Genomic DNA, 57671 nt, shown 5'->3' on the forward strand with positions numbered 1-57671 from the left:
GCCCCGCCGCGTCGGTCGGGGTGCGCGGGCCGCGGCCCGCGCACCCCGACCGTGCTACTCCCACTCGATGGTGCCCGGGGGCTTGCTGGTCACGTCCAGCGTCACCCGGTTGATCTCGCGCACCTCGTTGGTGATCCGGTTGGAGATGCGGGCGAGCACGTCGTAGGGCACGCGCGACCAGTCGGCGGTCATCGCGTCCTCGCTGCTGACCGGGCGCAGCACCACGGGGTGGCCGTAGGTGCGGCCGTCGCCCTGCACGCCCACCGAGCGCACGTCGGCGAGCAGCACCACGGGGCACTGCCAGATGTCGCGGTCCAGACCGGCGCGGGTGAGCTCCTCTCGGGCGATCGCGTCGGCCTCGCGCAGGATCTCCAGGCGCTCCCGGTTGACCTCGCCGATGATCCGGATGCCCAGGCCCGGACCGGGGAAGGGCTGGCGCCACACCATCTCGGGCGGCAGGCCCAGCTCCTCGCCGACCTTGCGCACCTCGTCCTTGAACAGCTCGCGCAACGGCTCCACCAGGGTGAACTGGAGGTCGTCGGGCAGGCCGCCCACGTTGTGGTGCGACTTGATGTTCGCGGTGCCGGTGCCGCCGCCGGACTCGACGACGTCCGGGTACAGGGTGCCCTGGACCAGGAACTCGACCTCGGCGCCGTCCTCACCGCTGTCGGCGACGACCTCGCGGGCCGCCTGCTCGAAGATGCGGATGAACTCGCGGCCGATGATCTTGCGCTTCTCCTCGGGGTCGGTCACCCCGGCCAGCGCGGACAGGAAGCGCTCCTCGGCGTCGACGACCTTCAGCTTGGCGCCGGTGATCGCGACGAAGTCCTTCTCGACCTGCTCGGCCTCGCCCTTGCGGAGCAGACCGTGGTCGACGAACACACAGGTGAGCTGGTCGCCGACGGCGCGCTGGACCAGGGCTCCGGCCACGGCGGAGTCCACGCCGCCGCTCAGGGCGCAGATGACGCGCTTGTCGCCGATCTGCTCGCGGATGCGCTCCAGCTGCTCCTCGACGATGTTCACCATCGTCCAGGTGGGGCGGCAGCCCGCGCCCTCGTAGAGGAAGCGGCGCAGCAGGTCCTGGCCGTGCTCGGTGTGCATGACCTCGGGGTGGAACTGCACGCCGAACAGGCGGCGCTCGGTGTCCTCGAACGCGGCGACCGGGGCGCCCCCGGTGCTGGCGGTGCTCTTGAACCCGGCCGGGGCCTGGACCACGGAGTCGCCGTGCGACATCCACACGCTCAGGCCCTCGGGCAGGCCCTCGAACAGCACGGAGTCGATGTTCGCGGTCAGCTCGGTACGGCCGAACTCACTGAGGTCGGTCTTGTCCACGACCCCGCCCAGGGCGCGCGTCATGGCCTGGAAGCCGTAGCAGATACCGAAGGTCGGGACCCCGGTCTCGAACAGCTCGGCCCCGACGCTCGGGGCGCCCTCGGCGTACACCGAGGACGGGCCACCGGAGAGGATGATGGCCTTGGGTTTCTTGGCGAGCATCTCCTCGACGGGCATGGTCGAGGGCACGATCTCGCTGTGCACGTGGCATTCCCGGACCCGTCGGGCGATCAGCTGCGCGTACTGCGCACCGAAGTCGACGACGAGGACGGTGTCGAACGTGCTGTCAGCACCAACGGACACGACGGAGGACCTTCCGCAGAAAAATGGATGTCCGTCCAGTCTAGGCCGTTCGCCCCGGTCGGAACGCACCAACGGGTGTGCCGCCCCGCACGCGGGCGGGGCGGCGGAACCGGGGCGGGGATCAGCCCTCGAAGCCGTTCGGGTTGGCGGACTGCCAGCGCCAGGCGTCCCGGCAGGCGTCGTCGACGGTGAGCTCGGCCTTCCAGCCCAGATCCCGTGCGGCGGCCGAGGGGTCGGCGTAGCAGACGGCGATGTCGCCGGGGCGGCGCCCGACGATCTCGAACGGGATGGGCGCACCGGTGGCGCGCTCGAAGGCGCGCACGCCCTCCAGGACCGAGGTGCCCTGGCCGGACCCGAGGTTGTAGACGCGGTGTCCCGGGGCGTCGGCGAGGCGGTCCACGGCGGCGAGGTGCCCGCCGGCCAGGTCCACCACGTGCAGGTAGTCGCGTACGCCGGTGCCGTCGGGGGTCTCGTAGTCGTCGCCGAACACGGTCAGCCGCTCACGGCGCCCCGCGGCGACCTGGGCGATGTAGGGGAAGAGGTTGTTCGGGACGCCCTGGGGGTCCTCGCCGATCAGGCCGCTGGGGTGCGCGCCGATCGGGTTGAAGTAGCGCAGGGAGATGATCCGCCAGCGCGGGTCCGAGGTCGCCAGGTCCTCCAGGACCTGCTCGGAGAACAGCTTGGTGCCGCCGTAGGGATTGGTGACCGAGAGCCGGGCGTCCTCGGTGATCGGCATCTGTTCGGGGTCGCCGTAGACGGTGGCCGAGGAGCTGAGGACGAGGTCGCGCACCCCGGCGGCGTCCATGGTCTCGCAGAGGGTCAGGAGCGCGTTGAGGTTGTTGCGGTAGTAGCGCAGGGGCTGCTGGACGGACTCGCCCACCGCCTTGAGCCCGGCCAGGTGGATGACGGCGTCGATGTCGTGCCGCGCGAAGACCGCGCGCATCGCCTCGGCGTCGGTGCAGTCCGCCCGGTGGAACGCGACCGTGCGGCCGGTGATCCGCTCGACGCGGCGCAGGGACTCCTCGTGGCTGTTGACGAGGGAGTCGACGACCACGACCCCGTGCCCAGCCTCGAGCAGCCGGACCGCGGTGTGGGAGCCGATGTACCCGGCGCCACCGGTGAGCAGTACGTTCATGGATCGTTCCCTGGGGTGGGCGGTGCTGACCCCTCCAGGATATGGGTCGCCGGGCTCCCGTTCGGGTGAGCCACGCTGCGGCTGCCCCGCCGGGCGGCCGGATCCGGCCGCCCGGTCCTTTTTCCCACCTTTCACACCAGGCCCTACTAAAACGAATTTCCAGCCCACGCGTCTCGCATTCATGTTTCCCATTTCGGCCGAGACGTGGGAGAACAAAGGTTTCCACCGGCCGACACCCCGGAAGCGCCGCACGCAAAGGGAACCCTGGACACCCTTTCACCAAGGCGATAGATTCACCCCCGTTCCTGTCCGTTCGCCATTATTCTGATCTGTTAATTCATGTGAAGGGGGTGTACATATGGACAAGGACGAGTCGATGAAGAGCTTCCTCGAGAGTTTCCAGATCGAGGAGGACGTCGCTGAGCTCGCCGTGGTCGACGACCTCTGGTATTTCATCAAGAAGGGCGACGCCTGGATCGTCGGAAGCGGTTGATCCGCCGCCGATGAGCACCGCGAACGGACAGGAACACCCAGGAAAGAGAAGGACATGCGCCAAGCACAGAGCGTTGGCATCAACCTCACCGCGAAATGCAACGCGACCTGCGCGCACTGCTGTGTGGAGAGCTCCCCGCGCAACGCTGCCGCCCTCGAGGACGACCAGGTGGACCGCATCGTCGAGGACCTCATCGCCCACCCCGACGTGCGCGAGGTCGGCTTCACCGGAGGGGAGCCACTGCTCCGGAGGGAGCGGTTCCTGCGGCTCGTCCGGCGGGTCACCGACGCCGGCCTCACCGCCACCTGTGTCACCAACGGGTTCTGGGCGATCACTCCCAAGGCCGCCGCCTCGACCTTCCGCGAACTCGAGGAGGTCGGGCTGTCCAGCCTGACCGTCAGCTTCGACGACTTCCACGCCCCGTTCGTCCCGGTGAAGAGGATCAGGAACGCCCTGGACGCAGCGGCCCGCAGTTCCGTCCCCACCATCTTGAACATGGCCGTGAGCCGGTCCCAGGACTCGATGGACCTGCTTCGCGAACTCGGCGAGTCCACGTTGGGCGTGCGGGTCACCCGCTTCCCGGTGCAGCAGTGCGGAACCGGCCGCGCGATCCCCGTCGAGGACCTCTTCCGCAAACCGTTGGAGGAACTGTCGCTGCACTGCCCCGGTTTCGAGGTCATCTACCACCACGACCAGAAGGTCTACCCCTGCTGTTCACCCCCGATCTTCGACACCGACATGACTCTGGGCGAGGTCGGCGAGACCGATCACGAGGGGTTCACCCGGAGGCTGGAGCGCAACGCCCTGCTCGCGGTCGTCCAGCGACACGGGCTGGGGTGGTTCGTGGAGCGGATTCGCGCGCTCGCCCCCGAATCCGAAGTGGCCCGCATGGAGTCGGCGGTGTCCGCCTGTGACGTGTGCGCGGCGGTCATGAGCGATCACGAGAGCCTCGGCGCGCTCCGCCACGAGATCGTCGCCGCGGCGACCGCGTAGGCGGACACGCATGAGCGCGCTGCGATACCAGGACGACCACGCCGAGGTGTTCATCTCCGGCGGAGGCGCGGTCGTCCACGACAAACAACGGGACCGCTACTACCGGGCCGAGCCCTCCTCCCTCCCCCGGGCGGTGCTGGACTCCGCCGCACCAGCGGCCTCACGGGTCTCCGCCACGGCGGCGTTCGCCTTCCTGTCGTCGGGTGTGGCCCTGCTCGCGCTCAACATCGTGTTCTCGATCCGGGCCGACACGTCACCGACACCGTGGTTCCTCGCCTGGTTCGTGCCGTACATCGTCCTGAGCGTCGTCGTCCACGAGTTCGCCCACCTGGCGGCCCTGCGGTTCCTGGGCCGACGGCACGACAAGGTGGGTTTCCGCATGCACTACATCATCCTTCCCGCCTTTTACGTACGGATGAACCAGTCGGTTCTGTTGTTCCGTGACGAGAAGGTCATCGTGCACGCGGCCGGGATCTGGGTGAACCTCCTGATCAACGCCGTACTCATCGCCGCGAACGCCTTGTTCTTCCGTTCCGGTGATCTTGAAATGGCGCTGATCTTCGCTGTCATCACTCTGGCCTGCAACGCAGTACCCGCCCTCAACTCCGATGGATACCGAGTACTCCTCGCGCTGGCGGGGATCAACGAGTTGAAGGAGAGGAAACGCAACCCTCTCTGGATCAGGTGCGTCAAGGTTGCGAGTTGGATTCTCGTGGCATGCTACGGGATCTACATATCCATCGACATCTATCTGGGAATCATGCATGGCTGACCTCCTCACACTGAACAGGCTCGTCGTTCGCCGGGGAAGAAAGTTCTCCCTCGCACCGACCTCCCTGACCCTGACCGATAAATCCGGGATCGTCGGGCTCTTCGGTCAGAACGGCGCTGGAAAGACCACCCTGCTCAAGGCCGTGGCGGGGCTGGTCGACCACCAAGAGGGCGATATCCGCACCAGGAACGGTCGTGTGCCCGCGTTTCTACCGGACCGCCCCTACCTCTACGAGTTCCTGCGGGTCGACGAGACCCCGCGGCTGCTCGCCCGCTACTACGACGACTACTCCGTCGAGATCGCCGACGAGATCATCGACGACCTCGGGCTGGACCGCTCCAAGCGGGTGGCCCACCTCTCCAAGGGCATGTCCGAGCAGCTCTCCCTGGGGTTGATGCTCGCCCGGCGGGCGGAGGTGTACCTGTTCGACGAACCACTGGCGGCGGTCGACCCGGTGACCCGCGACGTCGTGCTCTCCCTCATCCAACGGCATCGGTCCGAGGGTTCGGCGGTGGTGATCAGCACCCACCTGATCTCCGGTCTGGAATCGCTGTTCGACGAGTTCGCCGTCCTGCACGAGGGACGTCTGCTCCTGCACGAACCCGTGGACGCGCTGATGCGGGACGGCGGCCTGGAGGAGACCTTCAAGAAGGTGGTGCGCGGTGCTTGAGTGGAAGGTGGAGGCCCGCAAACACGCGCGCTTCTTCGGTTTCTCGCTGCTGGTCGTCTGCTCCGTGCTCGCCGCCCACCTGGCGCTCGACAACACGGTGACGGAAGTCCTCTGGGTGTTCGCGGTGATCCTGACCTCCGCGGCCGCGGCCGCCTACGTCGCCGCCCACCTGTTCCACCACGTCGCTCTCGACGGCGACCTGCTGTTCCACATGTCCACCCAGTCGGCGGTCAAGAAGTTCGCCCTCAAGACGGTCCCGCTGTTCCTGGGATTCTGCCTCGTCGGCTGTGTCACCCTGTTCGGCTATCTGAACGGCGACGGCTCGGACGGCACCGCGGGGTTCCTCCTGTACGCGTACGGGAGCAAGATCGCCTCGTTCGGCGCGTTCGTCGTCACCGTGTGGGTGCTGGCCCGGCTGGTGACCCGGCTGCGGGGCCTGTCGACGCAGATCCTCGTGTCCGGGGTGCTCTTCGTAGCGTTCGTCGGCCTCCAGGTGTACGGCCACTGGACGTGGCACTCCCTCTCCGGGCTGAACTGGTCGGTGGGCTCCAGCACCGAGTTCCTCGGACTGCCGATGCACGCCAACGTCCTGGCCGTCGTCGTGGGCGACGGGGGCACGGAGATCACCCCGGCCATGGCGGGCTCGTTCGTGGTCAACACGGTGACCGTCGTGGTGGGGGCGGCGGCGGAGCTGCTGCTGTTCTCGCGCGGGCGTTCCCGTCGCGCTCTCGCGACAGTGCCCGTGGCCTCCGGCTCGGCGGTGTGACCCCTGGTGTGATCCCGGAGCGCGCACGGAGAAGGAGGGGGCGGATCACGGCCGCCCCCTCCTTCCGTGCTGTCAGCCCCGGCCCGGGGAGGTGCTGCGGCGGGTGTCGATGCGCAGGACCTGGGGGTCGTGGTCGCTGACCTGGTCGTGGAACTCGGAGTTGATCCGCGCGACCTCGTAGTCGACCCGTCCGGCCAGGGCTCCGTTGACCAGGATGTGGTCGAGCGCCTGGGAGTTGCCGTCGAAGACGTAGTTGTAGCGTTCCTCGCGCGGCAGCCCGTCCATCGGGTTGGCCAGCAGGCCGTCCGCGGTGAGGACGTCCAGGGTCGGCGAGAACGGGAAGTCGTTCAGGTCGCCCATCACCACCAGGTTGGCCTGCGGGTCGACGGCCAGCAGGTCCTCGGCGAACTCGCGGACCAACCGCGCCTGGGCGTTGCGCTGGGCCTCGCTGGTGCGGTTCGGCGGCTGGTTGACGCCGTGCAGGGACTGGTCGCCGCCCTTGGAGTTGAAGTGGTTGGTCACCACGTACACGTCGCGGTTGAGGACGCGGAAGTGGCCGACCAGCGGCTTGCGGCTGGAGTTCCAGGCCTCGTCGCCGGGGGCGATGCGGCCCGGGGAGGCGGACAGCTCGGCCCCGCGTTCACCCTCCACGACCTCGACGGGGGTGGTGGCGTCGCCGCCCTCGACGTCCACGAACTGGACCCGGTCGGGGTTGAAGAGGAAGGCGTTGCGGATGTTGCCGCCGGGCTGGCCTCCGTCCTGCTTGTCCTCGGGGCTGATCTGGCGCCATTCGTACCCGGGGCCGCCCGCGGCGGCGATCGCCTCGACGAGCCGGTCGAGGGTGACGTCGGCGTCCACCGTCCCGTCGTCGACGGGGCCGTTGTTGTCCTGGATCTCCTCGAGGCCGATGATGTCCGGTGCGCCGAGGTGGACGGCGATGCCCTCGGCCAGGGCGTCGAACTCGGCCTGGGGGTCCTCACCGCCGAGGTTCTCGACGTTGTAGGTGGCGACGCCGATCTCGTGCCGGGCGGTGCCGCGGACCGGCTCGCGCTCCAGGCCGCCGGAGACGTGCTCGCCCAGGGTGGTGGCGCGGACCAGGTAGCCGCCGAACCGGCTGTAGTAGACCGGGCCCTCGGTGACGCCGGCCAGGGTGTCGCCGACGTCGGCCGCCGGGAACGGGCGCACGTCCCGGTCCAGGAGCGACTCGATCTTCACCCGGCCGCTGTTGGGCTCGTCGTAGGAGCCGTAGTGCGTGCCGCCGTTGGCGGTGGGGTTCTGGTCGGGCTTGGTGGTCACCCACAGGGCGTCGTAGCCGTCGGTGGGGGCGATGACCGGGGCGTCCTCCACCCGGACGAGCATGTGCTCGTGGGCGGCCCAGAAGTCCAGGGCGAACTTGTCGGGCTGGAGCTCCAGGTCGGTGATGTCGCCGCCGTGGTCCGGGGCGTAGGCCTCGGGGAGGGCGTCGGCGTCGAGCAGGACCGCCTCGGGCAGGTCGTTGTCCCGGGACAGGGTGGTCCACCGGGCCTGGTCGAGCTGGGTGACGGTCTGCGCGCCCGCCTGGGGGCGGTACTCGCTGACCCGTCCGGCGGCCAGGACCTCGTCGCCGACCGCGACGTCGGGGGTGGTGGAACCGGTGAAGACGAAGAGCGCCTCGCTGGTGCGCGGGTCTCCGTCGCCCTCGGTGTCCTGGAACCAGAAGCCCTGGGCGCTGCCGAAGGCGTTGACGGCGGTGACCACACCGGGCAGGCCGGAGACCTGTTCGCCCACGTGGGGCGAGGTGCGGGTGACGCCCTGGATGTCGTGGACGCGCAGGTCGCCGGGTTCGACCGGTTCCTCGGGCTCGCCCCCGCCGGGGTCCTCGACCGTCTCGCCCGCGCTGTTGGTGGGGGTGGGCTCGCCGGTGGAGAAGTCGGCGGAGTTGTTCCCGGTGTCGGTGAACCGGGCGTCGCGTGAGGTCGAGGTGGTGTTCGAGGTGCCGGCGGTCGGCGAACCGGCGAAGACCGCGGCGTTGCCGTAGCCGACGACGTCGACGACCGACTCGTCCTCGGCACAGGTGGCGGCGGTGCGGCACTCGACGGGGTCGGTGCCCTCCACCAGGAGCACGGTCCCGGCGGTGGCCGACATGTTCGTGTTCCCGGCGTCGTCCGGCTCGGGCAGCTCGGTGGTGCCGCCCGCACCGGCCGCCTGGCGGATCAGGTGGTGCTCGCCGGCGGGGACGCTGCCGCTGAGCGGGGTCACCTGGACCCGGGTGGCCTCGCCGGGCCGCGCGGGCAGGTACTGCACGCTCCACCCGGACAGGTCGGCGTCGGAGCCGGTGGGGTTGCCCAGTTCGACGAAGTCGTGCCGCAGCTCCGCCCCGCTGTTGCCGCCACCGCCGTAGACCTCGCTGATGACGGGGTGGTCGGCCTCGGCCAGCGCGGGGAGCGGTGCCAGGAGGCTCGCGCCCAGGGCTGCCGCGGCGACCGCGGCGGCCGATGCGAGGAGGCGCCGGTTCGGGGCGGCCGGGGGGTGGTCTCCGGGCCTGGAGGGGGGTAGGGACACGCCAGCTCCGCTTGTTTTCGGGGGTACGGGGGTTCGCGGCACATGATGGCCGCCGCGGATGTCCACATGAAGGAGGGGACGTGAAAAGAAGGCGACCCGGTGCCCGATTGTGGTGATCGCACGACAACGGAGCGCCCGGGCTTCGGTGCGATCCTCCAAAGCCCGGGCGTCCGGAGCGTGCGCGTACGCGAGGCCGGTCCGGTCCGGTCTACCCCCCGGTTCCCGCACGGCCCGCGTTGCCCAGGTGCACCAGGTACTCGTCCAGGTCCAGCGGGTTGCCGTCGGTACGGGCCCGGTGGGGCGGGCGTCCGCGTACCGGCAGGTCGCCCCCGGGCCGGGTCCACCACACGCCCTCGCCCCGGGAGATCCCCGGCAGCCGGGTGCGGAAGGCGTCGGCGCCCCGGACCGGGATCTCCCCGGTGACCCGCCACCCCTCGGCGGTCCGGTCCGTACCGGACACCCGCGCCCCGCACGCGTGCAGGCGGGAGACGGCCGCGCTCAGCACGTCCTCGGGGACGTCCAGCTCGAACTCGCGCACGGGCTCGTACACGCGGGTGCCCGCGGCGCCCAGGGCCCGCATGAGCACCACCGGGGTGAGCAGTCGGAAGTGCGCCGCCTCGGTCAGGGGTGCGATGTAGCCGCTCCGGACCAGGGTGACGACGCAGTCGGTCACCGGCCACCCGTACAGGCCCTGCCGCAGGGCCTCGCGCACCGTGTCCTCCACCGCGTGGTCGTAGGCGGCGAGCAGCGCGCCCAGCTCGGTCTCCCTGCGGAAGAGCACCCCGCTTCCCGCCTCCCCCGGGTCCACCCGCAAGCCCACGGTGACCGGGCCGCCGACCTCCCGGGCGAGGTCGATCTCCTCGATCGCCGTCCCGGGGCCGACCGGACGTTCGGTGTGCACCACGCTGCTGGGTCCGAAGACCGCCTCGACCCCGAACTCGCTGGCCAGGGTGTCGGCGACGACCTCTTTCTGCACCTCGCCGTGGAGCAGGACCGAAAGCCCCTCCCCCGGCACGGTGCGCAGCCGGATCAGCGGGTCCTGGTCCGAGAGCGCGCTCAGCGCGGCGTGCAGCCGGTGCTCACCGCCCTCGACGGCCGGGCGCACGATCGACTCCAGGGCCGGTCGGACCAGGCTCACCGGGGCGGCCGACGTCCCGATCCGGTCCCCGACCCGCAGTCCGGGCAGGCCGCGGACGCGCCCGATCCCGCCCGCGGTGAGCACACGGTGGCGATCGCCCTCGTGTCCGACCACCTCCAGGTGGGTGACGCGGCCCTCGTACGGATCGCCGTCGGCGGGGTCGGCCCGCTCGAACCGCACCCGGTCCCGCGGGGCCAGACGGCCGGAGAACAGCCGCAGGTAGCCGGTCTTCTCCCCCGAGGCGGAACGCTCGACAGCGAAGACCGTGCCGCGCGGCCGGTCAGCGGAGACGTCTTCCTCCGCGGTGGCGGGCAGCAGTTCGGTGAGGGCTCGGGAGAGCCGGTCGACGCCCTCGCCGGTGATCGCCGACCCCGAGAGTACGGGGTACAGCAGTCCCCGCCCGACCTGTTCACGGACCCTCTCCCGCAGGTCGGCGCCCCGAGGCGGCGGCCGGTCGTCGACCAGCGCGGCGAGGAGGGCGCCGTCCTCCTCGGCGAGCAGTTCGGCGGCCCGGGCGGCCAGACCGGGGTCGTCCCAGGAGAGCGGCAGGGTACGCGCCCTCCGGGTCCCCGGTCCGTGCACGGTGTCCAGGGCCAGGGCGCGGCCGGTGAGGCGGCGGCGGATCTGGGCGAGGACGCGCTCGGGGTCGGCGCCGCCCCGGTCGGTCTTGTTGACGAACAGCAGCACGGGCAGGCGCATCTCGCGCAGGACGCGCATGAGCAGGCGGGTGTGGGCCTGGACGCCCTCCACGGCGGAGAGCACCAGGACGGCGCCGTCGAGCACCGCGAGGGCGCGTTCGACCTCGGCGACGAAGTCGGCGTGTCCGGGGGTGTCGATCAGGTTGACCTGGGTGGTGCCGATCCGGAAGGGCGCCACGGCGGTGCGCACGGTGATGCCGCGTTCCCGTTCGATCCGGCCGGTGTCGGTCCGGGTGTCGCCGGAGTCGACGCTGCCGAGGCGGTCGGTGGCACCGGCGCCGAAGAGCAGGCGCTCGGTGAGGCTGGTCTTACCCGCGTCGACGTGCGCGAGGATCCCGATGTTGAGTGTGGCGGTCAAAAGCGGTTCCCAGGAGGGTCTCGATCCGGAAGGTGGTCTGAGAACTTCCGTGGGAACGCCGCATGCCGTCGGCCTCTCTGCTGTCCGTAATGGTCAGGACGATGATGCTGATCGGGGGCGGGCCGCGCAAGGGATTTTCCCCGCGCGCCCCGCCCCCGAGCACACTCCTGCTGCCAGCGGCTAGAGCCTGGGGTCGACCGGTTCGGTCTCCAGGGCCAGGACCGCGAAGACCGGCTCGTGCACCCGCCACAGCGGCTCACCGGCCGCCTGGCGGGCCAGGGCCTCCAGTCCGAGCTTGTGCTCGCGCATGGCCAGCCCGGTCTTGCGGCCGAGCTTGCGGTCCTTGAGCACGGCGATCCGCTCCGGGTCGGTGTAGTCCGCCCCGTAGATGAGCCGCAGGTACTCCGGGCCGCGGACCTTCAGCCCCGGCTGGGTCAGACCCTTGCGGCCCTCGGCCCGGGCGCCGAGGAGCGGTTTGACCACCATGCCCTCGCCGCCGCGGTCGACCATGTCCCGCCACCAGGCGGCCGCCGCCGCGCAGGCGCCCGGGTCGGTGGTGTCCACGACCAGGTAACGGGTGGCCTGCACCATTCCGCCGGTCTCCGCGAGCTGTTCGGCCACGCCCATGTGCCAGAGGTGGTCGGCCTCGGTGTACTCCTTGCCCTCGGAGGCCAGCAGCGCGAACGGGGCGTAGCGCAGCCCGTCCGCGCCCTCGGTCTCCCAGGTGTAGCGCCGGTAGACCTGGCTGAACGCCTCGGTCTGGTCGGTGCGCCGGGCGACGGTGGCCGCCAGTTCCCCGACGTCCACGCCCCGCTCGGCCGCCGCGGCCAGGGCGGCCGACGCGGCGGGCAGTGAGGCCCGGGCGGCGGCGCCCACCGACGCGTACTGCTCACGGATGAGCGAGCGCGCCTTGGCGGACCAGGGCAGCATCTCGCCGTCCAGGGCGATCCAGTCGGTACCGAGCTTGTCCCAGAGCCCCGCTTCGGTGACCGCCTGCCGCAGCCGGTCGACCACCTCGGCCTGGACCGCCGGGTCCCGGAAGAAGGCCCGCCCGGTGCGGGTGTAGACGGTGCCGAGCTCGCCCGGGACGAACCGCCGCGAGGCCGCCTCGTCCCGGCAGAGCACGGCGACCGCCCGCGAGCCCATGTGCTTCTCCTCGCAGATCACCTGCCCGACGCCGGAGGCCCGGAAGGAGGCGAAGGCCTCGTCGGGGTGTTCCAGCAGTGCGGGGTCGGCGGCGGTCGGCGCGGGGGCCATGGTCGGCGGCAGGTAGACCAGCCACCGGGGGTCCACGGAGAACCGGCTCATGACCTCCAGCGCGGCCATGGTGCTCTCGCTGTTGGCGCGTACGGTGCCGTACCGGGTCTCGACGAACAGCCCGGCGTGGAAGTCGCCCACGCCGACGTCGTTGATGTCGATGACCTGGCCGGGGCCCCGGTCGTCGGCCTCCGGCGGGTTCTCCACCAGGGGCCGGACCGGTTCGTACCAGGTGCGCTCGGCGTCCACGTCCACGATCTCCCGCTCGGGGTAGCGCAGCGCGGTGAGCTTGCCGCCGAACACGCAGCCGGTGTCCAGGCAGATGGTCCGGTTGAGCCACTCGGCCTTGTCGGTGGGCACGTGCCCGTAGACCACCATGGCTTTGCCGCGGTAGTCGCGGGCCCAGGGCAGTCGGACGGGCAGGCCGAACTCGTCGGTCTCCCCGGTGGTCTCGCCGTACAGGGCGAAGGAGCGCACCCGGCCGGAGGCCCGCCCGTGGTACTCCTCCTTGAGCCCGGCGTGCGCCACGACCAGGTTTCCGCCGTCCAGCTGCAGGTGGCTGACGAGGCCGTCGCAGAAGTCCAGGACCCGCTTGCGGAACTCCTCGGTCTCGCGGCCGAGCTGCTCCACGGTCTCGGCCAGGCCGTGGGTGAGCTGGGCCTTGCCGGTCCTGAGGTAGCGGACCAGCTTGTTCTCGTGGTTTCCGGGCACGCAGAGGGCGTCGCCGTCGGCGACCATGCCCATGGCCAGGCGCAGCACGCCGGGGCTGTCGGGGCCGCGGTCCACGAGGTCGCCGACGAAGACCACCGTGCGCCCCTCGGGGTGGCGGGCGCCGACCGGGCGGTCCTCGGTGTCGCGGCGCAGTTCGTAGCCGAGCTCCTCCAGCAGGGTCTCCAGTTCGGAGCGGCAGCCGTGGACGTCACCGATGATGTCGAAGGGGCCGGTGAGCTCGGTGCGGTCCGGCCAGGGCCGCTCCAGCTCGATGCGGGCGGTGTCGATCTCCTCCTGCCCCTTGAGGACGAACACCTTGCGGATGCCCTCGCGGCTCATCCGCTTGAGCCCGTCCTTGAGGTCGCGGCGCTGGCGGCGGATGACGTGGTCGCCGAAGTCGCGGTCGGCGCGGGTGCGGTTGCGTTCGCGGGCCAGCGCCTCGGGCACGTCGAGCACGATCGCGGTGGTCAGGACGTTGTTGTCCTTGGCGATGCGGACCAGCTGCTCGCGTGCCTTGCGCTGGACGTTGGTGGCGTCCACGACCGTGAGCAGCCCGCGCCGCAGCCGGATGTCCACGATGGTGCCGAGCAGCGCGAAGGCGTCGGCGGTGGCGGTCTGGTCGTTCTCGTCGTCGCTGACCATGCCCCGGCAGAAGTCGGAGCCGATCACCTGGGTGGGCCCGAAGTGCTCGGCGGCGAAGGTGGACTTGCCGGAACCGGAGACCCCGACCAGCAGGACGAGCCCCATCCGGGGCACGCCGAGCACTCGGGGCTCGCGGGCGGCCTCGTCGTTCGGCTCGTTCATGCGGTGAAGACTCCCATCTGGGTCGGGGCCCCGGTCTCGGGGTGCTCGGGGCCGACCGGAAGGCGGCGGACGGTGTAGCCGTGTTCGGCGGCGACCCGGTCGGTCCAGGCGGCGAACTCGGCGCGCGTCCACTCGAACCGGTGGTCGGCGTGCCGGAACGCGCCCTCCTCCAGGCCCTCGTAGTGGCGGTTGTACTCGATGTTGGGCGTGGTGACCACGACGACGCGGGGGGCCGCGTCGCCGAAGACGACGTTCTCCATGGCGGCCAGCCGGGAGGGGTCGAGGTGTTCGACCACTTCCATGAGCACCGCCGCGTCGTGGCCCTGGAACCGGCGGTCCCGGTAGACCACGGAGCCGAGCAGGAGCTCGGGGCGGGGCCTGCGCTCGGCCGAGCCACCGCGGCCGCCGGACGTGTCGGCGAACAGGGGCCGGTGGCGCCTGCCCCCGTCGGGGTGGCAGCCCTTGCAGAGCCTGCGGTGGGCGGCCTCCAGGCTGCCCAGGTGGACGTCCACTCCGGTGATCCGCTCCAGGGTGCGGTCGCGGACCAGCCGCTCCAGCAGCTTGCCGCCACCGCATCCCAGGTCGATGACGCTGGTGGCGCGCTCGGCCTCCAGCACCGCCATGATCGCGCCCGCGCGCTGCTCGGCCAGCGAGGGCTCGCGCTCCTCGACGGCCGGGTCGCGCGGGACGACGGCGGCCGCCCCGTTCTCCGCCCCGTTCTCCGGGTCGGCGGCCTGGTCCTCGGACTCGGCCAGGCGGGCCAGGGCGGTGCGCACGTACTGTTCGCGGCGGGCGAGGTAGCGGCGGGTGATCCACCCGCGCTCGGGGTGCCCGGCCAGCCAGCCCGCACCCGCGCCGTCCTCGCCCTCCTCGTTCACGATCCCGTCGACCGGGGCGCCTCCCGCGCGCAGGAGTTTGTCGATCTCGGTGGAGTCCACCCAGTAGTGCTTGTGGCCGCCCTCCATCGCGGGCAGCAGCACGTACAGGTGGCTGAGCGCCTCGGACAGCCGCAGGGTCCCGGTCAGGGTGAGCGACAGGTAGTGCGAGTCACCCCAGCCGGGCAGGCCGGGGTCGAGCGGGACCGGCTCGGCCGCCACCGTCCAGCCCAGCGGTTCGAAGAGCGCCCGCGCCTTCTCCGGCCCCGGACGGCACGGCACCGCGGGCAGGTGCAGCTCCAGCGGGATGGGGGTGCGGGCCAGCTCGGGGCGGCTCTCGCAGACCCCGCGGATGGCCGTCCGCAGCACCTTGCCCAGCGCCACCGTGAACAGCGACGAGGAGGCGTAGGGCCGGTCGTTCACGTACTGCGCGAGGGCGAAGTCGGGGGTGTTGACCGACGTGCGCGAGCGCAGGAGCGCCTGCGGGTCCACCTCGAGCAGGAGCGCGGCCGTGCAGCGTTCCTCGGTGGCCTCGGGATAGAAGACGTGCGCCGTCCCGAAGGACTGCTCGAAGCTCTGCGCCTTGTCGGGGTGCTTGTGCAGCAGGTGTCCGAGGTCCGTCGCCGGCGTGGCTGTGGTGGTGATCGTCAGTAGCACCCGTGCATTCTGTCCGACATCCTCCGCGGCCGACCAGTGCTTTTCAGGGGGTGTTCGGGACGGCCCCGCCCCGCTGCGCCGCGCGGAGGCGGTGGTGGCGGCTGGTCAGCAGGGCCGGAAGGGCGACCGCGAGGGACATGACGGCCAGGCCCAGGACCCTGCCCCAGAGCGGGTCCTGCAGGATCGGGGCCCCGGTGAGGGGCAGCAGGACGAAATGAACCAGGTAGAGGGGGACGGACAGCAGGGCGGTCAGCAGGGGGTGGGGCAGGCCGAGCAGCCGCAGCAGGAGCCAGGCCAGGAGCGGTGCGGCGATCAGCACCATGACCGCCGAGACCAGCGCCGTGCCCCTGGGGGGCCAGAACGTCCTCGTCGGCACCCCGGCTACGAGCACGTGGTAGCTCCAAGCGAGCAGCAGGGCCAGGATCGCTGCCCCGAACCCGGCCACGAGACCGAGGAGGAGGGCTTGGCGAGAACTCACAGGGGGTGTGTGACTCATTGGTCCAGTCTGGCCGCTCCGGCCCCGGCGTACTACCCGATACCGGATCCGGTACGCGGGTCCACACCCAGTTCGGACATGGCCAGGGCGGCCTCGGTGCGCGCCGCCCCGAAGAAGGACCACGGGACGTCGCACACGTAGCGGCCGACCGCCCCCAGGTGCCAGCGGGCCAGGTCCTGCTCCCCCGCGCGGTGGAAGGCCCAGCCGAACAGGTGGTGGGCCTGGACGTCGCGCACGTGCGGGACGGCCGCCGACGCCCACCCCTGTGCGAGTTCGAACAACTCGCGGACCGCGTCTCCGTGCAGCCGGCCCAGGGCCATGGTGGTGATGAAGGCGCTGTTGCCCTCCCGCTCCAGTCTGCGCTGTTCCCCGCGCAGGTACTCGGCGTGGGCCAGGGCCAGGACGGACGGCAGCGGGCTGCCCTCGGGCGCGGTGTCGGCCGCGGCGCCCGCGGCGGCGAACATCTCCTCGGCCGAGCCCCCGCGGGTGGGGGCCAGCGAACGCACCCGCGTCATGTGCGCGGGGAACAGGTGGGGCGCCCGCGCGCTCGCCTCCTCCCAGGCCCGCTCCCGCTCCTCGCGCTCCCCGAGCCCCATCGCCACCGTCTGCAGGGCGGACCAGGGCGCGGCGTCGTCGGGGTTGAGCCGGGCGGACTCCCGCAGCGGGATCCGCGCCTCGTGCAGTGCGGCCTCGAAGGCCTTGCGGTCGGCCGGGGAGGTACCGGCGCCGCCGGCCGGCAGGGCCACGGCCCGGGCGAGCAGCGTGTGGCCGAGCCACAGCATCGAGTCGGCGGGGTCCGCGCCCTCCTCCACCAGGGCGGCGATCTCGTCGGGGCGGTCCGCGGCGGCCCGCCCCAGCGCCTCGGCCTGGTAGGCGCGGACCTCGGGATCCTCCCTCGTCTCCACGAGCAGGGTCGCGCCGGCCTCGACGTCGCCCTCGCGCACCGCCTCGCACCCCGCGCGCAGCAGGGGGTCCGTTCCGTAGGAGGCGGGCACCAGCACCGCCTCCAGGTCGGTGCTCTGCGGGCCCCGTCCCGGTCTCCATCCGAATCGCCACATGTGAGCGAGGTTATGGCATCCCGCACGGACCGGGACGGGGCGTGATGGCCCCCGCCACCACGCCCCGTCCACCGGACCCGCCTGTACCGCCCTACCCGTGGGCGGCCTGCGGCTGTTCCTCACCGACCGGGGCGACCCGGCCCCGGGCCCTGTCCCGGCGGTGGTTGACCACCTGGAGGGCGATGAGCACGACGCCCAGGGCCGTCCCGGCGAGGACGAACCAGTCCGGAGCCACGTGGACGGACAGCAGGGCCTGGGTCCAACCGGTCCACTCCGGGGCGATGATGACCAGCGCGGCGGCCACGCCCAGGGCGATGCGCTCACCGAGCAGGGTGCGGCGCAGGAAGTAGCCCTCGATGGCCATGGCCCCGGCGGCCAGCGCCACCGAACCCGTGGCGATCGCGATCACCAGGTCGAGGAGCGGGCCGTCCACCTCCATCAGCGACGAGTAGGCCATCAGGAGCGGGATCAGGTACAGGCCCTTGGCGAACTTCCAGGAGGACACACCCGAGCGCATCGGTTTGGAGTCGGCGATACCGGCCGCCGCGAAGGTCGCGAAGGCCACCGGCGGTGTCACGTTGGAGTCCTGGCTGAGCCAGTACACGATCATGTGCGCGACGATGAGCGCCAGACCGAGCTGTTCCAGAGCCGGACCGGCGAGGATGACCAGCACCACGTAGGCGGCGGTCACCGGCAGGCCGATGCCCAGGATCAGGGAGGCCAGGGCCACCATCAGCAAGGTCATGAAGAGGTTGCCCGCGAAGGCGTTCACCAGGACGTCCGAGAAGACCAGGCCCAGCCCGGTGAGCCCGACCATGCCGACGATGATGCCCGCGACGGCGCACGCCACCGTCACCGGCAGGGTGCTGCGGGCCGCCATCACGAACACCTCCAGGAAGTCCTTGAGGCTCAGTCGGCTGCCGGCCCGCAGCATGGCCACGACCAGCAGAGCGCCGCAGGCGGCCAGACCGGCCTGTGTGGGCGGGACGTAGTTGAGCAGCAGCACGATGAGCAGGATCAGCGGGGCGAGGAAGTGCCAGCCCGCCCGCATGACGATCGCGAAGACGGGGATCTCGTCCTTCGTCATCGGCCGGATGTTGTTCTTGCGGGCGAGGATGTCCACGAACAGGAACATCAGCCCGAAGTACATGAGCGCCGGGATGATCGCGACCTTGACGATGTCGGCGTAGGGGATCCCCAGCCGCTCGGCCATCAGGAACGCGCCCGCGCCCATGATCGGCGGCAGGACCTGACCGCCGGTGGAGGCGGCCGACTCCACCCCCGCGGCGTCGTGCTTCTTGTACCCGACCTTCTTCATCAGCGGGATGGTGAACGGGCCGGTGGTCACCACGTTGGCGATGGCACTGCCGGACACCGAACCCATCAGGGCGCTGCCCAGGACCGCGCCCTTGGCCGGACCGCCGACCATGCGCCCGGTGAGGACGTAGGCCAGACCGATGAAGAAGTTGCCGCCGCCGGTCTTGGTCAGCAGCGCGCCGAACAGGATGAACACGAACACGAACGTGACGACCACGCCGAGCGTCAGCCCGTAGATGCCGTCGTTGCCCAGGTAGGAGTGGGTGGAGATGCGCTGGATGGTGGCCCCGGAGTGCCCGAACTGGCCGGGGATCAGCGGGCCGATCCAGGCGTAGTAGAGGAACCCGGACACCAGGACGACCATGACCAGGCCCACCGCGCGCCGGGTGGCCTCCAACAGGACCACGATGGCGACGGCGCCCATGATCCAGTCAAGGTCGGTGTAGGCACCCGCGCGACGCGCCAGTTCGGTCTGGAAGACGATCGGGTAGAGGCTGACCACGACGGTCGCGACGACCATGACCAGGTCGAGGACGACCCCCGGAACGAAGGCGAGCGGGCTGCCGCCGAACCTGGCCCTCTTGAACGGCGGCATGACGGCGAAGACCATCAGCATCACCAGCATGAGGTGGAGGAGGCGCTGCTGGCGGGCGTCCAGATCGGAGGTCAGGGCGACGTAGAGCTGGAACGCGGTCAGTGCGATGCCCAGGGCGAGGACGATCCCGCCCATGACCAGGCCGACCCGGCCCTCGCCCCAGCGCTCGGCGGCGATCCGGCGCCAGAACGGCGGGGCGTCCGCGCCGAGCCCGTCGATGTCCGGTAGCGCGTCGGCGGAGGTGCCGCCCCGGCCGAAGCCGATCTCCGGAGATTCGCCGGCGCCGGCCTTGTCGTCGTGCGCGGCCCTCTCCGGTTCCTCCGGTGGCGGGGACGTGTCGCCCCGCACCTGTGGGGTCTCAGCCATGTTCTTCCTCGGGTTCAGCTGGGTGGGGCCGCGCGGGGCGTACGAGGACGGGGTCCGCGCGGCGGAGGGTGGTTCAGGTGGGGGGTCGTTCGTCGCAGTGCGGCTGCGGGTCCCCGCCGAACAGCAGGTGGAGGGTGGAGATCCGGACGGGTTCGACGACCACCCGACGGGAGGTGAGGCACGGGGAGAGCCGTACCTCTGCGTCGGGTGTGCGCAGCCGGTGGTCGACGGAGGCCGCGCCCACACGGATCGCGACCTCCGGTCCGATGTCGCGGTTCATGTCCTCGATGACCCACCACTCGCCGTCGGCGCGACCGGTCCCCTCGCCGGGGATCTGGCCCATGCCCGCGCCGAACTGGCGTAGACGGGTGGATTCCGCGACCAGCTCGCCGTCGCGGACCCCGATGTTCTCCTCGATCGGCAGGTGGTCGATCGAGTGCACGTAGGAGATGGTGAACTGTTCGCCCGCGGCCAGCGGCAGGTGGCCCATCCGGTCGTCGTCGACGGTCAGGCGCAGCCCCGGCCACAGCGGTAGCAGCGCCCCGACGGCCAGGGCGGCGGCCAGGGCCGCGCCGGTCCACCGGAGCGCGGAGATCCGCGGACGCCGGCGCCCGGCGTCCGCGGATCGTCCCACCGTGGTCTGATCCATCGGTGTGCGGGCCCTACTCGTCGGACTCGTCGGAGCCGCTGCCCTCGGGGAGCAGGTCGGCCGGGATGTCGACGCCCTGCTCCTCGTAGAAGCGGACGGCGCCCGGGTGGACGGGCACCGGGCTGTTCTCGATGGTCTCCGGGACCAGGTACTCCTCGCCCGGGGCGTACACGCCGACGACCTCGTCGATGTGCTCGAACATGGCCTTGGTGATCTCGTAGGCCTGGTCCTCGTTGAAGGTGCCGGGCACGACCAGGGCGTTCCACACGGCGATGGTCGACACGTCGTCGTCGACGCCGGGGTAGGTGCCGCCCGGGATCACGTGCTCGGTGTAGCCGCCGTAGCCGCTGACGATCACGTCCCGCTCGTCGTCGCACATCTCGATGAGCGCGATGTCCTCGGTGGTGCCGAGCTCGGTGATGCCCGAGTGGCCCTCGCCGACGACCCAGGAACCGGCGTCGAGCTGGTTGTTGGTCAGGGCGTTGGCGGTCTCGGCGTAACCCAGCTGCTGGAGCTCGAGTTCGGTGGAGGCGATCTCCAGGGACTCGAAGACCTGGTTGGTGGTGGCCTCGTTGCCGCTGCCGATGTCGCCGACGGAGTAGCGGGTGCCCACCACGTCGGAGAAGCACTCGAAGCCCTCGGACTCGGCGATGTCCTGGAGGGTGACGGCGTGGAAGACGTTGGGGTACAGGACCGCGAGCGAGTAGGTCTCGACCGGGTCGCCCTCGAAGTCGGCGGTACCGGTGAAGCCCTGGTCGGCGGCGTCGCCCTGGACGATCGCCAGGTGGCCGTCGCCCGAGCCGAGCAGGCGGATGTTCTCCACCGAGGCGCCGGTGGCCTCGACCGAGGCGGACTGACCCTCGAGGTTGTCACCGATGATGGTGCGCAGGGCGCCGCCGATCGGGTAGTAGACACCGGTGGTGCCGCCGGTGACGATGCTGAGGTTGTTCTCGACCTCGCCGCCCCCGAGACCGATGTCTTCGGCGGCCTGCTCAGCGGGCTGCGCGCAGGCGGCCAGCAGGAGAACGCCGGCGGGGATGGCGGCCAGAGACAGCTTTGAGCGTCGCATGGTCGTGGGGGTCCTCTCGGGGTGCTTCGGGGTCAGGGGAGGTGGGAGTCGGGTGTACCCGCTGGTCGCGGCCCCGGGCCCGGGGTTCGGTCCGGCCGGGCACAGCCGTGGCGCTCACCCCTGTCGTTGTGAGCAACGTAACGGTCACCTCGGTGAAACCCGTAACCCCGCGGAGCGGATTTGAGCCTCTTCTGAGGTTCCGTACGCGTTGGTATCGTTTGGCCATGGCGTGGTCCACCCCTCATCGTCTCTGGGCCGTCACACGGACCCTGGCCGCCGGCTCCCTCGCCGTCGCAGTACTCACCTGGGCGTACCCCCCGCACCCGGCCCCGCTCCGGCTGTCCATCGGCACCGGTGGCGCGGGCGGGGTCTACCACGTCTACGGCGCGGGCCTGGCGGAGGTCACCGGGGCCAGGCAGGACACCGAGATCACCGCCCTGACCACCGCCGCCAGCGTGGAGAACAACCTGCTGGTCGCCGACGGTTCGCTGGACGCCGCCTTCACCCTCGCCGACGTGGCCGCCCTGGCCGTCAGCGGTGAGGAGCCCTTCGACCGGCCCCTGCCGGTCTCGGCCGTCGCCCGCCTCTACGACAACCACGCCCATGTCGTGGTGCGGGCGGACTCCCCCTACGAGAAGGTCTCCGACCTCGCCGGGGGCACGGTCTCGGTGGGCGCGATGGGTTCGGGCACCGAGATGATGGCCGACCGGCTCCTGGACCTCTCCGGGTTGGAGGAGGTCCCCGCGAGTGAGGGCCCCGGTGCGAACCCCGCGGGGGTGGTGCGGCTCCAGCTGTCCATCGGCAACTCGGCGCTGGCGCTGGAGAACGAGCGCATCGACGCGTTCTTCTGGTCCGGCGGCCTGCCGACGCAGGCGGTCGGGGACCTTGCCGAGCGGGTCCCGATCCGGCTGTTGGACCTGGCCGACCACGTCCCCGACCTGGTCGACGCGTACGGGGAGTACTTCTCGGAACTCCCCGTCCCGGCCGGGACCTACGAGGGCGTCCCGGCGGTGCGCACGATCGGGGTGCCGAGCCTGCTGGTGGTCAACACCCGGATGTCCGAGGGCCGGGCCGAGGAGTTCACCCGGCTGCTCTTCGAGTCCCAGGCCGACCTGGTCGACATCCACCCGGTGGCCCTGCACCTGCACCCGCGTTCGGCGATCGCCACCCTGCCGGTGCCCCTGCATCCGGGTGCCGCCGACTACTACCGGTCGGTCAAGTACGCCTACGACGAGCCGGCCGCCGACCCGGGGCCGCCCTGACCCGGACACGGCGGGGGCCCGGCAGGGCACCCCGGCACCCGTGTGCCGTGAGCGCCCCGCCGGGCCCCCGGTGTTCGTCCGGTCGGCGTCGGCCGACGGCCGCTCCGGTCAGCTCCGACCGGAGGTGACGTCGGGCCACGGGACGGTCTCCCGCGCGTCCGCGGCGGGCTCCTCCGCGGCGGTGGCGGCCCCGGTGTGGGCGCGCTCCAGCTTCGCGCCCTCGACGTCGATGTCGGGCAGGATCCGGTCCAGCCACTTGGGCAGCCACCAGGCGCCGTCCCCCGCCAGGTGCATCACGGCGGGGACGAGCAGCATGCGGACCATGAACGCGTCGAGCAGGACACCGAAGGCGAGCGCGAAGCCGATCGAGCTGATCATCGTCATCTCGGAGAAGATGAACCCGCCGAACACCGAGATCATGATGATCGCGGCGGCGGTGACCACCGAGCGCCCGGCCCGGAAGCCCTTCATCACGGCGAGCCGGGCGGGGGCGCCGTGCACGTAGGCCTCGCGCATGCCGGTGCCGATGAAGAGCATGTAGTCCATGGCCAGGCCGAACAGGATGCCGACCAGGATCGTGGGCAGGAAGCTCAGCACCGGGCCCGGGTTCCCCATCCCGAGGAGACCGCTGAACCAGCCCCACTGGTAGACGGCGACCACACCGCCGAGGGCGGCGAAGTAGGACAGGATGAATCCGAGCGTGGCCACGACCGGCACGAAGATCGACCGGAACACCAGCAGCAGGATGACCAGGGCCAGGCCCACCACCACCGTCAGGTAGGTCGGCAGGGCGCTGGCGATCTGCTCGGAGATGTCGATGTTGCCGCTGGCCATACCGGCGACGCCGAGCGGGGGCTCGCCCTGGACGGGCTCCATGGCGCGCAGGGTGTGCACGAGTTCCTCGGTGGACTCGCTGGAGGGGCCCTCCACGGGCTTGACCTGGAAGATGGCCAGGGTTCCGTCGTCGGAGACACCGATGGGCGCGACGGCGTCGACGTCCTCCAGCGCGTAGATCGCGTCGGCGACCTCGTACTGGTACTGCTCGGCGTTGTCCTGGGCCTCTTCGTCGCTGGGGCCGCCGGGGATGTCGGCGGTGACCAGGAGCGGGCCGTTCTGCCCCTCACCGAACTGGTCGGTGATGGTGGTGTAGGCGGCGTACTGGGTGGACTCGACCGGCTGTGAGGAACCGTCCGGCAGCCCCTGGCGCAGGTCGAGCGCGGGCAGGGCGACGACCCCGAGGACGATGACGGCGACGGCGGCCCGCACGAGGGCCCGGCCGTTGCCCATCGGCTCGACCTCGGCCTGCTTCCCGGGCGCCTGTCCGCCGGCGGAGGCGGTCCCACCGGCGGGGGCGCCGTCGGCGCTGTCCAGGCGGGCGCGTTCGCGCTTGGACAGGATGCGCATGCCCACGAGTCCCAGCAGGGCCGGGATGAGGGTCACCGCGATGAACACGGCGATGGCGATGGCGACGGCGCCGACGCTGCCCATGAGGCCGAGGAACCCGATACCGGTCAGGTTCAGGCCCAGGAGGGCGATGAGCACGGTGGCACCCGCGAACACCACGGCGTTGCCGGCCGTCCCGTTGGCCAGGCCCACCGACTCGTTGAGGGCGACGCCCTCCTTGAGCTGGCGGCGGTGCCGGTTGACGATGAACAGGGCGTAGTCGATACCCACGGCCAGGCCGAGCATGAGGCCCAGGATGGGGGTGATGTCGGCGATCGCGAGGACGCCGGACAGGGACATGGTGATCAGGGTGGCGATGCCCACGCCGACGAGGGCGGTGAGGATCGGCAGTCCGGCTCCGATGAGGGTGCCGAGCATGACCAGCAGGACGACGCCGGCGACGACGACGCCGATCACCTCGGCCTTGCTGACCAGGCTGGGCAGCTCCATGGCGATGTCGTCGGCGAAGTCGACGGTGGTGCCGGGCACCGGGTTGTCCTCGAAGACCGAGATGACGGCGTCGCGGGTCTCCTGGGCGACCTCCTCCTGTGCCTCGGTGAAGGTGACCATCACCAGGGCCGTCGATCCGTCCTCGGAGAGGGTGCCGACCCCGGAGGCCATCTCCAGCATGGCCTCGCCCTGTTCGAGCTGCTCCTCCTCGGCCTCCAGGGTCTCCAGGCCCGCGTCGATCTCGGCCTGCTGGGCGTCGAGGCCCTCCTCCATCTGGTCGAGCATCCCGGCGGCCTCGGCCTGGGCGCGGCCCTCGTCCAGCTGGTCCTGACCGGACTCGAGCTCGGCGCGGGCGTCGTCCATCTGCTCGCGCCCGTCCTCGATGAGGCCGGTCTCCTCGTCGAGCTGTTCCTGGGTGGCGAACGGGTCGACGGTGTCCTCGACCCCGTCGACCTCGGAGGCCTCCTCGACGAGCCCGGCGATGGCCTCCCGTTGTTCGTCGGTGAAGGCGGCGCCGTCCTCGGTCTGCAGGACGATGGTGCCGTTACCGCCGCCCATGCCGTCGAACTCGGTCTTGAGGCGCTGGTTCACCTCGTCGGTGGCGGTGCCGGGGATGGAGAAGCCGTCCTCCAGCTCTCCGGAGAAGAGGAAGAAGGCGCTGCCGGCTGCCACCAGCAGGGCCAGCCAGATCGCGATCACGGTGCGGGCGCGCCGTGCTGAGGCACGCCCGAGTCTGTAGAGAAGTTCAGCCATGGTTCTTCCGCAGGAGAGATGGGTGTGGCGGATGTGCTCAGGAGGATGTGGTTCCGGGGTCCTGGACCCCGAAGCCGTCGCGGTAGGTGCGGATCATGCGGTCGAGCAGTTCGTCCCAGACGCGACGGGAGTCGGTGGTGTCGACGCCCCCGGTGGTCCGGGCCCAGATGCGGACCACGGCCAGGGAACCGCCGATGAGAGCACCGCACATCAGCTCGACCTCCAGTGGGTCGGCCGAGGGGTGCTGGCGCAGGGTGGTGCTCGCGATCCGGGTGCCCAGGTCGGCGATGGCGCGTTCGAAGAGCACGGCCTGGCGCGGGCTGAGTTCCCCGCCGGCGTCGAGGAGCTGGGCGGGGCCGCAGTCCTCGGTCTGGAAGATGCGGGCGAACTCGGTGATCGGGGTGACCAGGTCGGTGGCGCGCAGTGCGGCGGAGACCTGTTCGAACATCGAGGTCTCGCCGCCGGACGCGGCCAGGTTGGAGTCGACGTTGTCGAGGACGGCCCCCAGCATCTCGCGGAACACCTCGAGGATGATGTCGTCCATCGTCTTGAAGTGGTTGAAGACGGTGCGCCGGGAGACGTCCGCCCGTGCCGCGAGCTGGTCGACGGTGAAGTCGGTGCCGCCGATCCCGGTCATCAGCGCGGCGGCGGCGTCGACGATGGCACGGCGGTGCCGCGCCTTGAGTGCCTCGCGCCGGTCCACCGCGGGCGGGCGCCGCTGATCTGCCATGGGACCAGATTAGGTAGGTATGTGCACTTAGTGCAACGACGCACTGAGTGCACATGGTCACACCCGTCCCGAGCTGAAGACCGGCGGAAGGGGAACCCGCCGGTCGGGCACCGGTGGTCCGGCCCCTGCGCCCCCGGTCCCGGGGCCCCGGCTCTCACTCGGCCAGGCTGAGCCGCAGGCGCGCGTCGATCCCGCTCGGCTCCCTGGGCGTCAGGGACAGCTCCGCCCCCTGGAGTTCCAGCAGGGTGACCACGATGGACAGGCCGAGCCCGGAGCCGTCGCCCCCGCCGTCCCGCCAGAAGGGCCGGGTCGCCTGGTCGAGCTGGTGCTCCGGGAGCCCGGGGCCGTCGTCCACCACGTGCACGTCCAGGTGGCCGCCGCCGTTCTCGTCCCGGACCGGCTCCTCCACGCGCACGAAGATCCGCACGCCCTCCCCGCCGAACTTGAGCGCGTTGTCGATCAGCGCGTCCAGGGCCTGGTCCAGGGTCCCCTCCACGCACCGCACCGTCGCCTCCTCGGCGCCCGAGCAGCGCAGGACGGCGCGGGCGCGCTCGGCGATGGGGAGCCAGGCGGCCACCCGCTGCTCGGCGACCTCCCGGGCGTCCTCCCACACCATGGAGTGCTCGGCGTCCTCGGCCTGGGCCAGGGTGAGCAGGCTGTCGCAGATCCGGGTGAGCCGGTCGACCTCGTCCAGGGCCAGCCGGTGCTCCTGTGCGCCCTCGGGCCCCAGGTGCCGGGACAGGCTGCCCACCCGCAGGCGCAGTGCCGCCAGGGGGTTGCGCACCTGGTGTCCCGCGTAGGCCACGAAGGTGCGCTGGCTCTCCAGCAGGGAGGTGATGGTGTCGGCCATCTGGTTGAAGGACTCCCCCAGCCTGCGCAGCTCCTCGGGCCCGGCGGCCGTGCGCACCCGGGTGTCCAGGCTGCCCCCGCTCACCGCCCGGGTGGCCTCGTCGAGATCGTCGATGGGGCGCAGGATCCAGCGGGTGAGCGGCCCGGCCACGGCGATGCCCGCAGCCAGCAGGGCGGCCACCACCAGCAGGGCCACGGCCCACTGCACGAGGGTGGCGCGGCGCAGGGCGTCGGTGGGTGAGGCGGTGACGGCCACTCCGACCACCTCGCCGGAGCTGCCGATGGGTTCGGCGACGACGAGCGGTTCGTCCTGCCAGGGCCAGACCACGCTGTCCGCGCCCATGCGGTTGCCCGCCAGGGCGGTGCGGACCGGCCCCGGCACCTCCTCGTCGCTGTCGGGCCAGCCGGAGGGGTTCAGGTCGGCGAGGTCGAGGCCGGGGCTCGAGGAGGCCACGACCTCGCCGTCGCGGTTCACCACCACGGCGGGGATCCCGTACACCTGCTCGTAGACGGCGAGCTCGCTGGTGAGGCCGGACAGGGTGTCCTCGGCCCCGGACAGCACCCCGGGTTCGGCCAGTCCGGCGAAGCGCGCGGTGTCGTTGATCCGGTCGAGGAGCATGTCGGAGGTGCCCCGCGCGGCGATGTTCCCGCACAGGGGAAGGGCGAACGCCAGGCATGCGGCGACGAGCAGGGTGACGTACACCGTCACCACACGCCTGTGCATCAGCGGCCCCCTTCCGCTGCCGGAGACCTCTCTCCGGGGCGGCCGGGCGCTCTCATGCGCGGGAGGCCGGGGCCCCGGCGGGCTCGGCTCCTGTGTGCTCGGCCGTCACCAGCCGGTAGCCGACCCCGCGGACGGTCCGGATGAGCCGGGGCGCGCCGAGCTTGGAGCGCAGGGTGCCGATGTGCACTTCGAGCGTGCGCAGGGTGCCCGGCCAGGCGGTGTGCCAGACCCGGAGCAGGAGGTGTTCCCGGGAGACCACCGTTCCCGCTTCCCGCATCAGGACGATGAGTAGGTCGAACTCCTTGCGGGTGAGTTCGACGGGCCGGTCCGCGCACAGCACGGACCGGGTGGTCAGGTCCACCCGCAGCGGCCCCGCCTCGAGGACGGTGTCGATCCGCCTGCTGGTGCGGCGCAGGACCGCCTCCATGCGGGCGCACAGCTCCTCGATGGCCAGGGGCTTGACGACGTAGTCGTCGGCTCCGGAGCGCAGCCCGAGGATCCGTTCGCGCTGCTGCCGCCGGGCCGTGACCATGATGATCGCGGTGTCCCCGACGTCCTGGCGCTCCCGGATCCGCCGGCACAGTTCGATGCCGTCCATGTCGGGCAGCCCGAGGTCGAGCAGCACGATGTCCGCGGGGGGCGCGGCCAGGGCACCCCCCGCGGTCCGCACCTGGTCGACCTCGTAGCCGTGCGCCTCGAGCGCACCGGCGAGGGCGTCAGCGAGCCGGACGTCGTCCTCGACGAGCAGCACCTTGATCATGGCCGGGGTCCTTCGGAGGGTGTGCGAAACAGAGGGGTAACACGCACCCTAGTCGGACCGTGTGCTCCGGGCCACAACGGCACCGATAGCGCTCGGTGACGACACGGCCCCGCACGGTCGCACCCCTCTCGGGACCCCCGTTCAGGGGCGGCTCCCCGGTTTGCCCACGTGCAGGTCCGGGACGATCTCCGGGGCGCCGTGCTGGACGGCGTCGGCCTCCTGGTCGGTGTCCTGCTCCTGGGCCGCGCGTTCGGCCTCGATGCCCTTGCGGTAGTACTCCACCTCGCGCTCGACCTGCTTCTTGTTCCAGCCCAGGGGCCCGGCCATGAGCTCGGCCGCCGACTCGGCCGCGGCGATCCCCCGGTCCCAGGTCTCGAAGGCGATCCGGGTCCGCCGGGACAGGACGTCCTCCAGGTGGCGGGCGCCCTCCGCCTCCACCGCGTAGACGACCTCCGCCCTCAGGTAGTCCTCGCCGCCCGCCAGCGGCTGCCCCAGGTCGGGCCGCTCCCTGATCAGGTCCAGCACGTCGTGCACCCCGGAGCCGAACCGGCGCAGCAGGTGCGTGATGCGGGAGACGTGCAGCCCCGAGTCGCGGGCCAGCCGGTGCCGCTGGTTGTACAGCGCGGCGTAGCCGTCCGCGCCCACCAGGGGGAGCTTGTCGGTGACCGAGTTCGGGATCGCCCCGCCCAGCCCGTGCGCCACCGCGTCCACCGCGTCCTTGGCCATGACCCGGTAGGTGGTGTACTTGCCGCCCGCGATCAGCACCAGCCCGGGCACCGGGTGGGCGACCGTGTGCTCGCGGGACAGCTTCGAGGTCTCCTCGGACTCCCCCGACAGCAGTGGCCGCAGCCCGGCGTAGACGCCCTCCACGTCGTCGCGGCCCAGGGGCGTGCGCAGCACCTGGTTGACGTGGTCCAGGACGTAGTCGATGTCGGCCCGGCTCGCCGCCGGGTTCTCCTTGTCCAGGTCCCAGGGGGTGTCGGTGGTGCCGATGATCCAGTGGCGTCCCCACGGGATCACGAACAGCACGCTCTTCTCGGTCTGCAGGATCATCCCGGAGGAGGCCTGGATGCGGTCCCGGGGCACCACCAGGTGCACGCCCTTGGACGCGCTCACGTGGATCTGCCCGCGGCCGCCCACCATCTCCTGGATGTCGTCGGTCCACACCCCGGCGGCGTTGACCACCTGCCGGGCCCGGATCCGCTTCCTCTCCCCCGTCTCCAGGTCGGCGGCGGTCGCGCCGACCACGTGCTCGCCCTCGCGCAGGAACTCCACGGCCTGGACCCGGGAGGCGATGTTGGCGCCGAGCCCGGCGGCGGTGCGCAGAACGGTGGTGACCAGGCGGGCGTCGTCGACCTGGCAGTCCCAGTACTGGACCGCCCCGGCCAGCGCGCTGCGCTTGAGCGCCGGGAACACCTTGAGCGCCCCGGACCTGGACAGGTGCCGGTGCGAGGGCAGCCCGCGGTTGTTGCGCGAGGTGAGCGCCAGGGTGTCGTACAGGGTGACGCCCGCGCCGATGTAGAACCGCTCCCAGTGGTGCTCGAAGGGGAAGAGGAACGGCACCGGGCGGACCAGGTGCGGAGCGATGGTGGTGAGCAGGAGTCCGCGCTCGTGAAGAGCCTCGCGGACGAGTTCGAAGTCGAACTGCTCCAGGTAGCGCAGCCCGCCGTGGATCAGTTTGCTGGACCTGCTGGAAGTTCCCGAGGCGAAGTCGCGCGCCTCGATCAGCCCCGTGGAGAGCCCGCGCGAGACCGCGTCCAGAGCGATGCCCGCCCCGACGATCCCGCCGCCCACCACGAGCACGTCGAGTTCCTCGTCGGCCATCGACGCGAGCGCCTCGGTGCGCCCCTTCGGCCCCAGCCAGGTGGTCGCCATTGGTGGTCCTCCCTCTCGATCGGTGTCCCACCAAGGCGCATACCCGGTCCGGTGGGGCCTCAGGCTAACCGGGGGCCGACGACCGGGTGTGTTGCCACACGCGATACCGCCGATTTACCTCCATACCCTTCCTCACCGCTTCCGCCGCACGCCCAAGGCCACGAGGACGAGGGCGGTCGCGGCCGCGGCCCTCGCGCACAGGAGACAGGTCGGGCAGCCGCGTCAGAGGGCTTGAGGACGTTCGCGAACGGGTAGCCAACGAGGAGTTCCGGACAGCGAGATCTCCGCGAACGACGACCGGTTCCGCTTCGTCGAGGACCGCCCGGGCGACATCGAACGCCTGGCGGTGGTCGGTGAGTACAGAGGACTGGAGCGGCTGGTCAGAACGGCGGACAAGCTCACCGGTACCGACATCGAACACTTCCCGCCCGACGGCGAGGACCTCGCCCGGGTGCGGGTGGAGGCTTGAGGCGCCCGGCGGTTCGCCGGCGGGATCACCGGAGTCCAGAGTTGGGAGCACCATGTACGAGCGGTTGGAACCCAGTCACGAGAACGTACTCGGATTCGAGGTCGGGGGTACGGTCTCCGAGGACTCCTTCAGGGAACTCCTCGCAGAGGTGCGTCCCGCCATCGATCAGTACCAGGCGGTGCGCCTCCTGATACGGATCCGGGACTGGCCGACCACCGAGAACCCGACGTTGGGGGAACGGCTGAGGCTCGCCCGCGAGCACTTTCCCGGTATCGAACGCTACGCGTTGGTGGGGGACGCGCGCGCGATAGGTTCTCTCACCTCCGTGGCGGACGCGTTCGTCGACATGGACCTCCGCTTCTTCGAGCTCGATCAGGAGGACTCCGCCTGGGCCTGGGTGAACGCCTCCGGCGTCCTTGACGAGGACCCGGGGTAGCGCCCCGGGGACGGCCGCCGCCCGGGCGCTCTCCGACCGCATGAGGGCACCCTCCTCGGGCAGGCGGGCAGGGACCGCCCCCGGCCCGGAGGCCGGCCCTCCGGAGGGGGCCCGTCCCCGGGCGGGGGTTCAGGACGCGTCGGCGTAGGCGTGCGCGTAGGCCAGGACGTCGCTGACGTAGGTCGCGGAGCGGTTGTACGTCAGGATCGCCGCCTCCCAGTCCTGCGCCGCGGTCAGGTCGCGGCTGTCGGAGCACAGGTAGCGGGCGGCGGACAGCGCCGCGTCGTCGATGTTGTGCGGGTCCGGGGTGCCGCCCTCCAGGGACTCGCCCCACTGGGCCCACGTGCCCGGGATGAACTGCATCGGACCGACCGCCCGGTCCCACTCGGTGTCGCCGTCCAGCTCACCGCCGTCGGTGTCCGGGATGGCCCGGGTGTTGTTGGTGCCGTCCAGCGGGATGCCGATGATGTCCACGGTCGTGCTGCCGTCCTCGCCGAGCTCACCGCCCGCGTAGGTGCCGTGACGGGTCTCCACGTACCCGATACCCGCGAGCGTCGGCCACGACAGCCGGCACCCGGGGTCGTCCGCGTCGACCACCAGCTGGGCGCTGGCGTAGCCCTCCAGGGCCCGGCGCGGCACTCCGCTGCTCTCCGAGACCTCGTCGAGCCACTCGTCGCTCGGCCGGAGCGCCCCCGCGGGCCGGGACTGCTCGTCCGCGCCCGCGGCGGCCTCGGCCGGGTCGGTCTCCCGAGGGGTGACCCCGCTCTGCGCGGGCGGCCCGGTGAGCTCGTCGTGCGGCGGGGTGGCGATCGTCCCGTCCGAGGGGGCCGCGGCGGCGGAGCTCGGCGGCTCCCAGTCGTTGAGCGCACTGGACACCTGACCGACCAGGACCACGACCCCCGCCGTCACCAGCAGGCACACGACCAGGGTCAGGCTGACCGCGATCACCGGTCCGCGTCGGCGACGCCGACGGTGCCCACCGGCACCGGACACGCTGTCACCCATGCAGTCCTCCAAGAGAAAGTCACCGTCAAGTAACGGGACAACAAAACACGCCCCATAGTCGCACACCGTCGTCACCCGGTCGCACGGGCCACAGGCAACACGAAGGGCGCCCCGGTCGACCGGGGCGCCCTTCGCCATTTGTGCCTGTCTCAACCCAAGGGGGTTACCGTTCGGGCGTCGAAGGGTTCTGCATCAATGGTGCGGGTTCACCACGACCTCGACCCGCTGGAACTCCTTCAGGTCGGTGTAACCCGAGGTGGCCATGGTCCGGCGCAGGGCACCCATGAGGTTCATCGAGCCGTCGCTGCTGGAGGCCGGGCCGTGCAGGATCGACTTGAGGTCGCCGATCGTGCCCACCTCGACCCGCTCGCCGCGCGGCAGCTCGTTGTGGTGGGCCTCGCTGCCCCAGTGGTAGCCGCCGCCGGGCGCCTCGGTGGCGCGGGCCAGCGGCGAGCCGACCATGACGGCGTCGGCACCGCAGGCCAGGGCCTTGGCGATGTCACCGCTGCCGGTCATGCCGCCGTCGGCGATGACGTGCACGTAACGGCCGCCGGACTCGTCGAGGTAGTCCCGGCGGGCCGCGGACACGTCGCCGATGGCACTGGCCATCGGAACGGCCACACCCAGCACGGAGCGGGTGGTGTGGCCCGAACCGCCGCCGAACCCGACCAGGACGCCGGCGGCACCGGTGCGCATCAGGTGCAGGGCCGCGGTGTAGGTGGCGCAGCCGCCGACCACCACGGGCACGTCGAGGTCGTAGATGAACTGCTTGAGGTTGAGCGGTTCGGCCCGCCCGGACACGTGCTCGGCCGAGACCGTGGTGCCGCGGATGACGAAGATGTCGACCCCCGCGTCCACGACCGCCTTGTGGTACTGGGCGGTGCGCTGCGGCGACAGCCGCGCGGCCGTGACCAGGCCGGCGTCACGGATCTCCTCGATCCGGCGGCCGATCAGCTCCTCCTGGATCGGCGCCGCGTAGATCTCCTGGAGACGCTTGGTCGCGGCGACCTCGTCGAGTTCGCGAATCTCCTGGAGCAGCGGCTCCGGGTCCTCGTAGCGGGTCCACAGACCCTCGAGGTCCAGGACGCCGAGACCGCCCTGCTCACCGACCGCGACGACGGTCTTGGGCGAGGCGACACTGTCCATGGGGCTGACCACCAGGGGCGTCTCGAACCGGTAGGCGTCGATCTGCCAGGCGATCGACACCTCCTCCGGGTCGCGGGTCCGTCGCGCGGGCACGATCCCGATCTCATCGAGTTCGTAGGCACGACGCCCGTTCTTGCCCAGCCCGATCTCCACCTGAGCCAACTCTTCGATTCCCCTCTGACGTGCGGCGCCGGTCGGTCGACCGGCACAAGACCGCGGACACGAGTCTAACGGCCCGCGGTCCGGCCGTCGGTGGTGCCGTCCTCCTGGCGCCGGCGCGGGTCACGGCCGGGCGCCGGCGCGCTAGCGCGCGTTGTAGTTCGGCGCTTCCACCGTCATCTTGATGTCGTGCGGGTGGCTCTCGCGCAGACCGGCGCTGGTGATGCGCATCAGCTGACCGCGTTCGCGCAGCTCCGGCACGGTGCGGCTGCCCGCGTACCACATGGACTGGTGCAGGCCGCCGACCAGCTGGTGGGCCACGGCGGAGAGCGGGCCGCGGAACGGCACCTGGCCCTCGATGCCCTCGGGGACGAGCTTGTCCTCGGAGGAGACGTCGGCCTGGGCGTAGCGGTCCTTGGAGAAGGAGCGGCCGCGCATCGCGCCCAGCGAGCCCATGCCGCGGTAGGCCTTGAACTGCTTCCCGTTGATGAAGATCAGGTCGCCCGGGCTCTCCTCGACACCGGCGAGGAGGCTGCCGAGCATGACGGTGCTGGCGCCGGCGACGACGGCCTTGGCGATCTCACCGGAGTACTGGAGTCCGCCGTCGGCGATCAGCGGGATGCCCGCGGGGCCGCAGGCCAGGCCGGCCTCGAGGATCGCGGTGATCTGCGGGGCGCCCACGCCGGCGACGACGCGGGTGGTGCAGATCGAGCCCGGTCCCACGCCGACCTTCACGGCGTCCGCACCGGCGTCGATGAGCAGCTGGGCACCGGCGCGGGTGGCGACGTTGCCCGCCACGACGTCGGCCCGGGAGTTGGCCTTGAGCTTGGCGACCATGTCGGCGAGCCCGGCGGAGTGACCGTGCGCGGTGTCGACGACGATGAAGTCCACCCCGGCGTCGATGAGCAGCTTGGCGCGCTCCTCGGCCTCGGTGCCCACACCGACCGCGCCGCCGACCACGAGACGGCCGTCGGCGTCCTTGGTGGCGTCGGGGAACTGCTCGCTCTTGATGAAGTCCTTGACGGTGATCAGGCCGCGCAGGCGGTTCTGTCCGTCGACCAGGGGCAGCTTCTCGACCTTGTGGCTGCGCAGCAGCTCGAAGGCCTGCTCGCGGCTGACGCCGACGGGGGCGGTGACCAGGTTCTCGGTGGTCATGACGTCGCGGACCAGCCGGGTGCGGTCGTTCTCGAAGCGCATGTCGCGGTTGGTGACGATGCCGACCAGGATGCCCTGGGCGTCGGTGACCGGGACACCGGAGATGCGGTAGTGGGCGCACAGGCGCTCCACCTCGGCGAGGTCGTCCTCGGGGTGACAGGTGACCGGGTCGGTGACCATGCCCGCCTCGGAGCGCTTCACGAGGTCGATCTGGCCGGCCTGGTCCTCGGCGGAGAGGTTGCGGTGCAGCACGCCGGCGCCGCCCTGGCGGGCCATCGCCACGGCCATGCGGGCCTCGGTGACGGTGTCCATCGCGGCGGAGAGCAGCGGGATGCTGAGGCGGATGTTGCGGGAGAGCTGGGTGGTGGTGTCCACCTCGCCCGGCTGGAGGTCCGAGTAGGCCGGTACCAGCAGGACGTCGTCGTAGGTCAGACCCGGCGGAAGCAGTTTGTCCCCGTAGTCGCTGTAGTCCTGGCTCATGACACAACCTCCGCTGTTCCCGGCAACACCTGCGCGGATCGCCCCCGCGTGTCGTCTCATCCTAGGTTGTCGCCGGCGGCCACCCCGGTGGAATGAGATGTTCGCCCGGTCACCTCGGTCACGAAGTGATCAAGGGCACCGTACGGGTGCCGACCGGTTCACCGGGCGTAACGGCAGTAGCCCCGGAGCCGGGGGCGCGCGGGGCACGAGCGCCGCCCGGGGCGGGGGCCGCGGCCGTGCCTATGGGAGGACGCGGTTCGCCAGGGCCACCTTCCGAAGCCGAGCAATAGCTCGGTGCTGGGCAACCCGTACCGCTCCTGCCGACATGCCAAGGAGATGTCCCGTCTCGTCTGCTGTGAGTCCTGTGATCACCCGCATGACCAGCAGCCTGCGCTGCTGTTCGGGTAGTTCGTCGAGGAGTTCTCTGGCCCGCTGCGCCTCGATCACGCGTACCGCCGACTCCTCGGGGCCCGGGCCGTCGTCCGGCTGCTCGGGCACGGTGTCGGTGGGGACCGTCTCCGTACGACCGGCCACGCGCAGGGTGTCCGCGACCTTGTGCGCGGCGATGCCGTAGACGAAGGAGGCGAAGGGCCTGCCCCGGTCCTCGTAGCGGGGGATCGCCGTGAGCAGGGCGATGCACACTTCCTGCGCCACGTCGTCGGAGTAGTGCGCCAGCCCGGAGACCCGGGCCAGGCGGGTACGGCAGTAGCGCACCACCATGGGTCTGATTTCGCGCAGCAGCGAGTCCAAGGCCCCGTCGTCCCCCTGGACGGCGAGCGACCCCAGATGGTTCAACCCCGTGTCTCGCGTAGCGGGGTCCGCCTCTTCGTGCCCTCCGGGCGTACCTGGCCGCTGCGCGGTAACGCCCCCCCGGGCGCCTGGATCCGTCACGTTAGGAATGATGCCCGCAGTCGGGGACCCAACCACTCCAATCAGCAACTACGGAATGGTTACATTTTGGAAAAATAGCCCGAAACCGGTACGTAGTTGAGAGTGTGAATCGGCTCTCCCGTGGTAGTGGGCCGGGGGTGGGGCGATCTGGATCGCCCCACCCCCGGCCTCAGTACTGCGGTACCGCGCGGTACCGACCGACAGCGCTAGTGCGCGTGGCCGTGACCGCCGTCCTCGTCGTCTTCGGGCTTGTCCGCGACCAGCACCTCGGTGGTCAGCAGCATGCCCGCGATGGAGGCGGCGTTCTGGACGGCCGAACGGGAGACCTTGACCGGGTCGATGATGCCCTCGGCGGTCAGGTCCCCGTAGGTGCCGGTGGCGGCGTTGTAGCCGTGACCGATCTCCATCTCGGAGACGCGGTGGGTGACCACGTAGCCCTCGGCACCGGCGTTCTCCGCGATCCAGCGGGCCGGCTCGACCAGCGCGCGGCGGACGATGGCCACACCGGTGGCCTCGTCGCCGGTCAGGCCGAGGTCGTCCAGAGCGGTCGAAGCGTGCACCAGGGAGGCGCCGCCACCGGCGACGATGCCCTCCTCGATGGCCGCGCGGGTCGCCGAGATGGCGTCCTCGAGACGGTGCTTCTTCTCCTTGAGCTCGACCTCGGTGGCCGCGCCGACGCTCAGCACCGACACGCCGCCCGCGAGCTTGGCCAGGCGCTCCTGGAGCTTCTCGCGGTCCCAGTCGGAGTCGCTCGCCTCGATCTCCTTGCGGATCTGGCGAACGCGGTCCTCCACCTCGGACTGCTCGCCGCCACCGTCGACGACGGTGGTGGTGTCCTTGGTGATGGTGATGCGGCGGGCGCTGCCCAGCGCGGACAGGTCCGCGTTCTCCAGGGTCAGGCCGACCTCCTCGGCGATGACCTGGCCGCCGGTCAGCACGGCGATGTCCTGGAGCATGGCCTTGCGGCGCTCACCGAAGCCGGGCGCCTTGACGGCGGCGACGTTGAGGGTGCCGCGCATCTTGTTCAGCACCAGGGCGCCCAGGGCGTCGCCCTCGATGTCCTCGGCGATGATCAGCAGCGGCTTCTTGTTCTGCACGATCTGCTCGAGCAGCGGCAGCAGCTCGTTCAGGTTGCTGATCTTGCTCTGGCTGATCAGGATGACGGCGTCCTCGAGGACGGCCTCCTGACGGTCCCCGTCGGTGACGAAGTAGGGCGAGACGTAGCCCTTGTCGAACTGCAGGCCCTCGGTGAAGTCGAGCTCCAGACCGAAGGTCGGGGACTCCTCCACCGTGATGACGCCGTCCTTGCCGACCTTGTCGAAGGCCTCGGCGATCAGGTCGCCGATCTGGGCGTCCTGCGCGGAGTTGGTCGCCACGTAGGCGATGTCCGCGCGCTCCTTGATCGGCACGGCGCGGCTGAGCAGGATCTCGGAGACCTTGGCGGCCGCGGCGTCGATGCCCTTCTTCATGGACATCGGCGAGGCGCCGGCGGCGACGCTGCGGATGCCCTCGCGGACCAGCGCCTGCGCCAGCACCGTGGCGGTGGTGGTGCCGTCACCGGCGGCGTCGTTGGTCTTGGTGGCGACCTCCTTGACCAGCTGCGCGCCCAGGTTCTCGTAGGGCTCGTCCAGCTCGATCTCACGGGCGACGGTCACGCCGTCGTTCGTGATGGTGGGGGCGCCGAACTTCTTGTCGATGACGACGTTGCGGCCGCGCGGGCCGAGCGTCACCTTCACGGCGTCGGCGAGGCGGTTGACGCCCCGCTCGAGGGAACGGCGGGCGTCGTCCTCGAACTCAAGGATCTTCGGCATGTGTGAGTGCTTCCTCTAACGGTTCGGGTCAAAAACGAACATCCCGCCCCGCCCGGCTTCGAGGGCCGACCGGTGCGGGATGCTGATGGCTCTTCGCCGAGAACTACTTCTCGACGACCGCGAGGAGGTCGCGGGCGGAGAGCACGAGGTACTCCTGGCCGTCGTACTTGACCTCGGTGCCGCCGTACTTGCTGTAGAGAACGACGTCACCGACGTTCACGTCGAGGGCAACGCGCTTGCCGTTGTCGTCGAGGCGACCGGGACCCACGGCCAGGATCTCGCCCTCCTGGGGCTTCTCCTTGGCCGTGTCCGGGATGACCAGACCGGAGGCGGTGGTCTGCTCGGCCTCCAGGGTCTTGACCACGACGCGGTCCTCGAGCGGCTTCAGCACGGTCTTGGTGGCGGTCGACACGGTGTGACCTCCCCCTTCAAAGTATCGGTGTTACTGACGTCGGCCCATGCTCAGGGCACAGTCCAACTGCGTAAAAGGGGCGACCGCGGCGGCCTGTCGTCGCGGGTGCCAGACCGGCCTCGTCGCGTTTAGCACTCTACCCCCGAGAGTGCCAGAATGGAAATGTGGCGAGGGCCCTGGTCACGGGAGCGGGCCCACCACGCCGTCGTGCCCACAGCAGGAGGTTCCATGCGCGTGCCCGCCTTTTCGGCGCTGCTCACCGACGCCGGACGGGAGGTCCTGGCGGGGGTGGACCCCTCGGCGGCGGCCCGGGACCCGTTGGCGACCGCCTCGCGGCTGCGCGAGGACCCGGGGGTGGCCGCGCTCGACCCCGGCCTCCCGGTGGCGGAGCTGGTCAACGCGGTCATGACCCAGGTTGGCCTACGCGCACGGGGACGGGCCAAATTCGGCGGGAACGCCGAGCGAATGTTCTTCACCCCCGACGGCCTGGAGCAGTCCACCCGCCGGATCGTGGCCGAGTACCGCGCGGAGCGGACGGCGCGGCACCTGCCCGACGCGGTCTCCGGAGGCGGCGCGGCCGCGGGCGACCTGTGCTGCGGGATCGGCGCCGACCTGCTGGCCCTGGCCGGGCGCGGCGTTCCGGTGGAGGGCGTGGACGCCGACCCGCTGACCGTGGCGGTGGCCCGCGCCAACATCGACGCGCTGGGGCTGTCCGGGCACGCGCGGGTGCGCGAGGGCGACGTGAACGAGGTCGGGGCGGGCGACCACCCCCTCCTGTTCTGCGACCCGGCCCGGCGGGGCGGGCGGGGCCGGGTGTTCGACCCGGCCGCCTACTCGCCGCCGTGGGACGTGGCCACCCGGCTGGCGGAGGAGGCGGAGGCGGCCTGTCTGAAGGCGGCCCCCGGTATCCCGCACGAGGTCCTCTCCCCCGCCGCCTCGGCCGAGTGGATCTCGGTGGACGGCGAGCTGAAGGAGACCGCGCTGTGGTTCGGAACCCTCGCGGAGGGGTCCCGGCGGCGCGCGACGGTGCTGCACGAGCGCACGGGCCTGCTCGCGAGCGAGGGTTCGGTCGCGCACCTGGACGCGGAGCCGGACCTGGGGCCCGCCCCGGTCGCTCCGGCCCGGCGCTACCTGTACGACCCGGACCCGGCGGTCGTGCGCTCCCACCTGGTGGCGGAGGCCGCCGCGCGGGTGGACGGCGCCCTGCTGGACGAGCGCATCGCCTACTTCACCTCGGACCGGGCCGAGCGCTCGCCCCTGTGGCGGGTGCTGGAGGTCGTGGAGTTCGCCCCCTTCTCCCTGAAGCGGCTGCGCTCCTCCGTCCGCGCCCACAAGGCCGGAACGGTAACGATCAAGAAACGCGGTTCGGCGGTGGACACCGAGAGGCTCCGACGGGATCTGCGCGCCTCCGGGCCGGAATCGGTGACGATCGCCCTCACCCGGATCGGGGAGAGGCCGTTCTACCTGCTGTGCCGCGAGGTCGGGGCGCCCGAGGCCCCCTGAACCCGCCGCCGCGGCGGCCCTCCGGTGGGCCGAACGGCATTCCGGACAGGCCGCGCAGACCGTATCGTTATCTCCCACACCCATATCTTTCGCGGACCCCTAGGGTCACACCGGGTGATGTCGTTAAACTGACGCCGCTGAATTCTTTTCCCTTCTCATGGGTTCCCCCGGAAGGCCGTGCTTGTTTGCTCCGCTCCGCGGTTCGGCCAGCACTCGGCTCACGCCCCTCGTGTATACGCAGAGTCACGCTTCAATCACATTGGGGCACAACCAGCGCGAGACCGGGCCCACCCGGGGACCATCGAGAACCCGTCCTCCCTGTCCGACCAGCGTCCGATGAGCCGGGCATGGACGGGAGCGCCAGAACCATAAGGAGCACCTCGGTGGAACAGACCAATCACAACTTCCTCAACGGGGGAGGTCAGGCCGGTGTCTCCGACCGGATGCGTGACCTGCTCTCCCAGGCCGCCCAGGAGCACGTCTCCGAACAGAAGTCCCAGGGCGCCGTCAGCGAGGAGATGCGCCAGCGCCTCGAGGGCATGGAGTGGCTGCTCCGCGAGCTGCGCGAGCGGGAACTCACCTCACTCGCCGAGTCGATCACCGCGGTCGACGGCCGGATCGACGACTTCCTCGCCCGGCCCCCGGAGTGGGCCGAGGCCCTCGCCGAGCACATAGAGGTCGTCGGACAGCAGGTCAAGCCGCTGTCGGACATGCCGTCCCTGCGGGCCGACACCCAACGCGTCGCCGGGCACCTGGACACCGCGCTCACCCGCCTCCAGCGCATGTCCGAGACCGGCAACCGGACCGCGGAGCAGATCGCCGACGTCGGCGAACGCGTCTCCGCGCTGAGCGAGACCGTCGGGACCCGCCTGGACGCCCTGGACGCGGCCCTGGAGAACCTCAACGGCCGCGCCGAGGCCATCGAGGCCTCGCTGTCCGCCCTGGACACCTCGCTGTCCGCGCTGGACACCGCTCAGGGCGAGCGCCACGAGGAACTGACCGCCACAGTCCGCACGACCCTGGCCGAGGGCAAGGACGAACTGGCCGAGGCGATCGGCCGGAGCCGGGAGACCCTCGAAGCCGCCGTCGAGGAGAGCCGCGAGGCCCTCAGGACGGCCGGGCAGGAGAACCGCGAAGCCCTCGAGGCCGCCGGCACCGGGATCGGTGAGAGCGTCACCTCCTCCCTCACCTCCTCCCTCGAGGAGCGCACCGCCGAACTGCGCGGCTTCGTCGAGGAGCGCACCGCCGAGCAGCACGAGGCGCTGCTGGCCAAGCTCCAGGAGAACACCGGCGAACTGGGCGAGCGCACCACGGCCCTGGCCGAGGAGCTGGGCGCCCTCGCCACGGCCGCCGGCGAACGCCACGAAGCCCTCACCCAGGAGCTGAAGGGCCTCGGAAGCACCACCGAGGAGCGCCACGAGGCGCTCACCGGCAAGGTCACCGAGAGCGTCAGCCACCTGAGCACCCAGGCCGAGGAGAACCACGCCGAGGCCACCGCCGCCGTCGCCGACGTCACCGGTTCGCTCGCCAAGCTGCGGGAGAACCACGAGAAGTCCCTGAACGACCTGCGTTCGCACCTGCGCCAGCGCCTGGCCGAGCTCGACGAGCAGATCGAACTGGGCCGCACCGAGACCCGCGAGCACGCCGAGGCCACCGCCGACGGCCTGCGCGAGTCCGTGACCGAACGCACCGACGCCCTCTCCGCCCGCATCGCCGAGGACGCCGAGAAGGTCGCCGCGGACCTCGCAGAGCTGCGCGCGTTCGTCCAGGAGGACAACGCCAAGCTCGCCAACGAGGCCGAGGAGCGGCACCAGACGCTCACCGAGGCCCTCACCGAGCAGGCCGAGAGCCACCGGAGCGCGCTCGACGAGCGGTTGGAGCGCCACCGCGAGGGGCTCAACGGCAAGGTGGACAACCACCTGTCGCAGATCACCGGCAAGGTCGACCACGAGCTCGGCCGCCTCACCGACCGGTTCGACTCCTTCGAGGGCCACTTCGAGGGGAGCTTCGAGAGCGTCGAGGGCAAGATCGACCGGGTCGACGGCCGGATCGACGGCCTCAACGGCCGCCTGGACGGGCTCGACGGCCGCGTCAACGGCGTCGAGGGCCAGTTCGAGGGCGTCAGCGGCCACTTCGAGGGGGTCGACGGCCGCATGGAGGCCATCGACGACCGTCTGGAGGCGCTCAACCAGCGCCTCAACCAGCTGCCGCAGACCCTGGAGGTCAGCGAGCTGCACCGCCGTCTGACCGAGCTGGTGGACCGTCCCCTGCTGGACCACTCCGGCAAGCTCGACGAGATCGACTCGCACGTCACCGCGGCGGTCGAGCCGGTCATCCGCGAGCTCAAGCAGCGCCCGGACCGCCACGAGTTCGAGGAGACCGTCACCGAGGCGGTCGAGAACTCGCACGACGACATCACCAAGCGGTTCTCCTCACTGGAGGAGACGGTGCTCGCCCTGGCCGAGGCGCTGCTGCGCCCGGGCCGGGAGGGCAAGAAGAAGCGCCGCCGCGACGACGATGACGACGACGAGTAACCACTCGCCGCCTGATCCGTCCGTGTGAGGAGGGGCTCGGAGCCCAGGGTCGAACCGACCCGGCGCTCCGGGCCCCTTCCGGCGCCGGGGGTCAGGGGGTGAGGACGATCTTCCCGAAGTGCTCTCCGGCGGCCATGGCCCGGAAGGCCTCGCGGGCGTCCTCGAGGGGAAGCACCCGGTCGATCTGGGGGCGCACGCCGGTGCGCACGCACATCTCGGTGAGGGCGACCAGCTCCTCCTTGGTGCCCATGGTGGAACCCAGCACCCGCAGCTGGAGGAAGAACACCCGGGTGAGTTCGGCGGAGGGCGCGTCGCCGCTGGTGGCGCCGCAGGTGATGATGGCGCCGCCGGGCTTGAGCGAGCGGACCGAGTGCTTCCAGGTGGCCTGGCCGACCGAGTCGAAGACCGCGTCCACCCGCTCGGGCAGGCGTTCACCGGAGGGCACCGCCGCGTAGGCGCCCAGTTCCAGCGCCCGGGCCCGCTTGGCCTCGCTCCGGCTGGTGACGTACACCCGGTGGCCGACCTGTGCGGCCAGCGTGATCAGCGCCGCCGAGACCCCTCCCCCGGCGCCCTGCACCAGGACGGTGGAGCCCGGGCGCAGGTCGGTCTTGCCGAAGAGCATGCTGTACGCGGTGAGCCAGGCGGTCGGCAGGCAGGCGGCCTCCTCGAAGGAGAGCTCGGGGGGCTTGGGGAGCAGGTTCTCCCTGGGCACCAGCACCTTCTCGGCGAGGGTGCCGTCGTGGACCTCCGAGAGCAGGGAGAAGCGGGGTGAGCGGCCTGGCTCGGCGGGCTCGGTGACCACTCCGTGGACGATGACCTCGTTGCCGTCCTCGTCGATCCCGGCGGCGTCCCCGCCCAGGATCATCGGGAGCCGGTCCTCCCCCAGCCCGACCCCGCGCAGGCTCCAGAGGTCGTGGTGGTTGAGCGAGGCCGCCTTGACCCGGACGGTGGTCCACCCCTCACGGGGTTCGGGGTCGGGGCGCTCACCCGCCTCCAGTCCGGAGAGGGGGTCGTCGAACGAGATGCGTGCTGCCGTGATCGCGAACATACCCGCAGCCAACCACAGAAACCGAGTTCCGTTCCAGGCCTGGCACGAGGCGTTCCCGTCCTGGGGCGGGGCCGCCTACACGGGGGTTCCGGGCACTGTCTCCGCACCGGCCCCGCGCAGATCACCCGCCGTGATACCGAGCAGTTCCCCGAAGGCCTCCAGGCCCGGCGGTGTCACCTCGACCGCACGGGGCGTCGCCGTCCGGGTGATCCATCCAGCGGTGAGGGCGTGCGAGCAGAACGCGGCCCCCAGCGTCCCGGCCAGGTGGAAGCGGCGCTCGGTCCAGTCCAGGCAGGGGCGCACCGCCGGGCGGCGCGTACCCCGTGCGACGGTCAGCCCCACGCTCTCGACCCAGGCCGACCCCGTCGGGGTCAGGTGCAGGCCTTGGCTGTCGGCCAGGATGCCCCGGCCGATCATCGCCTCGGTGACGGCCACGCCCAGGCGGCCCGCCAGATGGTCGTAACAGGTGCGGGCGTGCGCCAACCGGTGCTGGCGGGTGCGCGCCCTCAGCGAGCGCGGCACGGGCTCCGGCCCCGGGGCCAGCGCCGCCAGCCGCTCGACGAGTTCGGCGACCTCCGGTGAGGCCAGGCGCACGTAGCGGTGACGGCCCTGGCGCACCTGCTCCAGCAGTCCCCCCGCCACCAACGCGTTGAGGTGCTCGGTCGTCGTGGAGGCCGCCACCCCGGCCTGCCGGGCCAGTTCCCCCGCGGTCCAGGCCCGACCGTCCAACAGGGCGAGGCAGAACCGGGCCCTCGTCGGATCCGCCAGCAGGCCCGCCACTCGGGACAGGCCGGGCACCCCGCGCTCAGCTTCCATGAGCCCATTATCTCCGTCGACACTTCGGCCGGCGCCGAAGCGCCGGGTACCCGGAGTCGCTGCCCATGGCACCCGACACGTACTCCGAACAGCACACGAGCGGCACGGTCCGCGGGCGGACCGCCCCGGCACCCGGACTCCGTGCGGCCTTCTCCCGGACACACGAAGGGCCCCGCCGGCCCGGGTCGGATTCCAGGGATCGGCGGGGCCCGGAGGCAGGGCGGTGCGGCTACACGGCCAGAGGGGACTCCACCGGGAGCGAGGTGTCCGTGGCCAGGTCCAGTGCCGACGGCGGCAGGCCCGCGGCGACCACCTCGGCGCCCAAGGCGGCGATCATCGCGCCGTTGTCCGTGCACAGGCGGGGCCGCGGGACGCGCAGTTCGATCCCGGCCTCGGTGCAGCGCTGCTGGGCCAGCGCGCGCAGGGCCGAGTTGGCCGCCACTCCACCGCTGATCACCAGGGTGCTCACGCCGTGCTCCACGCAGGCGTCGACCGCCTTGCGGGTGAGCACGTCCACCACCGACTCCTGGAAGGCGGCGGCGATGTCGGCCACCACCAGCGGGTCGCCCCGGCGCTCGGAGTCCTCCACGTGGCGGGCCACGGCGGTCTTCAGTCCGGAGAAGGAGAAGTCGTAGGTGCCGTCGCCCCACTTGCCGCGCGGGAAGCGGATCGTCTTCGGGTTGCCCCGCTGGGCAGCCTGGTCGATGGGCGGACCGCCCGGGTAGGGCAGCTCCAGCAGCCGCGCGACCTTGTCGTAGGCCTCGCCGGCGGCGTCGTCGACGGTGTCACCGAGGGAGACCACGTCGGTGGCCAGGTCGTTGACCAGCAGCAGCGAGGTGTGGCCGCCGGAGACGAGCAGGGCGATCGAGGGCTTGGGCAGGGGCCCGTGCTCGAGCTGGTCCACGGCGACGTGCCCGACCAGGTGGTTGACCCCGTACAGCGGCTTGCCCAGCGCCATCGCGTAGGCCTTGGCGGCGGAGACGCCGACCAGGAGCGCACCGGCCAGGCCGGGCCCGGCGGTGACCGCGACGGCGTCGACGTCGGAGAGCTTCACCCCGGCGTCGTCCAGGGCGCGGCGGACGGTGGGTGTCATGGCCTCCAGGTGCGCGCGGCTGGCCACCTCGGGCACCACGCCGCCGAACCGCACGTGCTGGTCGACGCTGGAGGCCACCGAGTCACCGAGCAGCTCACAGCCGCGGACCAGTGCCACGCCGGTCTCGTCGCAGGACGTCTCGATCCCCAGGATCAACGGCTCACTCATCGTTTTCCTCCCCCATCGCCTTCTCCGCGACGCGGCGCATGACGATCGCGTCCGCCCCCTTGTAGTAACCGCGGCGCACACCGATCGCCTCGAACCCGAAGCGTGTGTACAGGTCCTGGGCGCGCGGGTTGTCCGAGCGCACCTCCAGGAACATGTGTGTGACACCGCGCGCCTCGGCCAGGGCGAGGAGTTCGGCGAGCAGCGCCCGGCCGATGCCCCTCCCCCACGCGGTCTCGGCGACGGCCATGGTCTGCACGTCGCCCTCGGGCGGGACGAAGCGCAGCCCGGCGTAGCCGACGAGCCCGGCCCCGGAACCGGTTTCGAGGTCACCGGAACCGGGGCTCCCGGCCTCGGCCACCACGTAGTGCCGGGTGGCGGTCTCGGCGAGCTCGTCGCGGAGCATGCCCTCGCTCCACGCGTCGAGCGGGAACAGGGCGCGTTCCAGGTCCATGACGGCCGGGACGTCTTCGGTGGTCATCCGGCGCAGGCGTACCTGCGTGGTCACTTCACCCACTGTCGAACCTTCTTCGGGGCGCCGGGCTCGACCGCGTCGGGGCGGCGCAGGTAGAGGGGGGCGGGTTCGGGCAGGGGCAGGCCGGCGTGCAGGCGCCGCAGGGCGAGTTCGGCCATGGCGGCCGCGTCCGGAAGGAGCGGTTCCAGCGCCTCGGCCCCCTGCCCGTCGACGCCCAGCGCCTCGGCGTACATCCGGGCGCCGTCGCCGATCAGCGGCAGCCCTTCGGTGTCGATCTCGGCGGGCCGGTCGACACGGACCTCGCCCACACGGGTGAGGTGGTCGTCGTAGCGCGCCCAGAACACCTCCTTGCGGCGGGCGTCGGTCAGGCCCAGGAAGGGCCCGGTCCGCTTGGTCGCGAAGGCCAGCGTGTCCAGGGTGGTGACCCCGTGGCAGGGGATGCCCAGGGCGTCGGCGAGGGCGTGGCCGGTGGCCAGGCCGACCCGCAGGCCGGTGTAGGGGCCGGGGCCGATGCCGACCGCGATGTGGTCGAGGTCGCCCAGGACCAGACCGGACTCGGTGAGCAGGTCCTGGATGGTGGGTGTGAGGAGTTCGCCGTGGCGTCGGGCGTCCACCGAACTCGCGCCGGCGCGCAGTGTGAAGGCGCCGTCAGGGGTGGTCTCGCCGATGGCGGCGGTGACCGCGGGGGTCGCTGTGTCGAAGGCCAGGAGCAGCACGGTGGTCCGCCTATCCGTTCCCGGCGGCGGTGCCGGGCAGGTCGATGTCTGCCCACCGGGCGCCGACCGGGCGCAGGTGGACGGTTCGGGTGTCGTCCGGGTGGCGTTCGATCCGGATCTCCAGCCGGTCGTCGGCCAGGCCCTCGGCCACGCCCTCGCCCCACTCGACGACGGTGACGGACTCGGCGAGGGTCATGTCCAGGTCGATGTCGTCGATCTCGTCGGAGCCGCCGAGCCGGTAGGCGTCCACGTGCACGAGGGCGGGGCCGCCGGTCAGGGAGGGGTGGATCCGGGAGATGACGAACGTGGGCGAGGTGACCGATCCGCGCACGCCCAGGCCCTGTCCGAGGCCCTGGGTGAAGGTGGTCTTGCCCGCGCCCAGCGGCCCGGAGAGGATGAGCAGGTCTCCGGGGCGGGAGAGGGCGGCGAGGTCACGGCCCAGAACGCGCATGTCCTCGTCCGTCGCGGCGGTGACCGCTCGGACGCGGGACGCGCCTGTGGTGGTGGCTGTGGTGTCTGTCATCACTCTCGCAAGTGCTTCTCTGTGTGGCGGTCCGGTGGGGACCGAGGTCGGGTCCGGTCGAGTGCCGAAGGCGCTCCGGTCGGCGCACGAGCGCGCCGAAGGTACCTCTTCACCCAGGTTAGGCGGGGTGGAGGAGGTTCGTGACCGATATCGGGGAGAGCGTCAGACCCCGCCGACGTACTCGCGGGGCACCCGGACGCCGACCCGCGTGACGATCTCGTACGGGATGGTGTCCAGGACCTCGGCCCAGTCCTGCGCCGTGGGCGCGGCCGGGTGCTCGCCCGGATCGCCGAACAGTACCGCGTACTCGCCCGCCGCCACCGGGTCGTCTCCCACATCCACAACGAACTGGTCCATACAGACTGTTCCCGCGATGACGCGGCGCGCGTCACCCAGCAGGACCGGCCCCTTGTTGGTGGCGGCCCGGGGCACCCCGTCGGCGTAGCCCAGCGGCACCAGGGCCAGCGTGGTCTCGCTCCGGGTGAAGTACCGGTGCCCGTAGGAGACCCCGCTGCCCGCGGGTACCCGCTTGGTGAGTGCGACCTTGGATTCGAGGGTCATCGCGGGACGCAATCCGGGCACGTCAAAATTCGGAATCGGGCAGAGACCGTAACTCGCGATTCCGCCGCGGACCAGATCGAATCGCGCCTCGGGAAGGGTGAGCAGCGCGGCCGAGTTGGCGATGTGGCGGACCTCGGGGGTCAGCCCCGCCTTCTCCACGACCTCCAGCGCCTCGTGGAAGGCGTCCAGCTGCGCCCGGATCGAGGGGTGGCCGGGTTCGTCGGCGCAGGCGAAGTGCGACCACACCCCGCTGACCTTCAGGACCCCCTCCTCCTCCGCGCGCGCCGCGGCCTCGACCACCGGCTCCCACTCGGCCGGGTCGACCCCGCCGCGGTGCAGCCCGGTGTCGGCCTTGAGCTGGACCCGGGCGACCCTGCCCAGGCGACGGGCCTGGGCGACCACCTCGGCCAGAACGGCTCGGTCGCTGACCCCCAGGTCGATGTCGGCCTCGATCGCCTCGCCCACCGGCTCGCCCGGCGGGATGATCCAGGACAGCACGGGCACGGTGATCCCGGCCCTGCGCAACTCCAGCCCCTCCTTGACGAACGCGGTCCCCAGCCACGTGGCCCCGCCCTCGATCAGAGCGTGCGCGGACGGCAGCATTCCGTGGCCGTAACCGTCGGCCTTGACCACGCCCATGAGGGGCGTCCCCCCGGCCAGCTCACCGAGCAGCCGGGCGTTGGAGGTGATCGCGTCGAGATCGACTCGCGCGTGCGCGAAAGGAGCCATGCCCACAGTGTTCCACGCGGGGTTACCTCTGTGGAGCTGCGGGTATGTGGGCTACGACCGAGTTCGAGCCCTATTTTGGGAATAATCGGTATGAATGAAAACGGAAGTGAACGAGCCGTCAACGTGACCCGTCTCTGGTCCGGTGGCCTGGCCACGGCGATTGTCGCCGCACTGGTCATCTTCGCCGGAACCCTGGTGGTCCGAGGGGTCTTCGGCGTCCCGGTGCTGGCACCGGAGGAGGCCGGCCACCTGGGTGACGCCGGAACGGTCGGATACGCGCTCCTGGCGGGCGTCGTCGCCCTTCTGGCGACCGCGCTGCTGCACATGCTGCTGCTGTCCGCCCCCAAAGCGCTCTCGTTCTTCGGCTGGATCGTCGGCCTGGCCACCGCCATCGCGGCGGTCACACCCTTCACCCAGGCCGCCGAGACCTCCAGCCAGATCGCCACGGGCCTGATCAACCTGGTCTGCGGTATCGCGATCGCCTCGCTGCTGCGCGGCGTCGGGCGAACCGCGATCATCAGCAGGGTTCCGGCCACTCCGGACGACCGGCCCGGCCGCGCCCTGCACCATGAGGGCGTCCTGCCCGACGTCAGCCAGCGGGAGTACGACCCCGCGCGCTACCGCGCCATGGAGGAGGACGCCGAGTACGACGCCGCAGTCGGCCGTGCTGAGGCCCAGAGGGCGGAGGAGGAGCGTGCCCGCTACGGCACACGCGAGGACTGACCGTCCGAGGACGCAAGAGAACGCACACGAGGGGGCGGGACCCGGAACCGGGTCCCGCCCCCTTCGCGTGCACCGTCCTGGCCCCGTTCTGTCGGTACCGGGTGGAAGATCGACGGGCATGTGGAGACCGTCCGGCGGGTCCCCGAACCCGGCCGGGGCTGAGCCCTGGGCCGGTCTCCCGGCACGGGTCCGGGACCATGACGTCGATGGTTCGCGCCGAGGCCCCGGTCAGCCGCCCATGACGAGGGTTTCGACGTGCTCGGGGCTCAGGCAGTGCTCGATGACCATGACGGCCGCACCGATCACGCCCGCGCTCTCCCCGGCCTTGGACGAGGCGATGCTGAGGTTCTCCGTGGCCAGCGGCAGTGACCGCTGGTAGATGATCTCCCGGACCCCGGCGAGCAGGTGGTCCCCGGCCTGGGCGAGTGCGCCGCCGATGACGATCACCGACGGGTTGAACATGTTCACGGAGGCGGCCAGCACCTCGCCGATGTCGCGGCCGGCCTGGCGCAGGGCGCGCAGGGCGGGGACGGAGCCGTTGCGGGACAGCTCCACCACGTCGCGGGCGCCCGAGGCGGGGACCCCCTCGGCGGTGAGGGCCTCGGCGAGCGCGTGTCCGCTGGCCACGGCCTCCAGGCAGCCGGTGTTGCCGCAGCGGCAGGGTTTGTCCGCCCCGCTGGGGACGTGGATGTGCCCCATGTCCCCGGCCGCGCCCTGGGCGCCCCGGTAGACGTTGCCCTCGCTGACGATCCCGCAGCCGATGCCGGTGGCGACCTTGACGAACAGCAGGTGGCTGGCGGAGGGCCAGGCGACGTGGTGTTCGCCGATCGCCATGATGTTGACGTCGTTGTCGACCAGCACCGGCCGGGCGATACGGCTGTTCACGTAGCCGGAGACGTCGAAGTGGTCCCAGCCGGGCATGATCGGCGGGTTGACGGCGCGCCCCGTGGAGTGCTGGACCGGGCCGGGCAGGCCCAGGCCGAGGCCGAGGAGGTCCTCGGTGTCGCGGCCCGCGAACTCCAGCAGGGTGCGGCCGTGGTCGACCACCCAGTCCAGGACGGGTTCGGGGCCGAGCGCGATGTCGATGTCGGCGCGGTCCTCGGCGAGCACGGTCCCCGACATGTCGGTCAGGGCCAGCCGGGCGTGGGTGGCGCCGAGGTCGGCCGCCAGGACGACCCGGGCGTCGGGCCGGAACGAGAAGGTCGTGGGCGGTCGTCCGCCGGTGGAGACGGCTTCCCCGGCCGGGCCGATCAGGCCGCTGGCCAGGAGCGCGTCCACGCGTTGGGTGACCGTGGAGCGGGCCAGGCCGGTGACGGCGGCCAGTTCGGAGCGGGTTCGTGGTCGGCCGTCGCGCAGCAGCCGGAGCAGGGTTCCGGCACCTGGCGCGACTGTGGTGGTGGCCGGGTTCCGCAGGGGTGTCGCCCCCGGTCCCCCTGGAGCCGTCAGCGCGTCTTCCGTCATGGGACCAGTGAAGCACAGGATCTATTGAGTGACCGTCCTTCATCTATTTTGTCCGGATCCGGCAACTTATGCTTGACGCCCGACATAAGTCGGACGTAACGTCTCGGACATGTCAGTGAAGAAGGTCACAAGTCTGGGTGATCCCTCAGCATCCGGACCGGCCGCACCAGAGGCCTACCGCGCCGCGGTGATCGGAACCGGCTTCATGGGACGGGTCCACTCCCACGCCGTCCGCGCCTCCGGAGGCGAGGTCGTCGGGGTGGCCGGATCCTCCTCCGCCAAGGCCGAACAGTTCCGTGCCGCCAACGGCATCGCCCGCGCCCACGCCGACGCCCTCGAACTCATCCACCGCCCCGACGTCGACGTGGTGCACGTGTGCACCCCCAACCACCTGCACGCCCCCCTGAGCCTGGCCGCCCTCTCCGCGGGCAAGCACGTCGTCTGCGAGAAGCCGCTGGCCACCGACGCCGAAACCGCCCAGAGCCTCACCCGGGCCGCGCACGAGGCCGACCGGGTCGCCGTGGTCCCCTTCGTCTACCGCTTCCACCCCATGGCCCGCGAGGCCCGCGCCCAGGTCGCGGCGGGCTCCATCGGCCGGGTCGGCCTCGCCCACGGCGGGTACCTCCAGGACTGGCTCCTCTACCCGGAGGAGGACAACTGGCGCGTGGACCCGGAGGTCGGCGGCCCCACCCGCGCCTTCGGCGACATCGGCTCCCACTGGTGCGACATGCTGGAGTTCGTCACCGGCGACCGCATCAGCTCCGTCAGCGCCCAGACCTCCCGGTTCAACGACAGCCGCGGTGAGAACGGCGGCCGCCCCGTCACCACCGAGGACCTGGTGACCTTCCAGTTCGCCACCGTCGGCGGCGTGGTCGGCAGCGCCGTGATCAGCCAGGTCTCCCCCGGCCGCAAGAACCAGCTCGTCCTGGAGGTCTCCGGTACCGAGGGCTCCCTGCGCTTCGACCAGGAGCGCCCCGAAACCCTCTGGGCCGGCGGGCGCGGCCGCACCGGGATCATCTCCCGCGACGACCCCGCGCTCAGCTCCGACGCCACCCGGTTGGTCAACCTCCCGGTCGGCCACCCCCAGGGCTACCAGGACTGCTTCAACGCCCTGGTCTCCGACACCGGCGCCGCCATCGCGGGCGAGGAGCCCGAGGGCCTGCCGGTCTTCGCCGACGGCCTGCGGGCCGCGGTCCTCGCCGAGTCCGTCCTGGCCTCGGCCCGGGAGCGCCGCTGGGTCGACGTCCCCGCCGTGGACGCGTCGGCCGCCGCCCCGGTGGCCGGATCCCCGGGGGTGGACGGGGCATGACCACCGAACCCCTGCTCAGGATGACCGACATCAGCAAGTCCTTCCTGGGTGTGCGGGTCCTGCACGGGGTCGACCTCGACCTCCACGCCGGGGAGCTGCACGCCCTGGTCGGGGAGAACGGCGCGGGCAAGTCCACCCTCATGAAGGTGCTGGCCGGGGTGCACCGGGCCGACACCGGGCTGATCGAGTTCGCCGGTGAGGAGGTCTCCTTCGAGCACCCCGTGCAGGCGCAGCGCGCCGGCGTGGCCACGGTCTTCCAGGAGTTCAACCTCCTCCCCGAGCGCACGGTCGCGCAGAACGTGTTCCTCGGCCGGGAGCCCCGCCGCCGCGGCATGGTCGACGACCGCGCCATGGACCGGGCCACCGCCGAGCTCCTGGACGACCTCGGCCTGGAGGGCATCGCCCCCTGGTCGAAGGTCCGCAGCCTCTCCGTGGCCGAACAGCAGATCGTGGAGATCGTCAAGGCGCTCTCCCACGACGCCCGGGTCATCTCCATGGACGAGCCCACCGCCGCGCTGGCCGACCACGAGGTCGAGGTGCTCTACCGGATCATCGGGCGCCTGCGCGAGCGCGGGGTCGGCGTCCTCTACGTGTCGCACCGCCTCAAGGAGATCTTCGACCTGGCGGACACCATCACCGTCCTCAAGGACGGGCACCGGGTGGACACCGTCGCGGCCGCGGAGACCCATCCCGCCGAGCTGGTCCGCAAGATGGTGGGCCGCCCCGTCTCCTCCGTCTTCCCCGACCACATCGAGCCCCACGGCGAGCACGTGGGCGAGGTCCGCCTGTCGGTCTCCGGCGGCGGCAACACCCAGCTGGACGGGATCGACCTGGAGGTGCGCGGCGGCGAGATCCTCGGGCTGGCCGGGCTCCAGGGCAGCGGCCGCACCGAGATCGCACACGCGCTCTTCGGGATCGACCGCTTCACCCGCGGCGAGGTCCGCGTGGACGGCCGACCGGTCAACCCGCGCTCACCCCGGCAGGCGATCCGCGCCGGGCTGGCCCTGGTCACCGAGGACCGCAAGGCCCAGGGGCTGTCCCTGAACCAGTCGATCCTCGCCAACGGCCGCCTCGTCCTGGACGCGGTCATGCCCTTCGGCTCCCGGCGGCGCGCCCAGCGCGTCCCCGGCATCCTCTCCTCCCTGGAGCTGGTCGCCCGGGGCGGCCACCAGCAGGAGGTCCAGTACCTCTCCGGCGGCAACCAGCAGAAGGTCGTCCTGGCCAAGTGGCTGGCCACCGACCCCGGGGTGATGGTGCTCGACGAACCCACGCGCGGGATCGACGTCGGCGCCAAACAGGCCGTCTACGCCCTGGTCCGCGAACTCGCCGCGGCCGGTGTGGCGATCGTCCTCATCAGCTCCGAGCTCCCCGAGCTGATCGGTATGTCGGACCGCCTGGTGGTGCTCGAGGACGGCCGCGTGGCCGGAGAGCTCCCCGGCGGTTCCAGTGAGGAGACCGTGATGGCCCTGGCCACCGGCGCGCCCCCCGAGGACGCGCACGACGAATCCGCCGTGGAGGACCCGCGTATCACCGCGGCGGCCTCCCAGCCCGCGGACCGGGCCGCCGACCCGGGCGGGGACCGCGGTGGCGGCCACGGCGCCGACCACCCCGGCGACGACGGCAACGGCGGCGCCCTCCCCCACCACGAGGAGGCCGCGCCGTGACCCGAGTCGTCACCGCCTCACGCACCGCGTCCCGGAGCCTCGGCTCCCGGCTGGGCACCACCGGCCTGGTCTACCTCGCGCTGGTGGGCGTCCTCCTGGTCAGCTCGGTCTTCGTGGCGGTCCAGGGGTCCAACCTCTTCACCGCCGCCAACACGGTGGACCTGTTCACCCGCAGCAGCCTGCTCGGGTTCCTCGCCATCGGGATGACGCTGGTCATCCTGTGCCGCTCGCTGGACCTGTCGGTCGGCTACGTCGCCGCGCTCTCCACGGTGGTCGCGGGGCTCACCATGGCCGGGGACCCCTCACGGATCGTCCTGGGCGTCGTCGCCACCCTGGGCCTGGCCGCACTGATCGGTCTGGCCAACGGGCTGGTCGTCACCAAACTGCGGGTCAACCCCTTCATCGCCACCCTGGGGACCGGCCTGATCATCAAGGGCTACCTGGACACCCAGTTCCAGGGGCCGACCGGGTCGATCCCGGCCGGGTTCCAGATGTTCGGGCTCTCCCGGATCGGCGTGCTGCCGGTCTCCACCCTGGTCATGCTGGTCCTGGCCGTGCTCGCCGTGCTGTACCTGCGGCGGACCCGGACGGGCTTCCACATGTACGCCGTGGGCGGCGACGCCGAGGTGGCCCGCCTGTCCGGGGTCCGGCCCGAGCTGCCCGTGATCACCGCGCACGTGCTGTGCTCGGTGATGGCCGGCACGGCCGGCCTGCTCCTGGCCTCGCGGTTCGGTACCGGCAACACGCTGGTCTACAACAACGGCTACGAGCTGGAGGCCATCGCCGCGGTCGTGCTCGGCGGCACCTACCTGCTCGGCGGCCGCGGCGGGGTCGGCGGGACCATCGCCGGGGTGTTCATCCTGGCGACGCTCGACACGGTGTTCAACACACTGGGCATCGACCCGTTCGTCAAGGACGTCCTGCGCGGCACCATCGTGATCGCCGCCGTGGCCATCTACGCCCGGAGCCAGCTCTCCCGGACCGCCGTCCGGGTCCGTTTCCCCTCCGGGGGCACACCGCCCGGTCCGCCCCCGCCCCCGGAGCCGCCGCCGGCACCTCCGGCACCGGAACCGCTGGCCCAGGGAGGAAAGAGATGACCGTCGAAACCCGCCCCTCGGGCGGCCGGTCCGGTGAGCTGCTCTCCCTGCTCCGCAGCGGGACCGGGACCGTCACGGTGCTGCTGGTGCTGATCTTCGTGGTCATCGCCACCCAGAACCCGTCCTTCTTCGAGGGCCCGCCGCTGATGGCGTTCGCGAAGAAGGCCGCCCCGCTGGTGATCCTCGCGATCGGCCAGTACCTGGTGATCGTCTCCGGCGAGTTCGACCTCTCGGTCGGCTCCCTGGTGGGCGCCCAGGTGGTGATCGCCGCCCGCCTCATCGACGGCGAGGAGGCGATGACCTTCCCGGTGATCGGCCTGATGCTGCTCTTCGGCCTGTTGGTCGGCCTGGTCAACGGCCTGGTCACCACGCTGTTGAAGGTGCCGTCGATCATCACCACGCTCGGCACGATGCTGATCCTCTTCGGCGCCGTGCGCTACTGGACCGGGGGCGCGCCCACCGGAGCCCTGTCGGAGGGCTTCCGCGTGTTCGGCCGACACGGTCTCGAGGGCGTGCCGGTACTCGGCCAGCTGCCCTGGGCGCTGGTCATCGCCGTGATCGCCGCGGTCGGGGCGATCCTGCTCATGCGTTCGCCCTTCGGACGCTCCCTCATGGCGACCGGCGACAACGACACCGCCGCCGCCTTCTCCGGAGTCCGGGTGTGGCGGGTGCGCACCCTGGCCTTCGTCGGCTCCTCCCTGATGGCCACCGTCGCCGCCGTCCTCATCGGCGGTTTCGCGGGGGTCACCGCCCAGGTCGGCCAGGGTCTGGAGTTCACGGCCATCACGGCCGTCGTCCTCGGAGGCGTGGTGCTGGGCGGCGGCCGCGGAACCGTCGTGGCCGCCGTGCTCGGCGCCCTCACCGTCGAGGCGCTCTTCACCCTGTTCAACCAGCTGTACCTGCCGTCGACCATCCAACCGACGGCGCAGGGGCTCATCATCATCGCGGCCGTGGCCTACGCCTCGCGCCGCGGCGACCTACGACTACCGGAGCGCCTGCGACGGCGACCGGCCCACCCGACCGAGCAACCGCTCGACTCTTCCAGGAGGTAACCCCCCATGCGCGTCTCACGCGTACTCCTTGCTGGCGCCGCCAGCCTGACACTGGTACTGACCGCATGTACCACCGACGCCCCCGAGGGGTCCCCCGACGCCGACGGCGGGAACGGTGAGGAGAACGGCGCCCTGACCCCGGACGCCGAGTGGTTCGACCAGGCGGAGTTCGACGCCCAGATCGCCCAGCGCGAGATCACCCCGGAGGGGCCCGAGGACGAGCCCTGGATGCAGGCGATCGAGCCCGAGTACATCGACACCTCCGAGTTCGCGATCGACGACCCGGAGGACGCCACCGTCTGCTTCTCCAACGCGTCGGTGTCCAACCCCTGGCGCGTCACCGGCTTCATCACCATGGAGCAGCAGGTGGAGGCGCTCGTCGACGAGGGCCGGATCGGCGACTTCCGCTCCTCGGACGCGGCCGATGACGACAACCAGCAGATCTCCGACATCCAGGCGTTCGTGGACTCCGGAGACTGCGACGCGATCATCATCTCGCCGTCCACCACCGCCACCCTGACCCCGGCCGTGGAGACCGCGTGTGAGAGCGGCGTCCCGGTCATCGTCTTCGACCGCGGTGTGAACTCCGACTGCATGGTCACGTTCATCCACCCGATCGGCGGCTACGCCTACGGTGCCGACGCCGCCGACTTCCTGGTCGAGGAGCTGGAGCCGGGTTCGACGGTGCTGGCGCTGCGCATCCTGCCCGGTGTGGACGTGCTCGAGCACCGCTGGGCCGCCGCCCAGCAGATCTTCGGCGACAGCGAGCTGGAGGTCCTCGGCTTCGAGTTCACCGAGGGCGACGGGGCCGCGATCAAGGACCTGGTCTCCCAGCACCTCCAGCGCGGCGACGTGGACGGTATCTGGATGGACGCCGGTGACGGCGCCGTCGCGGGCCTGGAGGCCTTCGAGGACGCCGGTCAGCCCTACCCGGTGATCGCCGGCGAGGACGAGCTGAGCTTCATGCGCAAGTGGGAGGAGGAGGAACTGACGGCGATCGCCCCGGTCTACTCCAACTTCCAGTGGCGCACCCCGGTGATCGCGGCGGGCATGATCCTGGCCGGTGAAGAAGTTCCGGCCGAGTGGATCCTGCCGCAGGACCCGATCCGCGAGGACGAGCTCGACGACTACCTCGACCGCAACTCCGACATGCCGTCCCTGCACTACGCGAAGTTCGGCGGCGAGGACCTGCCGGGCTTCCCCGAGGCCTGGACGGACCGGTAGATGCGCGCGCTGGGGGTCAACACCTGGGTCTGGACGTCACCGCTCACCGACACCGAGCTGGAGCGGATCGCGCCCCGCGTGGCGGGGTGGGGGTTCGACGTGATCGAACTGCCGGTGGAGGACGTCGGCGACTGGGACCCCCGGCGCGCCCGGACCCTGTTGGACGGCCTGGGCCTGGACGCCTGCGTCGTGCTGGTCATGGGGCCGGGCCGGGAGCTCGTCGCGACCGACCCGGCCACCCGTTCGGCCACCCAGGACTACCTGAGACGGGTCGTGGACGCCGCGGCGACGGCCGGTTCCACCGTCGTGGCGGGCCCGGCCTACGCCTCGGTCGGGCGTACGTGGCGGATGTCCCCGTCTGAGCGGTCGGGGCTCCGCGCGGAGCTCACCGAGGCGCTCGCCCCCGTGGTCGACCACGCGTCGGCCGCGGGGGTCCGCATCGCCGTGGAGCCGCTGAACCGCTACGAGACCAGTGTGCTCAACACGGTCGACCAGGCTCTGGAGGCGCTGGCGGACCTGCCCGCGCAGCACTGCGGGCTGGCACTGGACGTCTACCACATGAACCTCGAGGAGCAGGACGTGGCGGCCGCGATCGAGCGGGCCGCCGGAAGGATCCACCACGTCCAGGTTTGTGCGAACGACCGGGGCGCCCCCGGGGCCGATCACCTGGACTGGTCACGGATCGTCACCTCATTGGACAAATCAGGTTACTCCGGCCCCTTGGTTATCGAGTCCTTCACGGCCGATAATGCGAGCATCGCCACGGCCGCGTCCGTGTGGCGGCCCCTGGCCGCCTCGCAGGACGCGATCGCGGTCGACGGCCTGTCCTTCCTCCGTTCGCTCCTCCGCACCCCGCCGGCCTCCGACACCCCCGAGACCTCCGAGTCCCCCGAGACCTCCCGGACCTCCCTGCCCCCGACGAAAGGAGCCGCTGTGGACTGATCACACCGATGAGGCGGCCCTTCCCCGCTTCCGAACTCGATAGCAGGAACTTCACGACGGTTCGCACCCGCTGCACGGCCCCCGCCGTACACGCGAACGCGGCCTCCGTCCCTGCCGTCGGCGCCGGCACGCCGCACGGACTCATCGACCCCCCACCCCCAGGTGAGGTTTCC

The 57671-nt window shown here is 71.5% G+C and carries 47 protein-coding genes; 17 read left to right on the plus strand and 30 right to left on the minus strand.

The features are described 5' to 3' along the window. Window positions 1-54 precede the first annotated feature (54 nt). Both guaA and galE read right to left on the minus strand, forming a co-directional pair. Window positions 55-1635, minus strand: a complete 1581-nt coding sequence (gene guaA, locus D458_RS0103725) for a glutamine-hydrolyzing GMP synthase (protein WP_017585385.1) — start codon at window positions 1633-1635, stop codon at window positions 55-57. Between the two features lie 121 nt (window positions 1636-1756). Beyond that, window positions 1757-2770, minus strand: coding sequence for a UDP-glucose 4-epimerase GalE (gene galE, locus D458_RS0103730; protein WP_017585386.1), 1014 nt, complete (start codon window positions 2768-2770; stop codon window positions 1757-1759). 358 nt (window positions 2771-3128) lie between these two features. Between galE and D458_RS37830 the strand changes: the two genes are divergently transcribed. Genes D458_RS37830 through D458_RS0103755 form a run of 5 tightly spaced genes read left to right on the plus strand, consistent with a single transcriptional unit; the run spans window position 3129 to window position 6464 of the window. Continuing rightward, window positions 3129-3263 carry a hypothetical protein gene (locus D458_RS37830; protein WP_017585387.1) on the plus strand — a complete coding sequence of 45 codons (135 nt, stop codon included), beginning with the start codon at window positions 3129-3131 and terminating at the stop codon, window positions 3261-3263. Window positions 3264-3317: 54 nt separating this feature from the next. Further along, a complete protein-coding gene (locus tag D458_RS0103740) occupies window positions 3318-4256 on the plus strand; it encodes a radical SAM protein (RefSeq protein WP_083936228.1) in 939 nt (312 codons plus the stop codon). A gap of 10 nt (window positions 4257-4266) precedes the next feature. Then, entirely contained in the window at window positions 4267-5028 is a 762-nt protein-coding gene (locus D458_RS34715) for a zinc metalloprotease (protein WP_017585389.1), read from the plus strand. Further along, window positions 5021-5698, plus strand: a complete 678-nt coding sequence (locus D458_RS32850; RefSeq protein ID WP_017585390.1) for an ATP-binding cassette domain-containing protein — start codon at window positions 5021-5023, stop codon at window positions 5696-5698. The genes D458_RS34715 and D458_RS32850 overlap by 8 nt, the downstream gene beginning before the upstream one ends. Beyond that, window positions 5691-6464 (plus strand): hypothetical protein, encoded by a 774-nt coding sequence (locus D458_RS0103755; protein WP_017585391.1) that lies wholly within the window; start codon window positions 5691-5693, stop codon window positions 6462-6464. The genes D458_RS32850 and D458_RS0103755 overlap by 8 nt, the downstream gene beginning before the upstream one ends. A 72-nt stretch (window positions 6465-6536) precedes the next feature. On the opposite strand, the gene D458_RS0103760 is transcribed toward D458_RS0103755, so the two are convergent. The 9 genes from D458_RS0103760 to D458_RS0103800 form a co-directional block, all read right to left on the minus strand. Then, entirely contained in the window at window positions 6537-9005 is a 2469-nt protein-coding gene (locus tag D458_RS0103760) for an endonuclease/exonuclease/phosphatase family protein (RefSeq protein ID WP_017585392.1), read from the minus strand. Between the two features lie 208 nt (window positions 9006-9213). Then, entirely contained in the window at window positions 9214-11199 is a 1986-nt protein-coding gene (locus D458_RS0103765; protein WP_017585393.1) for an elongation factor G, read from the minus strand. Between the two features lie 180 nt (window positions 11200-11379). Next, a complete protein-coding gene (locus D458_RS0103770) occupies window positions 11380-13971 on the minus strand; it encodes a polynucleotide kinase-phosphatase (RefSeq protein WP_017585394.1) in 2592 nt (863 codons plus the stop codon). Beyond that, window positions 13968-15503: a 3' terminal RNA ribose 2'-O-methyltransferase Hen1 gene (locus D458_RS0103775; protein WP_017585395.1), complete on the minus strand. Its 1536-nt coding sequence runs from the start codon at window positions 15501-15503 to the stop codon at window positions 13968-13970. The genes D458_RS0103770 and D458_RS0103775 overlap by 4 nt, the downstream gene beginning before the upstream one ends. Window positions 15504-15546: 43 nt before the next feature. Further along, a complete protein-coding gene (locus D458_RS0103780; protein ID WP_152521035.1) occupies window positions 15547-15981 on the minus strand; it encodes a hypothetical protein in 435 nt (144 codons plus the stop codon). Window positions 15982-16031: 50 nt separating this feature from the next. Beyond that, the gene (locus tag D458_RS0103785) at window positions 16032-17057 is read right to left on the minus strand and encodes a hypothetical protein (protein ID WP_051049579.1); all 1026 of its coding nucleotides are present in this window, start codon (window positions 17055-17057) and stop codon (window positions 16032-16034) included. Window positions 17058-17148: 91 nt separating this feature from the next. Next, window positions 17149-19335 carry a TRAP transporter permease gene (locus D458_RS0103790; protein WP_017585398.1) on the minus strand — a complete coding sequence of 729 codons (2187 nt, stop codon included), beginning with the start codon at window positions 19333-19335 and terminating at the stop codon, window positions 17149-17151. A gap of 73 nt (window positions 19336-19408) precedes the next feature. Beyond that, complete coding sequence (locus D458_RS0103795) at window positions 19409-19984, minus strand: DUF1850 domain-containing protein (protein WP_017585399.1); 576 nt, start codon at window positions 19982-19984, stop codon at window positions 19409-19411. Window positions 19985-19997: 13 nt separating this feature from the next. After that, complete coding sequence (locus tag D458_RS0103800; RefSeq protein WP_017585400.1) at window positions 19998-21053, minus strand: TAXI family TRAP transporter solute-binding subunit; 1056 nt, start codon at window positions 21051-21053, stop codon at window positions 19998-20000. A gap of 224 nt (window positions 21054-21277) precedes the next feature. On the opposite strand from D458_RS0103800, the gene D458_RS0103805 reads away from it, so the two are divergent. Beyond that, window positions 21278-22315, plus strand: a complete 1038-nt coding sequence (locus D458_RS0103805; RefSeq protein WP_017585401.1) for a TAXI family TRAP transporter solute-binding subunit — start codon at window positions 21278-21280, stop codon at window positions 22313-22315. A 108-nt stretch (window positions 22316-22423) separates the two neighbouring features. Here the strand turns inward: D458_RS0103805 and D458_RS0103810 are convergent, their stop codons facing one another. The 5 genes from D458_RS0103810 to glpD form a co-directional block, all read right to left on the minus strand. Then, on the minus strand, window positions 22424-24961 hold the full coding sequence (locus tag D458_RS0103810; protein ID WP_017585402.1) for an MMPL family transporter: 2538 nt from the start codon (window positions 24959-24961) through the stop codon (window positions 22424-22426). Between the two features lie 37 nt (window positions 24962-24998). Then, entirely contained in the window at window positions 24999-25691 is a 693-nt protein-coding gene (locus tag D458_RS0103815; protein ID WP_026118977.1) for a TetR/AcrR family transcriptional regulator, read from the minus strand. 154 nt (window positions 25692-25845) lie between these two features. Beyond that, the gene (locus D458_RS0103820; protein ID WP_017585404.1) at window positions 25846-27264 is read right to left on the minus strand and encodes a sensor histidine kinase; all 1419 of its coding nucleotides are present in this window, start codon (window positions 27262-27264) and stop codon (window positions 25846-25848) included. Window positions 27265-27316: 52 nt separating this feature from the next. Further along, entirely contained in the window at window positions 27317-28024 is a 708-nt protein-coding gene (locus D458_RS0103825; RefSeq protein ID WP_017585405.1) for a response regulator transcription factor, read from the minus strand. 141 nt (window positions 28025-28165) lie between these two features. Next, window positions 28166-29899, minus strand: a complete 1734-nt coding sequence (gene glpD, locus D458_RS0103830) for a glycerol-3-phosphate dehydrogenase (RefSeq protein ID WP_017585406.1) — start codon at window positions 29897-29899, stop codon at window positions 28166-28168. A 346-nt stretch (window positions 29900-30245) separates the two neighbouring features. On the opposite strand from glpD, the gene D458_RS37835 reads away from it, so the two are divergent. Together D458_RS37835 and D458_RS0103840 are read left to right on the plus strand one after the other, a co-directional pair. Continuing rightward, complete coding sequence (locus D458_RS37835; RefSeq protein WP_017585407.1) at window positions 30246-30368, plus strand: hypothetical protein; 123 nt, start codon at window positions 30246-30248, stop codon at window positions 30366-30368. Window positions 30369-30420: 52 nt separating this feature from the next. Then, a complete protein-coding gene (locus tag D458_RS0103840) occupies window positions 30421-30804 on the plus strand; it encodes a SpoIIAA family protein (protein WP_017585408.1) in 384 nt (127 codons plus the stop codon). A 129-nt stretch (window positions 30805-30933) separates the two neighbouring features. Here D458_RS0103840 and D458_RS0103845 read toward each other — a convergent pair whose 3' ends face one another. The 6 genes from D458_RS0103845 to groES form a co-directional block, all read right to left on the minus strand. Next, window positions 30934-31809 (minus strand): lytic transglycosylase domain-containing protein, encoded by an 876-nt coding sequence (locus D458_RS0103845; RefSeq protein ID WP_026118978.1) that lies wholly within the window; start codon window positions 31807-31809, stop codon window positions 30934-30936. A 192-nt stretch (window positions 31810-32001) separates the two neighbouring features. After that, window positions 32002-33108, minus strand: a complete 1107-nt coding sequence (locus D458_RS0103850; RefSeq protein ID WP_017585410.1) for a GuaB3 family IMP dehydrogenase-related protein — start codon at window positions 33106-33108, stop codon at window positions 32002-32004. Window positions 33109-33258: 150 nt separating this feature from the next. After that, window positions 33259-34749, minus strand: coding sequence for an IMP dehydrogenase (gene guaB / locus D458_RS0103855; RefSeq protein ID WP_017585411.1), 1491 nt, complete (start codon window positions 34747-34749; stop codon window positions 33259-33261). Between the two features lie 240 nt (window positions 34750-34989). Next, window positions 34990-35640: a sigma-70 family RNA polymerase sigma factor gene (locus D458_RS0103860; protein ID WP_083936229.1), complete on the minus strand. Its 651-nt coding sequence runs from the start codon at window positions 35638-35640 to the stop codon at window positions 34990-34992. Between the two features lie 206 nt (window positions 35641-35846). Further along, window positions 35847-37451, minus strand: coding sequence for a chaperonin GroEL (gene groL, locus D458_RS0103865; protein WP_017585413.1), 1605 nt, complete (start codon window positions 37449-37451; stop codon window positions 35847-35849). Window positions 37452-37554: 103 nt separating this feature from the next. Beyond that, a complete protein-coding gene (gene groES / locus D458_RS0103870; protein ID WP_017582507.1) occupies window positions 37555-37863 on the minus strand; it encodes a co-chaperone GroES in 309 nt (102 codons plus the stop codon). Between the two features lie 228 nt (window positions 37864-38091). Between groES and D458_RS0103875 the strand changes: the two genes are divergently transcribed. Together D458_RS0103875 and D458_RS0103880 are read left to right on the plus strand one after the other, a co-directional pair. Beyond that, a complete protein-coding gene (locus D458_RS0103875; protein ID WP_017585414.1) occupies window positions 38092-39366 on the plus strand; it encodes a class I SAM-dependent methyltransferase in 1275 nt (424 codons plus the stop codon). Between the two features lie 383 nt (window positions 39367-39749). Further along, window positions 39750-41900, plus strand: coding sequence for a coiled-coil domain-containing protein (locus D458_RS0103880; protein ID WP_017585415.1), 2151 nt, complete (start codon window positions 39750-39752; stop codon window positions 41898-41900). A gap of 91 nt (window positions 41901-41991) precedes the next feature. Here the strand turns inward: D458_RS0103880 and D458_RS0103885 are convergent, their stop codons facing one another. The 7 genes from D458_RS0103885 to alr all read right to left on the minus strand — a co-directional run bounded on the left by D458_RS0103885 (window position 41992) and on the right by alr (window position 48026). Beyond that, complete coding sequence (locus D458_RS0103885; RefSeq protein ID WP_017585416.1) at window positions 41992-42948, minus strand: zinc-binding dehydrogenase; 957 nt, start codon at window positions 42946-42948, stop codon at window positions 41992-41994. A 75-nt stretch (window positions 42949-43023) separates the two neighbouring features. Continuing rightward, complete coding sequence (locus D458_RS0103890) at window positions 43024-43764, minus strand: ArsR/SmtB family transcription factor (RefSeq protein ID WP_017585417.1); 741 nt, start codon at window positions 43762-43764, stop codon at window positions 43024-43026. A 229-nt stretch (window positions 43765-43993) separates the two neighbouring features. Next, window positions 43994-45025, minus strand: coding sequence for a tRNA (adenosine(37)-N6)-threonylcarbamoyltransferase complex transferase subunit TsaD (gene tsaD, locus D458_RS0103895; RefSeq protein WP_017585418.1), 1032 nt, complete (start codon window positions 45023-45025; stop codon window positions 43994-43996). Further along, window positions 45018-45503, minus strand: coding sequence for a ribosomal protein S18-alanine N-acetyltransferase (rimI, locus tag D458_RS0103900; RefSeq protein WP_051049583.1), 486 nt, complete (start codon window positions 45501-45503; stop codon window positions 45018-45020). The genes tsaD and rimI overlap by 8 nt, the downstream gene beginning before the upstream one ends. Window positions 45504-45526: 23 nt before the next feature. Next, window positions 45527-46213 carry a tRNA (adenosine(37)-N6)-threonylcarbamoyltransferase complex dimerization subunit type 1 TsaB gene (gene tsaB, locus D458_RS0103905; RefSeq protein WP_017585420.1) on the minus strand — a complete coding sequence of 229 codons (687 nt, stop codon included), beginning with the start codon at window positions 46211-46213 and terminating at the stop codon, window positions 45527-45529. 10 nt (window positions 46214-46223) lie between these two features. After that, on the minus strand, window positions 46224-46736 hold the full coding sequence (gene tsaE, locus D458_RS0103910) for a tRNA (adenosine(37)-N6)-threonylcarbamoyltransferase complex ATPase subunit type 1 TsaE (RefSeq protein ID WP_017585421.1): 513 nt from the start codon (window positions 46734-46736) through the stop codon (window positions 46224-46226). Between the two features lie 162 nt (window positions 46737-46898). Beyond that, the gene (gene alr, locus D458_RS0103915; RefSeq protein WP_017585422.1) at window positions 46899-48026 is read right to left on the minus strand and encodes an alanine racemase; all 1128 of its coding nucleotides are present in this window, start codon (window positions 48024-48026) and stop codon (window positions 46899-46901) included. 90 nt (window positions 48027-48116) lie between these two features. On the opposite strand from alr, the gene D458_RS0103920 reads away from it, so the two are divergent. Then, entirely contained in the window at window positions 48117-48749 is a 633-nt protein-coding gene (locus D458_RS0103920; protein ID WP_026118979.1) for a DUF6069 family protein, read from the plus strand. Window positions 48750-48977: 228 nt separating this feature from the next. Here the strand turns inward: D458_RS0103920 and D458_RS0103925 are convergent, their stop codons facing one another. After that, window positions 48978-50210 (minus strand): ROK family transcriptional regulator, encoded by a 1233-nt coding sequence (locus tag D458_RS0103925; protein ID WP_017585424.1) that lies wholly within the window; start codon window positions 50208-50210, stop codon window positions 48978-48980. 115 nt (window positions 50211-50325) lie between these two features. Here D458_RS0103925 and D458_RS32855 point away from each other — a divergent pair, with 115 nt between their 5' ends. From D458_RS32855 to D458_RS0103955, 6 genes are read left to right on the plus strand one after another with little or no spacing between them, the layout of a single operon-like run. Further along, window positions 50326-51519 (plus strand): Gfo/Idh/MocA family protein, encoded by a 1194-nt coding sequence (locus D458_RS32855; RefSeq protein WP_040702142.1) that lies wholly within the window; start codon window positions 50326-50328, stop codon window positions 51517-51519. Next, the gene (locus D458_RS0103935; RefSeq protein WP_017585426.1) at window positions 51516-53183 is read left to right on the plus strand and encodes a sugar ABC transporter ATP-binding protein; all 1668 of its coding nucleotides are present in this window, start codon (window positions 51516-51518) and stop codon (window positions 53181-53183) included. The genes D458_RS32855 and D458_RS0103935 overlap by 4 nt, the downstream gene beginning before the upstream one ends. Further along, window positions 53180-54280, plus strand: coding sequence for an ABC transporter permease (locus D458_RS0103940; protein ID WP_017585427.1), 1101 nt, complete (start codon window positions 53180-53182; stop codon window positions 54278-54280). Before D458_RS0103935 ends, D458_RS0103940 begins: the two co-directional genes overlap by 4 nt. Next, window positions 54277-55332 carry an ABC transporter permease gene (locus D458_RS0103945; protein WP_017585428.1) on the plus strand — a complete coding sequence of 352 codons (1056 nt, stop codon included), beginning with the start codon at window positions 54277-54279 and terminating at the stop codon, window positions 55330-55332. Before D458_RS0103940 ends, D458_RS0103945 begins: the two co-directional genes overlap by 4 nt. A gap of 6 nt (window positions 55333-55338) precedes the next feature. Then, window positions 55339-56556: a substrate-binding domain-containing protein gene (locus tag D458_RS0103950; RefSeq protein ID WP_017585429.1), complete on the plus strand. Its 1218-nt coding sequence runs from the start codon at window positions 55339-55341 to the stop codon at window positions 56554-56556. Continuing rightward, on the plus strand, window positions 56557-57498 hold the full coding sequence (locus D458_RS0103955) for a sugar phosphate isomerase/epimerase family protein (protein WP_017585430.1): 942 nt from the start codon (window positions 56557-56559) through the stop codon (window positions 57496-57498). Window positions 57499-57671 lie beyond the last annotated feature (173 nt).

Source organism: Nocardiopsis ganjiahuensis DSM 45031 (assembly GCF_000341085.1).
Lineage (GTDB): Bacteria > Actinomycetota > Actinomycetes > Streptosporangiales > Streptosporangiaceae > Nocardiopsis > Nocardiopsis ganjiahuensis.

Bases quoted from the DNA above. Each gene is read 5' to 3' on its own strand.
- D458_RS0103920 (WP_026118979.1), top strand. From the start codon at position 48,117: ATGAATGAAAACGGAAGTGAACGAGCCGTCAACGTGACCCGTCTCTGG.
- D458_RS0103890 (WP_017585417.1), bottom strand. From the start codon at position 43,764: ATGGAAGCTGAGCGCGGGGTGCCCGGCCTGTCCCGAGTGGCGGGCCTG.
- D458_RS0103885 (WP_017585416.1), bottom strand. From the start codon at position 42,948: ATGTTCGCGATCACGGCAGCACGCATCTCGTTCGACGACCCCCTCTCC.
- D458_RS0103790 (WP_017585398.1), bottom strand. From the start codon at position 19,335: ATGGCTGAGACCCCACAGGTGCGGGGCGACACGTCCCCGCCACCGGAG.
- tsaD (WP_017585418.1), bottom strand. From the start codon at position 45,025: ATGAGTGAGCCGTTGATCCTGGGGATCGAGACGTCCTGCGACGAGACC.
- D458_RS0103945 (WP_017585428.1), top strand. From the start codon at position 54,277: ATGACCGTCGAAACCCGCCCCTCGGGCGGCCGGTCCGGTGAGCTGCTC.
- D458_RS0103810 (WP_017585402.1), bottom strand. From the start codon at position 24,961: ATGGCTGAACTTCTCTACAGACTCGGGCGTGCCTCAGCACGGCGCGCC.
- guaB (WP_017585411.1), bottom strand. From the start codon at position 34,749: ATGAGCCAGGACTACAGCGACTACGGGGACAAACTGCTTCCGCCGGGT.
- D458_RS34715 (WP_017585389.1), top strand. From the start codon at position 4,267: ATGAGCGCGCTGCGATACCAGGACGACCACGCCGAGGTGTTCATCTCC.
- D458_RS0103795 (WP_017585399.1), bottom strand. From the start codon at position 19,984: ATGGATCAGACCACGGTGGGACGATCCGCGGACGCCGGGCGCCGGCGT.
- D458_RS0103820 (WP_017585404.1), bottom strand. From the start codon at position 27,264: ATGCACAGGCGTGTGGTGACGGTGTACGTCACCCTGCTCGTCGCCGCA.
- D458_RS0103825 (WP_017585405.1), bottom strand. From the start codon at position 28,024: ATGATCAAGGTGCTGCTCGTCGAGGACGACGTCCGGCTCGCTGACGCC.
- D458_RS0103740 (WP_083936228.1), top strand. From the start codon at position 3,318: ATGCGCCAAGCACAGAGCGTTGGCATCAACCTCACCGCGAAATGCAAC.
- D458_RS0103800 (WP_017585400.1), bottom strand. From the start codon at position 21,053: ATGCGACGCTCAAAGCTGTCTCTGGCCGCCATCCCCGCCGGCGTTCTC.
- D458_RS37830 (WP_017585387.1), top strand. From the start codon at position 3,129: ATGGACAAGGACGAGTCGATGAAGAGCTTCCTCGAGAGTTTCCAGATC.
- D458_RS0103950 (WP_017585429.1), top strand. From the start codon at position 55,339: ATGCGCGTCTCACGCGTACTCCTTGCTGGCGCCGCCAGCCTGACACTG.
- D458_RS0103955 (WP_017585430.1), top strand. From the start codon at position 56,557: ATGCGCGCGCTGGGGGTCAACACCTGGGTCTGGACGTCACCGCTCACC.
- D458_RS0103935 (WP_017585426.1), top strand. From the start codon at position 51,516: ATGACCACCGAACCCCTGCTCAGGATGACCGACATCAGCAAGTCCTTC.
- D458_RS0103845 (WP_026118978.1), bottom strand. From the start codon at position 31,809: ATGGGTGACAGCGTGTCCGGTGCCGGTGGGCACCGTCGGCGTCGCCGA.
- tsaE (WP_017585421.1), bottom strand. From the start codon at position 46,736: ATGACAGACACCACAGCCACCACCACAGGCGCGTCCCGCGTCCGAGCG.
- D458_RS0103805 (WP_017585401.1), top strand. From the start codon at position 21,278: ATGGCGTGGTCCACCCCTCATCGTCTCTGGGCCGTCACACGGACCCTG.
- D458_RS0103815 (WP_026118977.1), bottom strand. From the start codon at position 25,691: ATGGCAGATCAGCGGCGCCCGCCCGCGGTGGACCGGCGCGAGGCACTC.
- D458_RS0103770 (WP_017585394.1), bottom strand. From the start codon at position 13,971: ATGAACGAGCCGAACGACGAGGCCGCCCGCGAGCCCCGAGTGCTCGGC.
- groL (WP_017585413.1), bottom strand. From the start codon at position 37,451: ATGCCGAAGATCCTTGAGTTCGAGGACGACGCCCGCCGTTCCCTCGAG.
- glpD (WP_017585406.1), bottom strand. From the start codon at position 29,899: ATGGCGACCACCTGGCTGGGGCCGAAGGGGCGCACCGAGGCGCTCGCG.
- D458_RS32850 (WP_017585390.1), top strand. From the start codon at position 5,021: ATGGCTGACCTCCTCACACTGAACAGGCTCGTCGTTCGCCGGGGAAGA.
- D458_RS0103840 (WP_017585408.1), top strand. From the start codon at position 30,421: ATGTACGAGCGGTTGGAACCCAGTCACGAGAACGTACTCGGATTCGAG.
- D458_RS0103925 (WP_017585424.1), bottom strand. From the start codon at position 50,210: ATGACGGAAGACGCGCTGACGGCTCCAGGGGGACCGGGGGCGACACCC.
- alr (WP_017585422.1), bottom strand. From the start codon at position 48,026: ATGGCTCCTTTCGCGCACGCGCGAGTCGATCTCGACGCGATCACCTCC.
- rimI (WP_051049583.1), bottom strand. From the start codon at position 45,503: ATGACCACCGAAGACGTCCCGGCCGTCATGGACCTGGAACGCGCCCTG.
- D458_RS0103785 (WP_051049579.1), bottom strand. From the start codon at position 17,057: ATGTGGCGATTCGGATGGAGACCGGGACGGGGCCCGCAGAGCACCGAC.
- D458_RS0103875 (WP_017585414.1), top strand. From the start codon at position 38,092: ATGCGCGTGCCCGCCTTTTCGGCGCTGCTCACCGACGCCGGACGGGAG.
- galE (WP_017585386.1), bottom strand. From the start codon at position 2,770: ATGAACGTACTGCTCACCGGTGGCGCCGGGTACATCGGCTCCCACACC.